At 65.5% G+C, this 56,359-nt stretch carries 50 protein-coding genes and 1 tRNA gene (1 of these 51 cut by a window edge); 34 read left to right on the top strand and 17 right to left on the bottom strand.

Features of this window, described 5'->3' with window-relative positions; genetic code table 11:
- The 15 genes from ACP7BZ_RS13690 to ACP7BZ_RS13760 form a co-directional block, all read left to right on the top strand.
- Positions 1-701 carry the 3' portion of a serine hydrolase domain-containing protein gene (locus tag ACP7BZ_RS13690; protein WP_426114001.1) on the top strand. Its footprint begins 634 nt before the window's first position, so only the last 701 of its 1,335 coding nucleotides appear in the window; the start codon falls outside the window, past its left edge; the stop codon is at positions 699-701.
- Between the two features lie 112 nt (positions 702-813).
- Positions 814-2,064, top strand: coding sequence for a D-amino acid dehydrogenase (locus ACP7BZ_RS13695; RefSeq protein ID WP_426114003.1), 1,251 nt, complete (start codon positions 814-816; stop codon positions 2,062-2,064).
- 111 nt (positions 2,065-2,175) lie between these two features.
- Positions 2,176-2,673 (top strand): outer membrane beta-barrel protein, encoded by a 498-nt coding sequence (locus ACP7BZ_RS13700; RefSeq protein ID WP_426114005.1) that lies wholly within the window; start codon positions 2,176-2,178, stop codon positions 2,671-2,673.
- Between the two features lie 82 nt (positions 2,674-2,755).
- Positions 2,756-3,202: a YchJ family protein gene (locus tag ACP7BZ_RS13705; RefSeq protein ID WP_426114007.1), complete on the top strand. Its 447-nt coding sequence runs from the start codon at positions 2,756-2,758 to the stop codon at positions 3,200-3,202.
- A gap of 39 nt (positions 3,203-3,241) precedes the next feature.
- Positions 3,242-4,846, top strand: coding sequence for a carboxyl transferase domain-containing protein (locus ACP7BZ_RS13710; RefSeq protein WP_426114009.1), 1,605 nt, complete (start codon positions 3,242-3,244; stop codon positions 4,844-4,846).
- A gap of 47 nt (positions 4,847-4,893) precedes the next feature.
- Positions 4,894-5,469, top strand: a complete 576-nt coding sequence (locus ACP7BZ_RS13715; protein ID WP_426114011.1) for a hypothetical protein — start codon at positions 4,894-4,896, stop codon at positions 5,467-5,469.
- Positions 5,470-5,533: 64 nt separating this feature from the next.
- Positions 5,534-6,607, top strand: a complete 1,074-nt coding sequence (locus ACP7BZ_RS13720; protein ID WP_426114013.1) for a S1C family serine protease — start codon at positions 5,534-5,536, stop codon at positions 6,605-6,607.
- On the top strand, positions 6,604-7,392 hold the full coding sequence (locus ACP7BZ_RS13725; RefSeq protein WP_426114015.1) for an enoyl-CoA hydratase/isomerase family protein: 789 nt from the start codon (positions 6,604-6,606) through the stop codon (positions 7,390-7,392). The genes ACP7BZ_RS13720 and ACP7BZ_RS13725 overlap by 4 nt, the downstream gene beginning before the upstream one ends.
- Positions 7,380-8,744 (top strand): adenosylmethionine--8-amino-7-oxononanoate transaminase, encoded by a 1,365-nt coding sequence (gene bioA, locus ACP7BZ_RS13730; RefSeq protein ID WP_426114017.1) that lies wholly within the window; start codon positions 7,380-7,382, stop codon positions 8,742-8,744. The genes ACP7BZ_RS13725 and bioA overlap by 13 nt, the downstream gene beginning before the upstream one ends.
- Positions 8,741-9,922, top strand: a complete 1,182-nt coding sequence (gene bioF, locus ACP7BZ_RS13735) for an 8-amino-7-oxononanoate synthase (protein WP_426114019.1) — start codon at positions 8,741-8,743, stop codon at positions 9,920-9,922. The genes bioA and bioF overlap by 4 nt, the downstream gene beginning before the upstream one ends.
- 1 nt (position 9,923) lies before the next feature.
- Positions 9,924-10,757: a dethiobiotin synthase gene (gene bioD / locus ACP7BZ_RS13740; protein ID WP_426114021.1), complete on the top strand. Its 834-nt coding sequence runs from the start codon at positions 9,924-9,926 to the stop codon at positions 10,755-10,757.
- A 37-nt stretch (positions 10,758-10,794) separates the two neighbouring features.
- A complete protein-coding gene (bioB, locus tag ACP7BZ_RS13745; RefSeq protein WP_426114023.1) occupies positions 10,795-11,841 on the top strand; it encodes a biotin synthase BioB in 1,047 nt (348 codons plus the stop codon).
- Between the two features lie 47 nt (positions 11,842-11,888).
- Positions 11,889-13,949 carry an acetyl/propionyl/methylcrotonyl-CoA carboxylase subunit alpha gene (locus tag ACP7BZ_RS13750; protein WP_426114025.1) on the top strand — a complete coding sequence of 687 codons (2,061 nt, stop codon included), beginning with the start codon at positions 11,889-11,891 and terminating at the stop codon, positions 13,947-13,949.
- Between the two features lie 22 nt (positions 13,950-13,971).
- A complete protein-coding gene (locus tag ACP7BZ_RS13755; RefSeq protein ID WP_426114277.1) occupies positions 13,972-14,901 on the top strand; it encodes a 2-hydroxyacid dehydrogenase in 930 nt (309 codons plus the stop codon).
- Position 14,902: 1 nt separating this feature from the next.
- On the top strand, positions 14,903-15,826 hold the full coding sequence (locus ACP7BZ_RS13760) for a hydroxymethylglutaryl-CoA lyase (protein ID WP_426114027.1): 924 nt from the start codon (positions 14,903-14,905) through the stop codon (positions 15,824-15,826).
- Between the two features lie 93 nt (positions 15,827-15,919).
- On the opposite strand, the gene ACP7BZ_RS13765 is transcribed toward ACP7BZ_RS13760, so the two are convergent.
- Positions 15,920-15,996, bottom strand: a tRNA-Pro gene (locus ACP7BZ_RS13765).
- A gap of 84 nt (positions 15,997-16,080) precedes the next feature.
- Complete coding sequence (gene rsmI, locus ACP7BZ_RS13770; protein ID WP_426114029.1) at positions 16,081-16,998, bottom strand: 16S rRNA (cytidine(1402)-2'-O)-methyltransferase; 918 nt, start codon at positions 16,996-16,998, stop codon at positions 16,081-16,083.
- Between rsmI and ACP7BZ_RS13775 the strand changes: the two genes are divergently transcribed.
- The 5 genes from ACP7BZ_RS13775 to ACP7BZ_RS13795 all read left to right on the top strand — a co-directional run bounded on the left by ACP7BZ_RS13775 (position 16,997) and on the right by ACP7BZ_RS13795 (position 20,640).
- A complete protein-coding gene (locus tag ACP7BZ_RS13775) occupies positions 16,997-18,313 on the top strand; it encodes a penicillin-binding protein activator (RefSeq protein ID WP_426114030.1) in 1,317 nt (438 codons plus the stop codon). The genes rsmI and ACP7BZ_RS13775 overlap by 2 nt on opposite strands.
- A 32-nt stretch (positions 18,314-18,345) precedes the next feature.
- Positions 18,346-18,705, top strand: a complete 360-nt coding sequence (locus ACP7BZ_RS13780; protein ID WP_426114032.1) for a YraN family protein — start codon at positions 18,346-18,348, stop codon at positions 18,703-18,705.
- Between the two features lie 77 nt (positions 18,706-18,782).
- Positions 18,783-19,376: a phosphoheptose isomerase gene (locus ACP7BZ_RS13785; RefSeq protein ID WP_426114034.1), complete on the top strand. Its 594-nt coding sequence runs from the start codon at positions 18,783-18,785 to the stop codon at positions 19,374-19,376.
- Positions 19,377-19,429: 53 nt separating this feature from the next.
- On the top strand, positions 19,430-20,032 hold the full coding sequence (locus ACP7BZ_RS13790; RefSeq protein WP_426114036.1) for a BON domain-containing protein: 603 nt from the start codon (positions 19,430-19,432) through the stop codon (positions 20,030-20,032).
- Positions 20,033-20,112: 80 nt separating this feature from the next.
- The gene (locus ACP7BZ_RS13795) at positions 20,113-20,640 is read left to right on the top strand and encodes a TlpA disulfide reductase family protein (RefSeq protein ID WP_426114038.1); all 528 of its coding nucleotides are present in this window, start codon (positions 20,113-20,115) and stop codon (positions 20,638-20,640) included.
- Positions 20,641-20,656: 16 nt separating this feature from the next.
- On the opposite strand, the gene ACP7BZ_RS13800 is transcribed toward ACP7BZ_RS13795, so the two are convergent.
- Complete coding sequence (locus ACP7BZ_RS13800; protein WP_426114040.1) at positions 20,657-21,568, bottom strand: DUF3034 family protein; 912 nt, start codon at positions 21,566-21,568, stop codon at positions 20,657-20,659.
- Between the two features lie 218 nt (positions 21,569-21,786).
- On the opposite strand from ACP7BZ_RS13800, the gene ACP7BZ_RS13805 reads away from it, so the two are divergent.
- Together ACP7BZ_RS13805 and ACP7BZ_RS13810 are read left to right on the top strand one after the other, a co-directional pair.
- Positions 21,787-22,377: a sigma-70 family RNA polymerase sigma factor gene (locus ACP7BZ_RS13805; protein WP_426114041.1), complete on the top strand. Its 591-nt coding sequence runs from the start codon at positions 21,787-21,789 to the stop codon at positions 22,375-22,377.
- Positions 22,374-23,072 carry an anti-sigma factor gene (locus ACP7BZ_RS13810; protein WP_426114043.1) on the top strand — a complete coding sequence of 233 codons (699 nt, stop codon included), beginning with the start codon at positions 22,374-22,376 and terminating at the stop codon, positions 23,070-23,072. The genes ACP7BZ_RS13805 and ACP7BZ_RS13810 overlap by 4 nt, the downstream gene beginning before the upstream one ends.
- A 73-nt stretch (positions 23,073-23,145) precedes the next feature.
- Here ACP7BZ_RS13810 and ACP7BZ_RS13815 read toward each other — a convergent pair whose 3' ends face one another.
- A complete protein-coding gene (locus tag ACP7BZ_RS13815; protein ID WP_426114045.1) occupies positions 23,146-23,586 on the bottom strand; it encodes a group I truncated hemoglobin in 441 nt (146 codons plus the stop codon).
- A gap of 11 nt (positions 23,587-23,597) precedes the next feature.
- A complete protein-coding gene (locus ACP7BZ_RS13820) occupies positions 23,598-24,029 on the bottom strand; it encodes a PaaI family thioesterase (RefSeq protein WP_426114047.1) in 432 nt (143 codons plus the stop codon).
- A gap of 156 nt (positions 24,030-24,185) precedes the next feature.
- Here ACP7BZ_RS13820 and ACP7BZ_RS13825 point away from each other — a divergent pair, with 156 nt between their 5' ends.
- The 3 genes from ACP7BZ_RS13825 (at position 24,186) to ACP7BZ_RS13835 (ending at position 33,694) form a co-directional block, all read left to right on the top strand.
- Positions 24,186-30,215, top strand: a complete 6,030-nt coding sequence (locus tag ACP7BZ_RS13825) for an alpha-2-macroglobulin (RefSeq protein WP_426114049.1) — start codon at positions 24,186-24,188, stop codon at positions 30,213-30,215.
- Between the two features lie 62 nt (positions 30,216-30,277).
- The gene (gene pbpC / locus ACP7BZ_RS13830; RefSeq protein WP_426114051.1) at positions 30,278-32,521 is read left to right on the top strand and encodes a penicillin-binding protein 1C; all 2,244 of its coding nucleotides are present in this window, start codon (positions 30,278-30,280) and stop codon (positions 32,519-32,521) included.
- A gap of 75 nt (positions 32,522-32,596) precedes the next feature.
- Positions 32,597-33,694, top strand: coding sequence for a DUF3667 domain-containing protein (locus ACP7BZ_RS13835; RefSeq protein WP_426114053.1), 1,098 nt, complete (start codon positions 32,597-32,599; stop codon positions 33,692-33,694).
- 1 nt (position 33,695) lies between these two features.
- Here the strand turns inward: ACP7BZ_RS13835 and ACP7BZ_RS13840 are convergent, their stop codons facing one another.
- Both ACP7BZ_RS13840 and ACP7BZ_RS13845 read right to left on the bottom strand, forming a co-directional pair.
- Positions 33,696-35,747, bottom strand: a complete 2,052-nt coding sequence (locus tag ACP7BZ_RS13840) for a helicase-related protein (protein ID WP_426114055.1) — start codon at positions 35,745-35,747, stop codon at positions 33,696-33,698.
- Positions 35,748-35,800: 53 nt separating this feature from the next.
- On the bottom strand, positions 35,801-36,850 hold the full coding sequence (locus ACP7BZ_RS13845; protein ID WP_426114057.1) for a substrate-binding domain-containing protein: 1,050 nt from the start codon (positions 36,848-36,850) through the stop codon (positions 35,801-35,803).
- A 116-nt stretch (positions 36,851-36,966) separates the two neighbouring features.
- On the opposite strand from ACP7BZ_RS13845, the gene ACP7BZ_RS13850 reads away from it, so the two are divergent.
- Genes ACP7BZ_RS13850 through ACP7BZ_RS13870 form a run of 5 tightly spaced genes read left to right on the top strand, consistent with a single transcriptional unit; the run spans position 36,967 to position 43,007 of the window.
- Positions 36,967-37,461 (top strand): formate dehydrogenase subunit gamma, encoded by a 495-nt coding sequence (locus ACP7BZ_RS13850; protein ID WP_426114059.1) that lies wholly within the window; start codon positions 36,967-36,969, stop codon positions 37,459-37,461.
- Positions 37,458-39,041, top strand: coding sequence for a formate dehydrogenase beta subunit (locus ACP7BZ_RS13855; protein ID WP_426114061.1), 1,584 nt, complete (start codon positions 37,458-37,460; stop codon positions 39,039-39,041). Before ACP7BZ_RS13850 ends, ACP7BZ_RS13855 begins: the two co-directional genes overlap by 4 nt.
- An 11-nt stretch (positions 39,042-39,052) precedes the next feature.
- Complete coding sequence (gene fdhF / locus ACP7BZ_RS13860) at positions 39,053-41,902, top strand: formate dehydrogenase subunit alpha (RefSeq protein WP_426114063.1); 2,850 nt, start codon at positions 39,053-39,055, stop codon at positions 41,900-41,902.
- Positions 41,899-42,756, top strand: a complete 858-nt coding sequence (gene fdhD / locus ACP7BZ_RS13865) for a formate dehydrogenase accessory sulfurtransferase FdhD (protein ID WP_426114064.1) — start codon at positions 41,899-41,901, stop codon at positions 42,754-42,756. The genes fdhF and fdhD overlap by 4 nt, the downstream gene beginning before the upstream one ends.
- Entirely contained in the window at positions 42,753-43,007 is a 255-nt protein-coding gene (locus ACP7BZ_RS13870; protein WP_426114066.1) for a formate dehydrogenase subunit delta, read from the top strand. Before fdhD ends, ACP7BZ_RS13870 begins: the two co-directional genes overlap by 4 nt.
- A gap of 34 nt (positions 43,008-43,041) precedes the next feature.
- On the opposite strand, the gene lipA is transcribed toward ACP7BZ_RS13870, so the two are convergent.
- From lipA to ACP7BZ_RS13905, 7 genes are all read right to left on the bottom strand, one after another.
- On the bottom strand, positions 43,042-44,043 hold the full coding sequence (lipA, locus tag ACP7BZ_RS13875; protein WP_426114068.1) for a lipoyl synthase: 1,002 nt from the start codon (positions 44,041-44,043) through the stop codon (positions 43,042-43,044).
- Entirely contained in the window at positions 44,040-44,756 is a 717-nt protein-coding gene (gene lipB / locus ACP7BZ_RS13880) for a lipoyl(octanoyl) transferase LipB (protein WP_426114070.1), read from the bottom strand. The genes lipA and lipB overlap by 4 nt, the downstream gene beginning before the upstream one ends.
- A 118-nt stretch (positions 44,757-44,874) precedes the next feature.
- Positions 44,875-45,150, bottom strand: coding sequence for a DUF493 family protein (locus ACP7BZ_RS13885; protein ID WP_426114279.1), 276 nt, complete (start codon positions 45,148-45,150; stop codon positions 44,875-44,877).
- Between the two features lie 108 nt (positions 45,151-45,258).
- A complete protein-coding gene (locus ACP7BZ_RS13890; RefSeq protein ID WP_426114071.1) occupies positions 45,259-47,406 on the bottom strand; it encodes a DUF6600 domain-containing protein in 2,148 nt (715 codons plus the stop codon).
- A 120-nt stretch (positions 47,407-47,526) separates the two neighbouring features.
- Positions 47,527-48,159, bottom strand: coding sequence for a LysE family transporter (locus ACP7BZ_RS13895; protein WP_426114073.1), 633 nt, complete (start codon positions 48,157-48,159; stop codon positions 47,527-47,529).
- A 181-nt stretch (positions 48,160-48,340) separates the two neighbouring features.
- Entirely contained in the window at positions 48,341-48,625 is a 285-nt protein-coding gene (locus ACP7BZ_RS13900) for an HU family DNA-binding protein (protein ID WP_426114075.1), read from the bottom strand.
- 183 nt (positions 48,626-48,808) lie between these two features.
- Complete coding sequence (locus ACP7BZ_RS13905; protein WP_426114076.1) at positions 48,809-49,009, bottom strand: BrnA antitoxin family protein; 201 nt, start codon at positions 49,007-49,009, stop codon at positions 48,809-48,811.
- Positions 49,010-49,230: 221 nt separating this feature from the next.
- Here ACP7BZ_RS13905 and ACP7BZ_RS13910 point away from each other — a divergent pair, with 221 nt between their 5' ends.
- Positions 49,231-50,169 (top strand): DUF808 domain-containing protein, encoded by a 939-nt coding sequence (locus ACP7BZ_RS13910; RefSeq protein ID WP_426114077.1) that lies wholly within the window; start codon positions 49,231-49,233, stop codon positions 50,167-50,169.
- 206 nt (positions 50,170-50,375) lie between these two features.
- Here ACP7BZ_RS13910 and ACP7BZ_RS13915 read toward each other — a convergent pair whose 3' ends face one another.
- A complete protein-coding gene (locus tag ACP7BZ_RS13915) occupies positions 50,376-51,497 on the bottom strand; it encodes a catalase family protein (protein WP_426114078.1) in 1,122 nt (373 codons plus the stop codon).
- 198 nt (positions 51,498-51,695) lie between these two features.
- On the opposite strand from ACP7BZ_RS13915, the gene ACP7BZ_RS13920 reads away from it, so the two are divergent.
- Together ACP7BZ_RS13920 and ACP7BZ_RS13925 are read left to right on the top strand one after the other, a co-directional pair.
- Positions 51,696-52,541 (top strand): alpha/beta fold hydrolase, encoded by an 846-nt coding sequence (locus ACP7BZ_RS13920; RefSeq protein ID WP_426114080.1) that lies wholly within the window; start codon positions 51,696-51,698, stop codon positions 52,539-52,541.
- Between the two features lie 137 nt (positions 52,542-52,678).
- On the top strand, positions 52,679-53,389 hold the full coding sequence (locus tag ACP7BZ_RS13925) for a dienelactone hydrolase family protein (protein WP_426114081.1): 711 nt from the start codon (positions 52,679-52,681) through the stop codon (positions 53,387-53,389).
- A gap of 69 nt (positions 53,390-53,458) precedes the next feature.
- On the opposite strand, the gene ACP7BZ_RS13930 is transcribed toward ACP7BZ_RS13925, so the two are convergent.
- Complete coding sequence (locus tag ACP7BZ_RS13930; protein WP_426114083.1) at positions 53,459-54,103, bottom strand: YitT family protein; 645 nt, start codon at positions 54,101-54,103, stop codon at positions 53,459-53,461.
- A 477-nt stretch (positions 54,104-54,580) separates the two neighbouring features.
- On the opposite strand from ACP7BZ_RS13930, the gene ACP7BZ_RS13935 reads away from it, so the two are divergent.
- A complete protein-coding gene (locus ACP7BZ_RS13935; protein ID WP_426114085.1) occupies positions 54,581-55,033 on the top strand; it encodes an FKBP-type peptidyl-prolyl cis-trans isomerase in 453 nt (150 codons plus the stop codon).
- 15 nt (positions 55,034-55,048) lie between these two features.
- On the opposite strand, the gene ACP7BZ_RS13940 is transcribed toward ACP7BZ_RS13935, so the two are convergent.
- Positions 55,049-56,257, bottom strand: a complete 1,209-nt coding sequence (locus ACP7BZ_RS13940) for a TerD family protein (protein ID WP_426114087.1) — start codon at positions 56,255-56,257, stop codon at positions 55,049-55,051.
- Positions 56,258-56,359 lie beyond the last annotated feature (102 nt).

A 56,359-nucleotide genomic window follows, 5' to 3' on the forward strand; every position in this document is an offset into this window, starting at 1 on the left:
TGCTGCTGGGGCCGCTGGGGCTGGCCGGCGGCTACTACGCGCCGGCACTGGCGCCGGCGCAGATCGGCAATCTGGCCACCCTGTACCGCCAGCGCGCCGTCGACAGCGAACGCTGGGACAGCAGCGGCGGCTGGATCGCCCAGGCTGACGACTTCCATGGCGTGCTGCCGCCGGCGCCGGCCGCCCTCGACAGCTATGTGCCGGGCACCAACGCCACGCCGTTCAGCCCCACCGGCGGCTTGCGCATCAGCGCGCGCGATCTCGGCGTGGTGATGCAGATGCTCATCGGCGGCGGCGTCCACCAGGGCGTGCGCGTGCTGCACCGCGCCACCGTCGAGGCGATGTTCGTGCGCCAGTGGACGTTTGAGCCAGCGCGCCAGAACGGCGACACCAGCGATGGCCTGTTTCAAGCCTGGGGGCTGGGCAACCAGCAGTTCATCGATGGCCCGGGCCAACGCTTGATTGCTGATGCCAGTGCCGGTGCCAGTGCGGGGGCGCCATTTAACGGCGTCGGCCACCTGGGCGACGCCTACGGCCTGCGCTCGCTGTTCATCGTCGACCGCGCGCGCGCCAGCGGCTTCGTGGTGCTGATCGGCGGCACCGCCAGCGATCCCGACGCCAAACAGGGGGCGCACAGCCGCCTGGCCGCCGTCGAAGAACGCGTGCTCGACGTCTTGTGGCAGCGCAGCCGCCATGGCTGAGCCGCGCTGCACATGCATGGCGGTTATGGCCGGACGCCGAGGATTCATTGGCGGCGCCGCCGCTGAGCCTCTAAGCTGGTCGTCCGACTTCTCAAAGTGACAACGAGTGACCATGAACGCCATGCAGGAAGCAATCGTAATCGGTGGCGGGGTGATCGGCCTGACCTCGGCCTGGTGGCTGCTCGACGCCGGCTACAGCGTGACCCTGCTCGAACGCGATGCGGTCGGCATGGCCGCCAGCTACCGCAATGGCGGCCAGCTGAGCTACCGCTACGTGGCGCCGCTGGCCGACGCCGGCGTGCCCTTGAAGGCGCTGCAGTGGCTGTTCCAGGAACACGGTCCGCTGCGCTTCAAGCCAGAGCTGGACCTGCGCCAGTGGCGCTGGCTGGCGCGCTTTCTGGCCAACTGCAATGGCGCCGCCAACGCCCGCACCACCGCCACCCTGCTCGAGCTGGGAGAGCTGTCGCGCCGCGCGATGGGCGAACTCGGTAGCGTGGTGCCGCCGCTCGCCTTTGGCTGGCGCGACGCCGGCAAGATGGTGGTGTACCGCTCGCCGTCGGCGTTTGCCGCCGCCGTCGCCCGCCCGGATGCCGATGACAGCCGCCAGGTGCTCTCGAGCGCCGAGTGCGTGGCGATGGAACCGGCGCTGGCCGCAGCCCAGCCACTGCTGGCGGGCGGCATTTTTAATCAAGGCGAGGCGGTGGCCGACTGCTACGCCTTTTGTGCGGCGCTCTCGCAGCAACTGGCCGCCCATCCGCGCTTCAAGGGCACCGTGCGCGCCGACGTCCATCGCATCGTCAGCGACGGCGCCGCGCGCATCAAGGGACTCGACACCAGCGCCGGACCGCTGGCGGCCGACCATTACGTGCTGGCCGCCGGCATCGATAGCCGCGACCTGGCCGCCGCCATCGGCCTGTATCTGCCGCTGTATCCCCTGAAAGGCTACAGCCTGACGGCGCCGATCCGCGCCGGCGACTGCGCGCCGGCCGTGTCCATCACCGACTTCGAACGCAAGGTGCTGTACGCCCGCATCGGCGACTCGCTGCGGGTGGCCGCCATGGTCGACATGGTGGGCGCCGACACCACCCTCGACCCCAGGCGGGTGGCCAGCCTGACCCGCCAGGTGCGCCAGACCATGCCGCAGGCGGCCGATTACGACCACATGACGGCGTGGGCCGGCCTGCGCCCGGCCACCCCCGACAGCGCGCCCATCATCGGCGCCACGCCGTACCGCAACCTGTGGCTCAACGTCGGCCAGGGTCCGCTCGGTTTTACCTTTGCCTGCGGCTCGGCCAAGCTGCTCGCCGGCGCCATGCGCGGCGCGCCGCCGCCATTTGACTGGCGCGGCCTGGCGCTGCGCTGAGCGGCGGCCACACGCAACAAATTTCAAGATTGAACTGTTGCTTAATATGTAATTCATCTACAATCCCCGCTGCCGAAATATTGTCGGCTAACAAAAAAACCAGGGATTACCATGATCAAGCATCGTTTGGCTGCCATCTTGCTGGCCAGCACCACCGCGGCCGCGCTGGCGGCGGACGTCACGCCGTACTACGCTGGCGCCGACCTCGGCACCAGCCAGTTCGACGGCCAGTCCGATCACCTCAGCAGCTATGGCGTGCTGGCCGGCTACCAGCTCAACCCCTATGTCGGCTTCGAGCTCAGTTTGCGTCGTCTGGGAGACGTGTATGTCTACACGCCCACCAGCGTCACCAAAGGCAATCTCAACCAGTCAGCCCTGTCCGTCATCGGCACCCTGCCACTGAATGCGCGCTGGGGCGTGCTCGGTCGCTACGGCCGCGTCCAGCTCAAGCAGCACGGCAACAACATCGACCCGTCGATGGGCAATGGCGCCCTGTTCGGTCTGGGCGTGCAGTACACCCACACGGCGGCGTGGGCAGCGCGGCTCGAAGCGCAGCGTCCGGCCAGCGGCATCAGCAATTTCAGCGCCAGCCTGTTGTACACGTTCTAAGCCCTGCGGGCGCAGCAGGGCGGGCCCGCCAAGCGGCCGCTTTTGGCGGATAATGCGCTTTCCATCTGCTGTCGTCCATGCCATGCCCGTGCCTCCTACCACCGCCTGCCCCTGCGGCGGCGCCGCTTTCGAGCGCTGCTGCGGCCCCTTCCTTGCCGGCGCCGCCGTGCCGCAAACGGCCGAGCAGCTGATGCGCTCGCGCTACAGCGCCTATGTGCGCGGCCTGGAAGACTATCTGCGCGCCAGCTGGCACGCCGACACGCTGCCGGCCGGGCCCATCATCGATGTCAGCGAACCGCCCCGGTGGCTGGGACTTGAGGTAAAATCTGCTTTACGTTTACGTCAACGTAAAGCAGACTTGCCGGAAACGCCAGACCACGCTAGCGTCGAATTTGTCGCCCGTTACAAGATCGGCGGACGCGCCCACCGGCTGCACGAAGTGAGCCGTTTCGTGCGCAGCAGCGCCGCCGATGGCGTCGCCCGCTGGTATTACGTCGACGGCAGTTTTCCCGACAAGCCGCCGCGCTGACGCCCGGCCCGCACCCGATCCGCCTCCACAAGGACAGCAATGCCCCATATCGACAGCAAGCTCAATCCCCGCAGCGACGACTTCCAGGCCAACGTGGCCGCCATGCAGGCGGTGGTCGACGATTTGCACGCCAAGGTGACGGCGGTGGCCGCCGGTGGCGGTGCGGCGGCGTCGGCCAGGCACGTCGCCCGCGGCAAGCTGCTGCCGCGCGAGCGCGTGCAAATGCTGCTCGATCCGGGCACGCCGTTTCTCGAACTGTCGCCACTGGCGGCCTACGCCATGTATGACGACGCCGCCCCCAGCGCCGGCATCATCACCGGCATTGGCCGCGTGTCGGGCATTGAATGCGTCATCGTCTGCAACGACGCCACCGTCAAGGGCGGCACGTATTATCCGATGACGGTCAAAAAGCACCTGCGTGCGCAGGAAATCGCCGACCAGAACCACCTGCCCTGCATTTATCTGGTCGATTCGGGCGGCGCCAACCTGCCCAACCAGGACGACGTCTTCCCCGACCGCGACCATTTCGGCCGCATCTTTTATAACCAGGCCAACCTGTCGGCCAAGGGCATCGCCCAGATCGCCGTCGTCATGGGTTCGTGCACCGCCGGCGGCGCCTATGTGCCGGCGATGAGCGACGAGTCGATCATCGTCAAGGACCAGGGCACGATTTTTCTGGGCGGCCCGCCGCTGGTGAAAGCGGCCACCGGCGAAGTGGTCAGCGCCGAGGATCTGGGCGGTGGCGACGTCCATACCCGCCTGTCCGGCGTGGTCGACCACCTGGCGCACAACGACCTGCACGCGCTGTCTCTGGCGCGCACCATCGTTTCTAATCTGAACCGGGTAAAACCGCCAGCGGCCGTGCGCGCCAGCGTTGAACCGCTCTATCCTGCCAGGGAGCTGTACGGCGTCATTCCGGTCGATACGCGCAAACCGTTCGACGTGCGCGAAGTGATCGCGCGGGTGGTCGATGGCAGCGAATTCGACGAATTCAAGGCGAGATATGGCACCACGCTGATCTGCGGCTTCGCCCATATGTATGGCATGAAGGTCGGCATCATCGCCAACAACGGCATCCTGTTTTCCGAGTCAGCCTTGAAGGGCACCCATTTCATCGAGCTGTGCTGCCAGCGCAAGATTCCGCTGGTATTCCTGCAAAATATCACCGGCTTCATGGTCGGTCGCAAATACGAAAACGAGGGTATCGCCCGCAACGGCGCCAAGATGGTCACGGCGGTCGCCACCGCGGCCGTGCCGAAATTTACCGTCATCATCGGCGGCAGTTTTGGCGCCGGTAACTACGGCATGTGCGGCCGCGCGTTTTCGCCGCGCTTTTTGTGGATGTGGCCAAACGCCCGCATTTCCGTGATGGGCGGCGACCAGGCTGCCAGCGTGCTGGCCACCGTCAAGCGCGATGGCATCGAGGGCAAGGGCGGCGCCTGGAGCGCTGACGAAGAAGCCGCCTTCAAGCAGCCCATCAAGGAACAGTACGAACACCAGGGCCACCCGTATTACGCCACCGCGCGCCTGTGGGACGACGGCGTGATCGACCCGGCCGACACCCGCATGGTGCTGGGCCTGGGCCTGTCGGCGGCACTCAACGCCCCCATTGACGAGACCAGGTTTGGCCTGTTTCGCATGTAATATGCGCTTGCTGTTTTGTCTTCTCTTCTGCCCATGATCAGGATCGAATGAAAACGTCCGCCTTGGTTTGCTGCGGCCTGGCCGCCCTGCTGCTCTCAGCCTGCGCCGCGCACCAGCTGCGCCCCTACCAGGCGCCCACCGTTGGTGCCACCGCCACCCTGTCGGTTGCAGCCCTGGTCGGCGCCGGCATGCCCTACACGGTGCTGGCCTTCGCCGACGCCCAGGCGTGCAACGATCCGCAGCCGATCGCTTCCAACAGCGGCAGCGCAGCGACGGCGTCAGCGCCGCCGACCGGCGCGGCGCTGACCATCCGCGCCGGCCAGCTGGCGACGCTGGCGGTGCGCATGGGCAATGCGGCGCGCTGCGAAGTGATTGTCTCGTTCGTGCCGCGCGCCGGTCACAGCTATCGCTTGTCGGTCGACCAACAGCAGATGCGCTGTGGCCTGGGCATCGATGACGTCAGCGGCGGCGTGCCCGTGGCCGAGGCAATCGAGCGCAGAACGGCGCGCTTCGGCGCCTGCATCGCGCAGCCGGGACTGGAACAACTGCTGCGCGCACGGGCACCATCGACGTCGCGCGGACGCAGCCTCGACGACTTCAAAAACCTGTTGCCAGGAGCTTGAGATGGGCGCATTTGCATCAACCATGACGATGGTAAGGGAGATAAGGGTGATAAGGGTGATAAGGGTGATAAGGGTGATAACGGTGGTGGCGTTGTTCGCTGCCGGCAGCGCGCACGCCATCGCCCCCGACAAGCTCTATAGCATGCTGGCACCGAGTATCTGGCGCGTGGTCGCCTCCGACAGCGCCGGCAAGGCCTTTTCGCAAGGCAGCGCCGTCGTCATCGGGCCGGAAACCCTGCTCACCAATTGCCACGTGCTGGCCAAGGCCAGCAGCTTCGTGGTGCGCCAGGGCGCCGTCAGCGTGCCGGCCAAACTGCAGTACATCGACATCGAACGCGACATGTGCCAGATCAGCGCGCCCACCCTGAAGGCGCCAGCGGTGCGCCTGGGCGACAGCGACAAGGTGGCCGTCGGCCAGCGCATCTACACGCTGGGCAATCCGCTGGGGATGGAACTGACCCTCAGCGACGGCCTGGTGTCGGCGATCCGCAAGGATGACAAGCAGGCAATCCGCTACCTCCAGATCTCCGCCCCCATTTCGCCCGGCTCGAGTGGCGGCGGCCTGTTCGACGACGACGGCGCCCTGATCGGTATTACCAGTGCCGGCATGGACAAGGGCCAGAATCTGAACCTCGCCATTCCGATCGGCTGGCAGCGCGAACTGGCTGAGCGCAGCCGCGCGGCGCTGGCGGTTTACGCAAGCGGCGCACGCAGTGCAGCAGGCAGCGCAGCAGGCACGCAGGTCGCAGCGCGGCCGTCGACCCCGCCGCTGCGGGCACCCGAGGTGGGCCAGCGCCCGCCGCCGAGCGCGCCCGCGCCCGCGACCGCGGCCTATGCTGCCATCGACGACATCAACAAGCTACTCGCGGTCAATCCATTTGCGCGCGCCGCCTACGAAGAATTCCTGACCAGGCCACTGCCCCGCGCCTTCGCCCTCGGCGTGCCACGCGGCTGGTGGAGCGCCTGGACCACCACCCCGAAAAACCCGGCGGACGATCCGAATCCCGCCGTGCGCGTGCTCACTGGCTGCGAACGCTTTCACAACAGCCCGTGCGTGCTGTACGCCGTCGACAACGTCGTCGTCTATCAACCACGCCAGCCACGCCAGCGCGCCACCCCACCGACAGGCACACCATGATCAACTGGCAATCCATCGACATCACCATGCACGAGCGCGTGGCCACCGTCACCCTCGACCGCCCCGACGTGCGCAACGCCTTCAACGACGCCACCATCGCCGAACTGACGCTGGCGTTCGACGAACTCGGTCGCGATGAAGACGTGCGCGCCATCATCCTGGCCGCCAATGGCCCGGCCTTTTGCGCCGGCGCTGACCTGCACTGGATGAAGGCGATGGCCGCCTATTCGGACAGCGAAAACTACGACGACGCCCTCAAGCTGGCCACCATGCTGCGCACGATTTACCGGTGCCCGCTTCCGGTGGTAGCAAAAATCCAGGGCGACTGTTATGCCGGCGGTATGGGCCTGGTGGCGGCCTGCGATATCGCTGTCGCCGCCGACGGCGCGCAGTTCTGCCTGAGCGAAGTCAAACTGGGCCTGATCCCCGCCACCATCTCTCCCTACGTCATCAGGGCGATGGGCGAGCCGGCAGCGCGCCGCTATTTCCTGACGGCCGAGCGGTTCACCGCGCAGCAAGCGCAGCGCATCGGTTTTGTCCACGAACTGGCAGCGCCGGCCGACCTCGACGCGCGCGTGGCCGTCATCATCAAGGCGCTGGTGGCCAACAGCCCCAACGCCGTACGCCAGGCCAAGGCGCTGGTGCGCGACATGGCCGGCCGGCCCATCGATGACGCCCTGCTCGCCGACAGTGCGCGCCGCATCGCCGCCGTCCGTGCGTCCGCCGAAGGGCGCGACGGGGTGGCGTCGTTTCTGGAAAAGCGCAAGCCGTCATGGATCGATTGACCACCTTGGCCGGCAGCCCGGCCGCAGCCGACGACTGGGTGGCGCGCAGCCTGCGCAGCGTCTGGCATCCGTGCACGCAGATGCAGCACCATGAAACAGTGCCGCTGGTGGCGGTCAGCCATGGCCGCGGCGCCTGGCTGTTTGACCACGACGGCAAGCGCTATCTCGACGCCATCAGCTCGTGGTGGGTCAACCTGTTCGGCCACGCCAACCCGGTCATCAATGCCGCCCTGATCGAGCAGCTGGGCAGCCTCGAACACGCCATGCTGGCCGGCTTTACCCATGCCCCGGTGGTGGAGTTGTCCGAGCGCTTGTCGAACATGACGGGCAATGTGCTGGGCCACGCGTTCTATGCATCGGACGGCGCGTCGGCGGTGGAAATCGCCCTGAAGATGAGTTTTCATGCGTGGCGCAACCATGGCTTGCCGGCCAAGCAGGAATTTGTCTGCCTGGCCGGCAGTTACCACGGCGAGACCATCGGCGCTCTGGCAGTGACCGACGTCGCCCTGTTCAAGGATGCCTACGGCCCGCTGCTGCGCTCGGCGCGCGTGGTGATGTCGCCCGACGCCCGTGGCGCAGTGGACGGCGAGTCGGCCGCCGACGTCGCCCGCCGCGCCGCCCGGGATGTCGAAGCGCTGTTTGCCGAACGGGCCGAACACATCGCCGCCATCATCATCGAGCCGCTGGTGCAGTGCGCCACCGGCATGGCAATGCACGATCCCCTCTACCTGCAACTGGTGCGCGCGCTGTGCGAGCGCTACCAGGTGCACATGATCGTCGATGAAATCGCCGTCGGCTGCGGCCGCACCGGCACCTTTTTTGCCTGCGAACAGGCCGCCATCTGGCCCGATTTCCTGTGCCTGTCAAAAGGGATCAGCGGCGGCTACCTGCCGCTGTCGCTGGTGCTCACGCGCGAGGCTGTCTATCAGGCGTTTTATAGCAGCGACGTGCGCCGCGGCTTTTTGCACTCGCACTCGTACACCGGCAATCCGCTGGCCTGCCGCGCAGCCTTGGCCACCCTCGACATTTTCGCCAACGACGATGTGCTGGTGGCCAACCGTGCGCGCGCGGCGCGCATGACCGCTGCGCTCTCTCCCCTGGGCGACGACGCCCGTGTAATGCACCTGCGCCAGCAGGGCATGATCTGGGCGTTCGATGCCGTTCAAAACGATGCGGCGCGGGCGGCGACCTTTTCGCGGCGCTTTTTCAGCACCGCCCTCGAGCAGGAATTGCTGCTGCGGCCGATCGGCAAGACGGTCTACCTGATGCCGCCGTATATCCTGGCCGATGACGAGATCGACCTGCTGGCCGCGCGCACCATCGCCGTGTTCAATCAGGTGATGGCGCCATGACGCTCATCTCCCGGCTCGACCAGCGCCTGCGCGCGCTCGACGACGCCAGCCTGACGCGGCGGCGCCGCATCGTCGACACGCCGTGCGCGCCGCGCCTGCTGCTCGAAGGCCGGCCCCTGCTGGCATTTTGCAGCAACGATTATCTGGGCCTGGCGGCCCACCCGGCCGTCATCGACGCCCTGCGCGAAGGGGCGGCGCTGTACGGCGCCGGCAGCGGCGCTTCGCATCTGATCAGTGGCCACAGCCGCGCCCACCAACAGCTCGAAGAGCGGCTGGCGGCCACCCAGGCCGCCAGCATCCCGCACGCCCGCGCGCTCAGCTTTGCCACTGGCTACATGGCCAATCTGGCGATTCTGACCGCACTGGGTGGCGAGGATGACGCCACCCTGTTTTGCGAGTCGCTCAACCACGCCTCGCTGATCGACGGCGCCCGCCTGGCGCGCGCCAGCGTGCAAGTCTACCCGCACGCCGATGTCGCCGCGCTGGCAGCACTGCTGGAAGCGAGCACGGCAAACACTAAAATCGTCGTCACCGACAGCGTCTTTAGCATGGATGGCGAACTGGCGCCGCTGGCAGCGCTACTGGCGCTGTGCGAGCGCCACGGCGCCTGGCTGGTGGTCGACGACGCCCACGGCTTTGGCGCCCTCGGTGAACACGGCCATGGCGCACTGGCCCAGGCCGGCCTGGTATCGACCAACCTGATTTACATGGGCACCCTGGGCAAGGCCGCTGGCGTGGCCGGTGCCTTTGTCGCCGCCCACGCCAGCGTCATCGCCTACCTGATGCAGCGCGCGCGTCCCTACATTTACACGACGGCGGCGCCGCCGGCGCTGGCGCACGCCCTGCTGACCAGCCTTGACATCATCGAGGGAGATGAAGGCGCCAGCCGGCGCGCCCACCTCGATGGACTGATCGCGCGTTTTCGCTGCGCCGTGCAGGTGGCGCCGTGGACACTCGGCGCCTCTGCCAGCGCCATCCAGCCCCTCATCATCGGCGACAATGCTGCCGCCCTGCGCGCCGCCGCTGCCCTGTACCAGCGCGGCCTGTGGGTGCCGGCGATCCGCCCGCCGACGGTGGCTGCCGGCACGGCGCGCCTGCGGGTGACGCTGTCGGCGGCGCATACTGTCGACGATGTGGCGCAACTGGTGGCGGCACTCAACACGCTTGAAAGGCACTGACATGATTTCTTCGATTACCACCGGCCTGAACGATCCGGTCGACAGCGTCGTCGGTGTGGCCACCCTCGATCCGGCACACAAGGCGGCGCCACCGCTGGAGACAGCACCGGCGATCCAGGCAATCGGCTCGCTGCCGTGGCGTTTTTCGTGTTTTGTCACCGGCACCGACACCGAAATCGGCAAGAGCATGATCTCGGCCGCCATCCTGCACCAACTCGTCAGCAACGGCGTGCGCGCCTGTGGCATGAAGCCGATCGCCGCCGGCGCCGCCCTGCGCGACGGCGTGCTGCACAACGACGACGCCGATCTGCTGCGCGCGGCCGGCAACGTCCACCTGCCGGTCAATCTGACCACGCCATTCATGCTGCGCAGCGCGTGCGCGCCGCATATCGCCGCCGCCATCGATGGCATCACCATTACCGCGGTACCGATCATCGCCGCCTACGCTGAAATTGCCGCCGCCTCGGATGCCGTGGTGGTTGAAGGGGTGGGCGGCTTTCGCGTGCCGCTGGCCGACGACTTCGACACCGCCGATCTGGCCGCGCAACTGAATTTACCGGTGGTGCTGGTGGTGGGCATGCGCCTGGGCTGCATCAGCCACGCGCTGCTGACGGTCGAAGCGATCATCGCGCGCAACCTGGTGCTGGCCGGCTGGGTGGCCAACCACATCGATCCCGCCATGCAGTTCGCCGACGACAATGTCGCCGCGCTGGCCGCGCGCATCCCGGCGCCGCTGCTGGGCCGCGTGCCCTTCATGCCGGCGCCCGACCATGTGCAGGCGGCCGCCTGCATCGACCTGGCAGGGCTGCCCGGCTGGCCGCGCGCCAGCGACTAATTTATTTTATTTATACAGTAACGACAAGGAACACCCCATGAATGCGACTCCTCACACCATCACCGAACTGGCGTTTCACAAGCCGGCCGCCGCCATTACCACCGCGCCGACGGCGACCTGGCCGCTGGCGGACGTCATGGCCCTGTTCGACCTGCCATTTGCCGACTTGATGTTCCAGGCGCAGAGCGCGCACCGCAGCCACTTCCCCGATGGCGACGTCGAGCTGGCCACGCTGCTGTCAATCAAGACCGGCGGCTGCGAAGAAGACTGCGGCTACTGCCCGCAGGCAGCGCGCTACGACACTGGCGTCGAAGCGAAAAAAATCCTCGACATCGATACCGTGTTGGATGCCGCGCGCCAGGCCAAGGCGAATGGCGCCACCCGCTTTTGCATGGGCGCCGCCTGGCGCGGCCCGAAGGAGCGCGACATGGACAAGGTCGAAGAGATGGTCCGCGAAGTCAAGGCGCTGGGCATGGAAACCTGCGCTACCCTCGGCATGCTGGAAGAGGGTCAGGCTGACCGTCTGAAAAACGCCGGCCTCGATTACTACAATCACAATCTCGACACGGCGCCGGAGTTTTACAACAACGTCATTTCCACCCGCGAGTACCAGGACCGCCTCGACACTCTCGGTAAAGTGCGCAGCGCCGGCCTGAAGGTGTGCTGCGGCGGCATCGTCGGCATGGGCGAATCGCGCCTGCAGCGCGCCGGCCTGATCGCGCAGCTGGCCAACCTCAATCCCTACCCCGAATCGGTGCCCGTCAATCACCTGGTGCAGGTCGAGGGTACCCCCCTGCACGGCCTCGATCGGCTCGATCCGCTCGAATTCGTGCGCACCATCGCGGTAGCGCGCATCACCATGCCGCAGGCGCGCGTGCGGCTGTCGGCCGGTCGGCGCCAGATGGGCGAAGCGGTGCAGGCGATGTGTTTTCTCGCTGGCGCCAACTCGATTTTTTATGGCGATAAACTGCTCACCACCGACAACCCGGAAGCCAACGATGACCGCGCCATGCTGGAAAAACTGGGCCTGAAAACCCGCGCCGCGACGCTCGATGCCGCGCCGAAAGAGCGCTGCGGCTGCTAACGGATCACGTTCACCTCCCCTTTTCACCACCGCTTCGGAAGCCACGCATGTTCAAAAAAATCCTGATCGCCAACCGCGGTGAAATCGCCTGCCGTGTCGCTGCCACTGCGCGCCGCATGGGCATCAAGACCGTCGCCGTCTATTCGGCGGCCGATGCCGGCGCCCGCCACGTGGCACTGTGCGACGAAGCGGTGCTGATCGGGCCGGCCGCCGCCAGGGAAAGCTATCTGTGCGGCGACAAGATCATCGAGGTGGCGCTGGCCACCGGCGCCGCAGCGGTGCACCCCGGTTATGGCTTCCTGTCGGAGAACGCCGATTTCGCTGACGCCTGCGCGCAGGCGGGGCTGGTATTTATCGGCCCGCCGCCAGCATCGATGCGGGCGATGGGCTCAAAATCGGCCGCCAAGACGCTGATGGAACAGGCCGCGGTGCCGCTGGTGCCGGGCTACCACGGCGACAACCAGGATGCCGATTTTTTGCAGACGCAGGGCGACCGTATCGGCTACCCGGTGCTGCTCAAGGCGTCGGCCGGCGGTGGCGGCAAAGGCATGCGGGTGATCGAGCGCGCCGAAGATTTCAAGGCGGCGCTGGCGTCGTGCAAGCGCGAAGCGATCAGCTCTTTCGGTGACGACAAGGTGCTGGCCGAAAAATACCTGACGCGCCCGCGCCACATCGAAATCCAGGTGTTCGCCGACAGCCACGGCAACTGCGTCTACCTGCACGAGCGCGACTGCTCGGTGCAGCGGCGCCACCAGAAGGTGCTGGAAGAAGCGCCGGCACCCGGCATGCCGCCCGCGCGCCGCGCCGCCATGGGAGAGGCAGCCGTCGCTGCCGCCCGTGCGGTCGGCTACGTCGGTGCTGGCACCGTCGAATTCATCGCCAACCAGGATGGCTCGTTTTATTTCATGGAGATGAACACGCGCCTGCAGGTCGAGCACCCGGTCACTGAAATGATCACCGCTACTGACCTGGTCGAGTGGCAGTTGCGCATCGCCTTTGGCGAGCCGCTGCCGCTGCAGCAGCACCAGCTGACCATCCACGGCCACGCCATCGAAGCGCGCATCTACGCCGAAAATCCGGACAAGGGCTTTTTGCCCTCGATCGGCACCCTGCGCCACATGGATCTGCCTGCCGCCGTCAGTTTTATCGTCGGCGACGCCGGCGGCCAGCCGGCAGCGGTGCGCATCGATTCCGGGGTGCGCGAGGGTGACGCCATTTCGCCTTTTTATGATCCCATGATCGCCAAGCTGATCGTCTGGGGCGTCGACCGCCGCCAGGCGCTATCGCGCATGGCGCAGGCCCTGTCGGAATTCCACATCGTCGGCCTGGCCACCAACATCGCCTTTCTCAAGCGGCTGGTGGAAGGAGATGCGTTTGCCGGCGCCGATCTGGACACCGGCCTGATCGAGCGTAACAGCGCCACCCTGTTCCCGCCACCGCGCGCGGTGCCGGCCGCCGCGCTGGCGCTGGCGATTGCGGCGCTGCTCGAGAGTGAAAAAACCACCGCGCGCGCAGCCGGCTTTGCCGCCGACCCGTTCGGCAATGCCAACGGCTGGCGCTTGCATGGCGATGCCACCCGCAGCATCGCTTTTACGGACGACTTTAGCGCTAGCACCGCAGCGCACAGCTACCAGATCAAGCTGCGCTACCAGAACGACGGCTGGCTGCTCGACTTCGGCGCCATCGAGGTGCCGCTGGCGACCACTGTTACTACTGCGACCACTGCGACCAGCGGCGCCGGCGCCGAGTTGTCGCTCACGCTCGGTGACGCCACCGTGCGCGGGGTGGTACGGCGCGACGGCGAGCAGTTCCACGTCTTTAGCGGCGGCCGCCACTTCGTGCTGCACTACCTCGATCCGCTGGCCCATGCAGGCGAAGTGGAAGCGGCCGGCGGCCGCCTGACCGCGCCCATGCCGGGCAAGGTGGTGGCGGTGCTGGCGCAGGCGGGCCAGGTGGTCAAGAAGGGCGACGCATTGGTGATCATGGAAGCGATGAAGATGGAGCACACCATCGCCGCGCCTGCGGATGGCACCGTCGACGAGCTGCTCTACCAGGTGGGCGACCAGGTCGCCGATAGCGCCCCCCTGCTGGCGTTCACGCCAGCGTGAAGGCCGTTTCATGAAAGCGCGCATGCGACTGCTGCTCTACCGCTCTGATGGCAACACGGCGCCGTGGGTGCGCGATTTTCAGGCGCTGCTGCCGGCGCTCGATGTCGTCGTCTGGGACCAGGCAAGTCCCTGTCCACCGTGCGACTACGCGCTGGTATGGGGGCCGCCAGCGGCCCTGCTGGCGCAGCTGGCGGGCGTCAAGGCGATCTTTGTCGCCGGCGCCGGCGTCGATGCCCTGCTCAAGTTTGGCGATGCCTTGCCAAGTGTGCCCATCGTGCGGCTCGGCGACGCCGGTATGGGGGTGCAGATGGCCGAGTATGTGCTGCACGCGGTGCTGCGCTACTTCCGCCGCTTCGACGATTACGAGTCGCAGGCCAGGGATGGCGTGTGGGCGCCGCTGGCGCTACCTTCAAAAAGCGATTTTGCCATCGGCGTGATGGGCACCGGCGCGCTCGGCGCGCAGGTACTCGCTGCCCTGGCGCCATTCGGCTTTCCGCTGCGCGGCTGGAGCCGCCGTGCTAAAACCATCGATGGCGTCGCCATGTATGCAGGCAGCGCACAGCTGGGCGATTTTCTCGCCGCCAGCCGCGTGCTGGTGTGCATGCTGCCGTTGACGCCAGCCACCCATCACCTGCTCGACCGCGCCATGCTCGAACAGCTGCCGCGCGGCGCCTACGTCATCAATGTGGCGCGTGGCGCCCTGCTGGCCGAACCGGATTTGCTGACGCTGATCCGTAGCGGCCATCTTGCCGGCGCCACCCTTGACGTCTTTCGTAACGAGCCGCTGCCGGCGCCGCACCCGTTCTGGGGCGAGCCGCGCATCGCCATCACGCCGCACATCGCCGCGCTCACCGTGCGCGCAGACAGCGTGCGCCAGATCGTCGGCAAAATCGCCGCCCTCGAGCGCGGCGAGGCCATCGCCGACGTGGTCGACCGTACTTTAGGATACTGAGATGAACACCCAGCCAGCACTACCGAAAAGCGTCAAGATCGTCGAAGTGGGGCCGCGCGACGGCCTGCAAAACGAACCGCAGTGGGTCAGCGCCGCCGTCAAGATCGAGCTGGTCGAACGCCTGGCGCGGGCCGGTTTTCCCAACATCGAGGCAGCGTCATTTGTCTCGCCCAAGTGGGTGCCGCAGATGGCCAGCAGCGCCGAAGTGATGGCCGCCATCGAGCGCCGCCCCGGCACCATGTATTCGGCGCTGACGCCGAACATGCAGGGGTTTGATGCTGCGCTGGCAGCGCGCGCCGGTGAAGTGGTGATCTTCGGTTCGGCGTCCGAAGCATTTTCGCAAAAGAACATCAACTGCTCGATCGCCGCATCGATCGCCCGCTTTGAACCGGTGGCACAGGCGGCCAAGGCGCACGGCCTGCGCCTGCGCGCCAGCGTCAGCTGCGCCTTTGGCTGCCCCTATCAGGGAGCGGTGTCGCTCGATGCGGTGGCCGATGTCGTCGGCCGCATGCGCGACCTTGGCTGCGACGAAATCGACATCGCCGACACCATCGGCGTGGCCACCCCGCGCCATACGCAGGCGGTGATGGCACGGGCGGCGGCCACCTTTCGCCTCGACGGCATCGCCGGCCATTTTCACGATACCTACGGCCAGGCACTGGCGAACATCTATGCCAGCCTGGAAGTGGGGGTACAGATTTTTCACGCCTCGGTGGCGGGCCTGGGCGGCTGCCCTTACGCCAAAGGCGCCACTGGCAATGTCGCCACCGAAGATGTGATTTACATGTTGAACGGGCTCGGTATCCACACGGGCGTCGATCTCGACCAGGTGGTCGAGGCGGGCCTCTTCATTTCCGAGCAGCTGGGCCGCAAGGGGGCCAGCCGCGCCGGTAACGCGCTGGCGGCCAAGCGTACAAACCTATAAATCAAAACGACAGACGAAAAAAATCCCTGGCCGAGGCCAAGGATTTTTTGACTTGCCAAACAAAATCGGATCACCGCTTTTGTTTGCTTGTTTTGGTCGGAGTACAAGGATTCGAACCTTGGACCCCCTGGTCCCAAACCAGGTGCGCTACCGGACTGCGCCACACTCCGAGGAGCAGAACTATAACGGTAGAAGGCCGATTGGTCAAGGGCTGGTGCGCAGTTGCGTGCACAGTTAAGTGTTTTATCTGCGCTTCAGGCGGCGCCCTTGATGGCCAGCGCCCGTTCATACAGGGCGTTTTTCTTGCGGCCGGTGATCTGCGCAGCCAGGCTGGCGGCCTGTTTGACCGAGCATTCGAGCAGCAAAATCTGCAAGATGCGCTCAGCTTCCAGATCGGCAGCGTCACCGGCTTCGAGCGCGCCCTCGACCAGCACGACGAATTCGCCCTTTTCGCGGTGTGCATCGGCACCCAGCCAGGCGGCCGCTTCGCCCAGCGGGCAACGGTGAATTTCTTCAAACAGTTTGGTCAGTTCGCGGGCGAACACGATCTGGCGCTGCGGGCCGAACGCCGCCAGCAAGGCCCCGACACTGTCGACGATGCGGTGCGGCGCCTCGTAAAACACCAGGATGGCCGGCACCGTCAGCAAGGCGTTGAGCGCCGTCTCGCGCTGCTTGGCCTTGGCCGGCAAAAAGCCAACAAAATAAAACTGGTCGTTGACCAGGCCACTGGCCGACAGCGCCGTGATGGCGGCCGACGCGCCCGGCAGCGGCAGCACGCGCAAGCCGGCGGCGCGCACGGCGTCGACGATGCGCGCACCGGGATCGGACACCCCGGGGGTGCCGGCATCCGACACCAGGGCGATGCGCTGACCCTGCTGCAGGCGGGCGATCAGCTTGTCGGCCACTTCGCGTTCGTTGTGCTGGTGGGCGGCGATCAAGGGCTTGTTCACGCCGAAGCGGGTCAGCAGGTGGCCGGTGTTGCGGGTGTCTTCGCAGGCGACGGCGTCGCACAGCGCCAGCAACTGCAAGGCGCGCAGGCTGATGTCGGTGACGTTGCCGATCGGAGTGGCGACAACATACAGGGTTGCGGTAGGATAGGACTGTTGAGCCGCTTCGCCAATGACGGCGAGCTGGGCGATCTGGCTGGACTGGCTGGACTGGATATCTGTCATGGGGAATCTGATGCCGAAGAATGGTCTTGTTCTAAAGGGCCTGCTGGCCGCGCTGGCCGGCGCCAGCGTGATGTCACTGGCTGCCTGCAGCACGCCGTGCGACGTGCGATTGTGCGCGCCGATTGAGTCAAACACAAGCACGCCGCGTGCCGCCGAACCGGCGCGCCTGGCGCCGCCGCCGCGCGAACTGTCGCCGATGCGCACCATGCCGATCGACGGCCCGGAAGCAGCGGCCGCGACCGCCATGGCCGCCGCGCAGGAAGGTCCCAGTGCCAGTGCCAGCGCCAGCGCGCTGCGCATCGGCCTGATGCTGCCGCTACGCTCGGCCGCGCTGGCGGCGCCGGCCGACGCCCTGCGCGCCGGCTTCATGGCCGCTTTTGAGCGCGATGGCGCCGGCATCGAAGTGCACCTGATCGAAACGGGCGACAGTCCCCAGGAGACGCTCGACGCTTACCAGAACGCGCTGGCGCGCAACGATATCATCGTCGGCCCGCTGGCCCGCTCGGCGGTCAGCGCGCTCGCTGCCAGCAAGCTGGTCATCAAACCCACCATTGCCCTGAACCACCCGGAAGTGCGCGGCCGCGAGCTGCCGCCGAATTTGCTGGTGGTGGGCCTGTCGATCGACGACGAAGCGCGCCAGGTGGCCGAGTGGGCGGCGGCCGAGCAGCGCAGCGATCAAGCCGGCGGCGTGGCGCTGATCATCACTGGCTCGAGCGCCTGGCAACGACGCATCGCCAACAGCTTTGCAGCGCGCTGGAAGCAGCTCGGCCATGTCTCGCAACAGCTGGTGCTGGCCGACAGCAATGGCTACCTCAGTGAAGCGGCGCTGGCCCAGCTGCGCGGCCAGATCGAGGCGGCCGCGCCGGTGCTGCTGTTTGGCGCGCTCGACCCCAGCCAGGCCGGCCAGGTGCGCGCCGCCGCTGGCGCCGATCTGCCGTTTTACGGGACGTCGTCGGTCAATCCGGGCAGCGACCCGGCCACCAGCATCAATGAACTGGTCGGCGTGCGCCTGCTCGACCTGCCGTGGGAAGTGCAGCCGGGGCATGCGGCGGCAATGGTCTATCCACGCTGGCTGGGTCCACAGGGCGCGGCCAGCCCGACACTCGATCTGGACCGCCTGTACGCGCTCGGCATCGACAGTTTTCGCATCGCCCGCGAGATCAGCCTGCGCCAGGGCCGCAGTTTTAGCCTCGACGGCGTCACCGGCAATCTGACCATCGATTTTGGCCAGGGCCCGGCGCGCTTTGAACGGGTGCAGCGCACCGCAGTCTACCAGGGTGGCGGCTTTTCGCTGATCGCTCCCGCGGCGCGCTAAGCCGAGATAAGCCAAGATAAGCCGAGCTCACCATGGCGGGCAAGCGCCTCAGTCCAAAGCAGCTGCAGGGACGCGCTGGCGAACAGGCGGCGCTGGCCTACCTGCAGCGCCACGGATTGACCCTGGTGGAAGCAAATTTTAGCTGCGCCGGTGGCGAAATCGATTTGATCATGCGCGAAGGCGCCACCCTGGTGTTCGTCGAAGTGCGCGAACGGGCCAGCGCCAGCCACGGGGGCGCCGCCGCCAGCATCGGCCCCCACAAAACGCGCCGCATCATCCACGCCGCCCAAACGTTTCTACAGCGTTATGACGAGCTGCCCGCCTGCCGCATCGATGTCGTTGCCATCGATGGCGGCCGGCTCGACTGGCTGCAGGATGCCATCGAGGTGTGAACGGCGCCGCTGTGGTTGTAAGTAAGCTTTACAGCACTTGTGCTGTTCCTCCACCGCCTGCACTATAATCCGACCCTATGAATACACAACGCATCCTCGCCCATTTCCAGGAAAGCGCCGAGCTCAAGCTCAAGGCCGCGCCGCTCTTGACCCAGCCCATTTCGGCCGCGATTGACTTGATGTTCGGCGCTCTGTCGAATGGCAACAAGATTCTCGCCTGCGGCAATGGCGGCTCGGCCGCCGATTGCCAGCACTTTGCCGCCGAGCTGGTGGGCCGCTTCGAGCGCGAGCGCTTTCCGCTGCCGGCGCTGGCGCTGACCACCGACACCTCCATCCTCACCGCCGTCGGCAACGACTACAGCTACCGCGAGATTTTTTCGAAGCAGGTGCAAGCCTTCGGCCAGGCCGGCGACATCTTGCTGGCGCTATCGACCTCGGGCAACTCGGCCAATGTGCTCGCCGCCGTCGAAGCGGCGCTCGAGCGCGAAATGCGGGTGGTCGCCCTGACCGGCAAGGATGGCGGTGAACTGGGCAAAATGCTCACCGACGCCGACGTCCATATCTGCGTGCCGCACAGCCGCACCGCGCGCATCCAGGAAGTCCATCTGGTGGCGATTCACTGTATTTGCGATGGTATCGATGTCGCCCTGTTTGGAGGAGATGAACAATGACGAAGTCCCGCCCACGCGCAGTACGCCTGCTGCCTAATTTGATGCCTAATTTGATGCCTAAGCTGATCCTTGGCGCCGCCCTGCTGGCCAGCCTGTCCGGCTGCGTCGAAATGGTGGTCGGCGGCGCCGTCATGGGCGCCGTCGCCACCGCTGACCGCCGTACGCTGGGCGCGCAGACGGAAGACAAGTCGATCACCGTCAAGGCCGAACTGCGGGTGCCAAAAATCGCCGGCCAGGATGCCCACGTCAACATCGCCTCGTTCAACCGCAAGGTGCTGCTGACCGGCGAAGTGCCGGACGCCGGCGCCAAGGCCACCGTCGAGCGCGAAGTGCGCGCCATCGAGGGCGTGCAAAGCATCGAAAATGAACTGGAAGTGGCCGGCCCGTCGAGCTATACCTCGCGTTCGAGCGACGCCCTGATCACCACCAAGGTCAAGGCCAGTCTGGTCGACATGAAAACCATCTCGGCCACCTCGTTCAAGGTGGTCACCGAGCGCGGCGTGGTCTACCTGATGGGCCGCGTGACCCAGCGCGAAGGCCAGCTCGCTGCCGACATCACGCGCGGCGTCTCCGGCGTACAAAAAGTGGTCAAGATATTCGAATACATCACCGAAGACGAACTGCGCGCCATGCAGCCGGCCAAAACGCCGCTGTAACGCTCTATTGGTGTCAACTCGGTTAGAATCGGCAGCGTGACTGCCGATTTTTTTTGCCCCTCTTGAATGCACCCGCTGCCATGACCGCCTCCTCTGCTACTGCCTCCCGCCCCTGGCTCAAGCCCGCCGTCGCCGCCGTCGCCCTGCTCGGTGCGCTGGGGCTGGCGTATGCCACCTTTGCCAGCAAGACCCAGGCACCGGCGGTGACGTTTATTACCCTCGACGGCCACAAGGTGAGCACCGCCAGCCTGCACGGCAAGGTGGTGATGGTCAATTTCTGGGCAACCTCGTGCGCCACTTGCGTCAAAGAGATGCCGCAGATGGTCGATACTTACCAGCAGTTCAAGGGACAGGGCCTCGAATTTGTCGCCGTGGCGATGAAATACGACCCGCCGAATTACGTGCTCAATTACACGCAAACGCGCCAGCTGCCCTTCAAGGTGGCGCTCGATTCGAGCGGCGAGATTGCCCACGCGTTTGGCGATGTCGCCCTCACGCCCACCACCTTTGTGATTGGTAAAGATGGCACCATTCTTAAACGTTACGTGGGCGAACCGCAGTTCGATGAACTGCACAGTTTGTTGAAAAAGGCGCTGGCGGCGGGGTAATGGCGAGCGGCTGGATTTAAAACCCCGCCTGCACCGACAAGTACGCCCCCTTCTGATTGTTTGGATTGAACACGGTGATATCGCCCAGCACGGCATACGCCGCCGTCACCGACAAATTTTTGCTGGGAAACCAAGCAACAAACGCGTCGTAATACGCCTTTTCTTGATCGACCGCCAGATTGCGCGGTTTCATCCGGTATTCAAGGCCGGCCACCAGGGTGCGCCGGAGCAGGTACGCAGCCGACAGCTCCAGCCGGCCCTGATAGCGGTCGCCGCGGTCACCGCCAAAGCCCAGCAGACCCATCTGATTGGCCTTGGTGGCGCGCACGCTGGCGTTCAGTAAGACGCTGTGCTCGAACAGCAGCTTGGTGGCGGCGACATAATAATCGACGCCGCGCTCGTCCTGCGCACCCAGTTGCCGCACGCTGGTCACGCCCAGCGCCCCCAGCCCCGCCACTGCTCCGCTGTGCTTGATCATGGCGCCAATGGCAATTTGTGGCAGCAGGCGGTCCTGCTCATACACCGCCTCGCCCACCAGCTTGATCTTGATGCCGACGATGTCTTGCTTGAGGCGCAGCGCGGCGAGCGGTGCCACGCTGCCGCGCAGGGTCTGGCTCGCCAGCGACAACTCGACACGGTCGGCGATACCCACCGTCACGCCGGCAGTGCTGAGAGCATAATCGTCGGTGACGACCCGGGTGGCGTGCACATTCGCGCCCCAGCTGTCACGCGTGCCATAACCGGTGATCAGCGCCCACGGCACCAGGCCGCCACCGCCGGCACCTTCCACCGTGCTGACGCCGCCGGTGGCGAGGAACTTGCCCTGGTCGGGCGGCCACGCTTGGCGCGCATTGGCGGCGCCACACGCCAGGGTGAAGGCGAGCAGCGCGGCGACTGGCAACATCGATGGGAACCTGCTTAATTGCATGTAAACTCCTGGGACAGGGTTAAAATTCTATCCAAAGCTAACATTGCCCTCCAGCATTTTTTTGTGCTGGATACAAAACGACGTGTCAACGCGCCCCATTTGTGAATGTTTTGTTATGGTTCGTGTTGTATTTTTGTTTCTGATTGCTTAAGCTCGGCGCATGTCAGGATGGTCGCTGCCATCGCCTTGTTGTTTGCCACCCACTGGAAAGCTTGTTCGTGCCCACCGACATCTCCAATCTCGATCCCCAACAATTGAAAACCTGGCTGCAGGCCGCCGCCAAGCGCGACGCCGCCGCCTTTCGTTTGCTGTACGACGCCAGTTCGTCGAAACTGTTTGGCTTCGCCTTACGTATATTGAATAAGCGCGAACTTGCCGAGGAGGTGTTGCAAGAGAGTTACGTAGCGATCTGGAACAATGCCGCCAATTACCAGAGTCATCTTGCCGCGCCGATGACCTGGATGGCGACCATCGTCCGCAACAAGGCGTTCGACCACTTGCGGCGCACCAACAATACGGTCGACATCGATACGCAACAATTTGACAGTGAAGTCATCAATGCCCTACAGGATCCCCAACGCACGCCCATCGAGGCGCTGCAGATGAGCGGCGACGCCAAGGCGCTGGCCTGGTGCATGTCGGCCCTCGAGGGCGCGCACCGCCAGGTGGTGGCGCTGGCGTATTACCACGACCTGTCGCACAGCGAAGTGGCCAGCCAGATGAAGCTGCCGATCGGCACTGTCAAGACCTGGATTCGCCGCAGCCTGGAAAAGTTGCGCGTCTGTCTGGCCAAGGGGGAGCGGGCATGAACATTCGCAACAACCCGATCCTGCGCCAAAAGCTGGCCGCCGAGTACGTGCTGGGCACCCTGCGCAGTGGCGCGCGGCGCCGTTTTGAAAGCTGGTTGAGCCAGGACGCCGATTTGCGCAACATCTGCGCCGAATGGCAGCAGCGGCTGGCACCGATGGCCGAATTTGCCGGCCCGGTGGCGCCGCCACGCCGCCTGTGGGGCGCCATCGAGCGCCGCCTGGCCCTGAAGAAGGCGCCGGCCTGGCAGTTCTGGCACAACGACAACCTGCCGTTCTGGCGCAGCCTGGGCATGGTGTCGACGGCGCTGACGGCACTGCTGCTGGTGGTGGTGATGACGCGAACGGCGCCGGTGGCGCCAGCCATTGCCTATGTCGCCACGCTGGCCGACGACAAGACGCAAACAGCGATGCTGGTCACCGCCGACCCGGCGCACCGCGCCATGGAAATTCACCTGGCGTCGAACCTGGCGGTCGACGGCACCCACAGCCTGCACCTGTGGGCCGTGCCGAAGCAGGGTCATCCACGCTCGCTGGGCCTGGTCAGCGCCGGTCGCACGGTGCTGCCGCTGGGCGCCGGCGCGCTGGGCGACGATGTTGCCGTGCTGGCGGTATCGCTCGAACCGAAGGGGGGCTCGCCTGATCCGAACGGGCCGACTGGTCCCGTCATTTACAAGGGTGCGTGGGTGCGCCTGTAATCAGGCAGCAATGAGCGCAGGGGGGACTGGCACCGATGGTGCCGGTGCCATGCCGCAAGCGCCGCGCCCTCTCTTATTTGGTCACAATCTCGCGCTGCATCGGCGCCAGCTTCGCCACCAGCCGGTTGCCCGCCGCATTGGCGACACCGTGCTGTTCCATCGCCAGCTGCAAGTCTTCGGTCAGCGCATTAAATTGCGCATTGGTGATTTTCAGCCCGCCGTGACTTTCTTTCATCGGCTCGCCGCCATAGGTGCAAGGACCACCGGCGAGCGCGCACAACTGCTCTTCCAGACGTTTGCCCACGTGCTGCATGTCGGAATCGGCAAAGCTGTCCTTGATCCGTGCATCGGCCAGCACCATGGGAATCAAGGTGGCGACGATGTTGCGGATGCCCTGCTTGCCGCCAAGATCCCGGTACAGGCCATCATCAGCGCCGGCGCTGGCACCTGGAGCAGGCGCCAGCAAGCTCAGTGACAACAGCGCGGCGGCCGCCAGCGTCATTCGATCATTCATGCTCAACATCCTTATTTGGGGTACAGGATCATCTGCGTGCAGCGGAAGATCGCGATGGTTTTGCCGCTGGCGGCATTGCTGACGACGGCATCCCAGACCTGGGTGGTACGGCCCAGATGGGCCGGCTTGGCCACGCAGACGATGGCGCCGTCGCGCGCCGTGCCCAGGTGGTTCGACTTCAGTTCGATGGTCGTAAAATTGTTGGCGCCTTCGGGCAGATGCAGGCGGCAGGCGTAGCCGCAGCAGGTATCGGCCAGGGTCACCACGCTGCCCGCATGCAAAAAGCCATTCGGTGCCAGGTGGTGCGGCTGCACCGCCATGCGCGCCGCCACTTCGCCATTGTCGACGCTGGTAATTTCCAGGCCCAGGTAACCGGGAAAATAACCCTGGCCGAGGGCATTTAATTGTTCAACGGTGACAGCGGTGACGGCAGTGTGGCTCATGAGAATCCTGTGAAAGTGCGTGTGAGCCGTCATCTTAAAAGAGTTTTTGACGGTGCGTGGCAAATTGCCCCGCTACTCCGATAGTTCTTGCCAAACAGTAGTTTCGCGATAATTATCTTAAAGTAATAATTCCCCCCACTCTTGCCTGGACCCGCCATGGACGCCACCCGCCCTGCCGCCCCCGGAATGCTGCGCCTGCTGTGGGAGCGGCTGGTATGGCGCCCGCTTGCGTGGCTGGCGCTGCAGCTGTTTGGCCGCCTCGACTGGCAGGCGCCGCGCTGGGCACAGGCGCTGGCGGGCGGCGGCCGTCGTGTCGGCGCAACAGTGCGGACCCGTCCAGGCGCCAGCGCCGCTGCCGTGCTGCTGCTGGCAGCGGCGCTGGCGGGCGGCTGGTACGGCTATCGCTGGTGGCAGGCGCAACCGAAGCCGCTGGTGGTGACGGTCAAGGTGAGCGCCCCGGCCCGCACCGCCATCGAGCTCGACGACGCCGAGCAGCGCCAGCCGCACCCGCTGCTGCTCACCTTCAGCGAGAGCGTGGCGCCGTTGTCGCAGATCGACAAGGACGTCAGCACGGTGACACTGGCGCCGGCACTGGCCGGCAGCTGGCACTGGGTCAGTGACCGCCAGCTGCGCTTTGTGCCGAAAGACGACTGGCCGGCCGGCACCGACTACACGGTGCGCCTGCCGGCCAAGGCATTCAAGCCGCATGTGCGCCTGAGCGAGGATGCGGCGCAGTTCGCCACTGCCGCCTTCGCGGCAAAAATCGTGCGCGCGCAGTTTTACCAGGACCCGCTCAACCCGGCCGCCAAGAAGGTGGTGGTCGATCTCAATTTCAGCTATCCGGTCACCCCTGCCGAACTGGAAAAGCGCCTGGAATTGCGCGAAGACGAGCAGTCGAACGGCATGCTTGGCATCGGCAAGCAAACCACCCGCTTCACCGTCAGCTACGACAAGTTCAAGCTCAACGCTTCGGTGGTGTCGGACAATCTGCCGATTCCCCGCGACGGCGGCGTCATGCATTTCGCCCTGGCCAAGGGTTTAAGTGCGGCGCGCGGCTCGCCGCCACTGAAGGACGACCTGACTGGCAAGGTCGCCCTCCCTGGCCTGTACAGCCTGACCGTGGGCGAGATCGCCGCCCGCGTGGTGAGTAACCAGCAGAACGAACCGGAGCAGGTACTGGTCTTGAACACCTCCAGCACGGTGCACGAAAAAGTGCTGCAGCAGGCGGTCGCCGTGTGGCTGCTGCCAGATCAACAACCCAGCCAGAAAACCGCCGCCGATGCCGAACCGTTCGACTGGAGCAGCGTCGTCATCGATGACGCCGCCCTGCAGCAGGGCCAGCGCCTGGCGCTCGAAGCGGTACCCGCCGAGCGCGAATTTACCGAACTGCACAGTTTTAAATACAAGGCGCCGGTGGGCCGCTACCTGTACGTCAAGGTGGCCGCCAACATCAAATCGTTCGGCGGCTACGTGCTGGGCAAGGCGGTCGGCCGTGTGCTGCAGGTGCCGCCCTATCCGGCTGAACTAAAAATTCTCAGCGAGGGTGCGCTGCTGGCGCTGTCGGGAGAAAAAAAAGTGGCGCTACTGGTACGCGACCTGCCGGGCTTGAAGATCGAGCTGGGACGGGTGCTGCCGGCGCAGTTGCAGCACCTGGTATCGCAGTCGGACGGCAGTTTCGCCAAGCCGAATTTTAATGGCAGCTTCGGCGCCGACCACCTGGTCGAACGCTACGAGCGCAAGGTCCCGCTGGCGCTGCCGGCCGGCCAGGCCCATTACGAAGCGGTCGACCTGGCCGAGTATCTGAAGGGCGATGCGGACAGCGGCGCGCGGCGCGGCGTGTTTTTGCTGACGGTGACGAGCTACGATCCGAAAGCCGAGCAGCGTGCCGCAGCGGCGGCACAAAAGGCCCGGCGCCAGCCGGGCGAGGCGCCGCCCGCCAGCGACGGCGACGCGCAAGGCGAAAGCGAGGGCATGGAGGGCGAGGGCAATGGCGAGGGCCGGCGCGAGGACACCGGCAGCAAAACTGACCAGCGCCTGCTATTGGTGACGGATCTGGGCATCGTCGTCAAAAAATCGCTGGACGGCTCGCAAGATGTCTTCATCCAGTCGATCTATACGGGCAAGGCGGTGGCCGGCGCCGTCATCGACGTCGTCGGCCTCAATGGCCAGGTGCTGTTCAGTCAAACCACCGACGACGCCGGCCACACCCGCTTTGCCCGCATCGCCGGGCTGGCACGCGAAAAGGCGCCGTTGATGATCGTCGCCAGAAAGGCGGGCGACCTCAGTTTCATGCCGCTGGGCCGCGCCGACCGCGGTCTCGACATGTCGCGCTTCGACATCGGCGGCGCCCGCAATGCCGCCGTTGCCGACCAGCTGTCAGCCTATCTGTTCAGCGACCGCGGCATCTACCGCCCGGGCGACACCTTCCACGTGGCGATGGTGGTCAAATCGGCGCGCTGGAACAGCAGCACCAGCGGGCTGCCGCTGCAGGTCGACATCCTCGATCCGCGTGGCCTGGTGGTCAAGCGCGACACCGTCAAGCTGCCCGCCGACGGCATGCTGGAAACCTCCTACACCACCGAGGAGAGCGCGCCCACCGGCAGCTACAGCATCAACCTGCACCTGGTGCGCGACGACCAGGCCGGCGCGCAGATCGGCAGCACCAGCGTCAAGGTGCAGCAATTCCAGCCCGACCGGCTGAAGGTGAATGCACGGCTCGCTAGCGCCACCGGTAGCGCCGCCGGCGAGGGCTGGCTCAGTCCCAATCAACTCAAAGCGGTGGTCGAGGCGAGAAACCTGTTCGGCACGCCGGCGCAAAGTCGCCGCGTCACCGCCAGCCTGACCCTCAGTCCCGCCTTCCCGGCCTTTGCCCGCTACCCCGACTATCAATTCTACGATCCGCTGCGCGCCAAGGAAGGCTATCAAACCACGCTGGCCGAGCAGACCACCGACGCCGCCGGCGTTGCCAACCTCGAGCTGGGGCTGGGGCGCTACGCGCGCGCCACTTACCGGGTCAGCCTGGTCAGCCGCGTGTTCGAGGCGCAGGGTGGACGCGCCGTCGCCGCCGAGACCAGCGCGCTGGTCTCCGAGCTGCCCTATCTGGTCGGCTTCAAGGCCGACGGCGCGCTCGACTTCGTTGCCCGCGCCGCCCGCCGCAGCGTGACGCTGCTGGCCATCGATCCACAGGCGCAGAAAACCGCGGTGGCAGGTTTGACGCTGCAGCTGGTGGAAAACAAATTTGTCTCGGTGCTGACGCGGCAGGGCAATGGCACTTACAAGTACGAGTCGCGCAAAAAACAAGTGACGGTACGCGAGGCGCCGCTGGCGCTGGCCGCCACTGGCTACAGTCTGCCGCTCGACACCGCCACTGCGGGCAACTTCGCCTATGTGATCCGCGACGCCCTGGGGCTCGAACTCAATCGCATCGAGTACGCGGTGGCGGGCCGCGGCAATGTCAGCCGCAGCCTCGAACGCAACGCCGAACTGCAGCTCACGCTCAATAAAAAAGACTACGTGCCGGGCGAACAGATCGAGATCAGCATCAAGGCGCCGTATGTCGGTGCGGGCTTGATCACCATCGAGCGCGACAAGGTATTCGTGCACCAGTGGTTCAAGAGCGACACCCTGGCCTCGGTACAAAAAATCCGCCTGCCCAAGGATTTCGAGGGCAACGGCTACGTCAGCGTGCAGTTCATCCGCGACCCCGGCTCCGATGAAATCTTCATGAGCCCCATCAGTTACGGCACCGTGCCGTTTGCCACCAGCCTGGCCGCGCGCACCAATAGCTTGCGCTTGCGGGTGCCAGAACTGATCAAGCCGGGCCAGCGCCTCGACATCGAACTGAGCGCCACCAAACCGGCACGCGTGGTGGTATTCGCCGTCGATGAGGGCATCTTGCAGGTGGCCGGCTACAAGGCGCCCGATCCGCTGTCGCTGTTCTTCCAGAAGAAAATGCTGGAAGTGCGCACCTCGCAAATCCTCGACATGATCCTGCCCGAGTTCAAAAAACTGCTGGCCGCCAGCGCCCCCGGTGGCGATGCTGACGGCGCGCTCGGACGCAATTTAAATCCGTTCAAGCGCAGGCACGACAAGCCGGCCGTGTACTGGTCAGGGCTGGTCGACGTCAGCGCCAGCAAAACCTTCAGCTACACGGTGCCGGACACCTTTAATGGCGCCATGCGCATCTATGCGGTGGCGGTCAACGAGAGTGCCATCGGCACCAGCGCGGCGCGCACCCTGGTACGGGGTGACTTCGTGCTCTCGCCGAACCTGCCGCTGGCGGTGGCGCCGGGCGACCAGTTCGATATCAGCGTGGGGGTGGCCAACAACGTGGCCGGCTCCGGCAAGGCGGCGCCCGTGACGGTGAGCCTGACAAGCTCGGCGCACCTGGAAGTGGTGGGCAGCGCCAGCGCCCGGCTGACGATAGGCGAAATGCGCGAAGGGGTGGCCAGCTTCCGCCTGCGCGCGCTCGACGGCGCCGCTGCCCAGCTGGGCTCAGCCACCTTGCGCGTGACTGCCAGCGGCGCCAATCCCAACAATAGCGCGGTGCTGTCGACCGCTGTGTCGGTGCGCCCGGCGACGCCGCGCATTACCAGCACCGCCATCGGCAGCTTCAAGGGCAGCGCCGAACTGCCGCTCACGCGCAGCCTGTATGGCCAGTACCGCGTCAGCGAAGCGGCGCTGTCGACGGTGCCGCTGGTGCTGGCCAGCAGCCTGTCGGCGTATCTGGCCAGCTTCGAGCACCTGTGCACCGAGCAGCTGGTCAGCCAGAGCGTGCCGGCCATCGTGCTGGGCCAGCGACCCGAGTTTGGCAATGGCGCGGCGGCGCTGCCGCAGGCGCGCAGCATCGAGCGCGCACTGGCGCTGCTGCGCACCCGGCAAAATGCCGAAGGCGGCTTTGGCATGTGGAGCGCGGCCGCCGAGGCCGACGAATTCGCCTCCGTCTACGCCACCCACCTGCTGCTCGAAGCAAAAGAGCATGGCGCCAGCGTCCCTGACGACCTGCTGCAAAAGGCGCTGGCGTATGTGCGGACACTGGCGGCGAGCCCGTCGTCGACGCTGGCCGGCCTGCGCGTGCGCGCCTATGCCGCTTACCTGATGACGCGGCAAATGAGTGTCAGCTCGCCGGTGCTGGCGGCGATCCGCGAAAGCCTCGACCGGCGCTTCCCGAAAACCTGGCAAAGCGATCCGGCGGCGGCCTACCTGGCGGCGTCCTACCTGCTGCAAAAGCAGGACAAGTTGGCCAGTGAGCTGATCGACCAGCAGGTGGCGCGCCTGCTGCGCCGGCCGTCAGCAGCGGGCGCCACCGATGCGCCGTATTTTGTCGATCCGCTGGTGGAAGACGCCCAGAGCCTGTATATCCTCGCGCGCCACTTCCCGGCGCGGGCGAAGGCGCTGCCGCCGGAAGCGATGGCGGCCCTGGTCACGCAGCTGAACGAGAACCGCTACACGACGCTGTCGGCAGCCTATCTGACGCTGGCCTTCGATGCCTATGCGGCAGCGGTCGGGCCGGGCGCGCTCGGTAAACTAAGCATCACCGAGATCGACGCCAAGGGCAGCAAAAAGGCGCTGGCGCTGCCGAACAACCTGATGCCGCGCGCGCCCTTTGACGCTGGCAGCAAGCGGCTGCAGTTTGCCAACGACAGCGGCGTCACCGCCTACTACGCCGTGACCGAAGCGGGGTTTGACCGGGTGGTGCCGGTGGCCGACATCAACAATGGCATGGAGGTGCTGCGCGAACTGGTCGACAGCGCTGGTAAGCCGCTCACCAGCGTCAGCGTGGGCGACGAAGTGACGGTGCGCTTAAAATTTCGCGCCGTCGGCCGCGCCGTCGCCAACGTCGCCCTGGTCGACCTGATGCCGGGCGGGTTTGAACCGGTGCTGGAGACGGCAACGCCAGCGGCGCCGGACGATGGCGCTGCGGCCAGCGCGCCAGCCGGGCTGCCTGGTCTGGCCGGCAGCAAGTCAAGCTGGGCGGTCAACTACGCCGACGTGCGCGAAGACCGCGTGGTGTTTTACGGCTATGTCGGCATCGAGGCCGAGGAACTGAGCTACCGCATCAAGGCCACCAACAGCGGCCGCTTCCTGATTCCGCCAGCCTACGCCGAAGCGCTTTATAACCGCAGCATGCGGGCGCGTTCGGCCGCTGGCCAGTTCATCACGGTGACCGCGCCGGCAGCGAAGTGAGGTGGCGGCGTTCAGCGCGACGCTGGCGGGCAGCGCCGCTGCGATTGCTGCTGTGGCTGCTGTTGCTTGTCACGTTGCCGCTGCTGGCGCTGCGGCTGTGGCCCCAGCCGCCCCCGCGCCAGGCGGCGCCGGTGTCGAGCGCTATCTATGCGCGCGACGGCCAGCTCTTGCGGCTGGCACTGGCGGCAGATCAACAATATCGCCTGTGGGTGCCGCTCGCCGCCATCGATGCGCGCCTGCCGCAGGCGGTGCTGCTCTACGAAGACCGCTGGTTTTACTGGCATGCGGGGATCAATCCGGTGGCGCTGCTGCGCGCCGCCACCGCCTATGCGCGCGGTGGCGGGCGGCGCGGCGCTTCCACCATCAGCATGCAGCTGGCGCGCCGCCTGTACGACATGAACAGCCAGACGCCGGCGGGCAAGCTGCGCCAGCTGGCAGCGGCGCTGTGGCTGGAAGCGCGCTACAGCAAGCACGATCTGCTCGAGGCCTATCTGAACCTGGCGCCCTACGGTGGCAATATCGAAGGGGTGGCTGCGGCCAGCCTGATTTATTTTCACAAGCGCGCCGCCCACCTGACCCTGGCCGAGGTCTTCACGCTGGCAGTGATTCCGCAAAATCCCAACCAGCGCGGCGGCGCCGCCGGCGCCGGGCTGCAGGCAGCGCGCACGCGGCTGGCGGCGCGCTGGCTGGCGCAGCATGGCGACGGCGCCGCGCCGGGCACGCTGGCGGTGGCGCTGGCACCAACCAAGGCGCTGCCGTTCCTGGCGCCACACCTGGCCGAGCGCCTGCTGCGCGAGCGGCGCAGTGGCGAAATCTGGTCGGGCATTGATGTACGTGCGCAGGCCTCGCTTGAGCGCATCATCGGCCAGTTCATCGACAACCGCCGCGCCGTCGGCATCAACAATGCCAGCGCCCTGCTGCTCGATCGCGACAGCGGCGAAGTGCGCGCGCTGGTCGGCTCGAACGGGTATTTCGATGCCGGCATCGCCGGCCAGGTCAACGGCACCGAAGCAAAACGCTCGCCCGGCTCGACCTTAAAACCGTTTATCTATGCGCTGGCGCTCGACCAGGGCCTGCTCCATCCAGCCACCATGTTAAAAGACACGCCGACCACGTTCGGCCCGTTCAGTCCGGAAAATTTCGATGGCCGCTTCGTCGGTCCGATCAGCGCCCAGGATGCGCTGGTACGCAGCCGCAATGTACCGGCAGTTGCGCTGGCAGCGCGCCTGCAACACCCGAATCTCTACGATTTTCTGCAGCGCGCCGGTGTCAGCCGGCTCGCCAGCGAGCAGCACTACGGCCTGGCGCTGGCCCTGGGCGGCGGCGAAGTGACGATGGAAGAACTGGCGCGCCTGTACCTGATGTTGGCCAACGGCGGCGTCATGCTGCCGGTGCGCCATGAAGGCGGCAGCACCGCTGCGCGCGCCAATGCGCCACGCCTGCTGTCAAAAGAAGCGGCATTTATTACCCTGCAAATGCTGCGCACCAACCAGCGACCGGACACCCGCGAGGCGGCATCGCCGCCGGTGGCGTGGAAGACCGGCACCTCGTGGGGCTTTAGAGATGCCTGGAGCGCCGGCGTGTTTGGTCACTATGTGCTGGTGGTCTGGATCGGCAATTTTGACGGCGTCGGCAACCCCGCCTTCATCGGCATCGAGGCAGCCGCACCACTGTTTTTTCGGATCGTCGACAGCCTGCGCGCGCAAGGCCTCGACCGCCCACCGCCAGAAGCGGCAGCACCGGCCGGCGTCAGCCGCGTCGAAGTGTGCACGGCCAGCGGTGAGCTGCCCAACGCACTCTGCCCGCAGCGCTCGATGACCTGGTTCATTCCCGGCACCTCGTCGATCCGCGTGAGCACCCTGCACCGCGCCGTGCGCGTCGATGCCAGCGGCACCCCCACCTGCGCCCGCGGACCCGGCACCCGCACCGAGGTCTATGAATACTGGCCGACCGACCTGCAGCGGCTGTTTCGCGAAGCCGGCATGCCACGCCGCCAGCCGCCGCCGCCAGCACAGTGCGACAGCAGGGAAGGCGACGCTGACGACGCCCCCACCATCATCTCGCCCAACCGCGCCACCGTGTATTCGCTGCGGCTGTCGAAACCGGCACCACTGACCCTGCGCGCCAACGCGATGGGCGCCACCGACACCCTGTTCTGGTTCGCCAATGGCGGCCTGATCGGCAAGGCAGCGGCCGGCGCGGCGCTGGCCTGGACGCCACAGGTGGCTGGCCGCACGGTGCTGCGGGTGGTCGACCAGCACGGCCGCGCGGACAGCCGCGACATCGACGTCGAGTTTGTGCCTTGAATGGACAAGCCCGGCGTTGGTCATTTGAAGCGCGCGTGCTATGCTTTTTTTACTACCATTTTAGATAACGACGCCATGACTGTTGACCTTGAATCGGGCGGCGCGCTGGTGGGCGCAACGCTGGCAGCGAGCAGCATCGACGCTGCCGGCGGCAGCACCGCTGCGCCGGCCGAGCATGCCCATGCCCACGACGCCTGCGCCAACTGTGATGCCCGGTTGAGCGGTCCCTATTGCCAGCGCTGCGGCCAGAGCGCCCACCTGCACCATTCGCTGCTGCACCTGGGCGAAGAGTTCCTGCACGGCTTGCTGCATTTCGATGCCAAGGCCTGGCGCACCCTGCCCCTGCTGGTGTTCCAGCCGGGCCGCCTGACCCGCAACTACATCGATGGCAAGCGCACCCGCTACGTCTCGCCGCTGGCGCTGTTTTTGTTCATGGTGTTTTTGATGTTCTTTGTCGTCTCCAGCGTCACCCACGTCGGCAGCGGCGGTTTGCCGGGACCGCGCAATACCGTCGCCGCCGACGTCGCCGGCGCCAGGGTGGAGCTGGCCGGCGCCGAAGCGACGCTGGCGGCCGAGCGCAGCGCCGGCATCCCCACCGACAAGGCAGTGGCAGCGCTGGCCGCCGCCCGCGAGCGGCTCGACGACGCCGAATCGGCGCTAACGGTGGTCAATGACGCCGGCAATGGCCAGCTCGACAAAGTGGTCAGCAAGCTGCGCCTGAAGGAAGCGAAAATCGACACCAGCTTCACCAGTGTCGACCACGCCCTCAGGGGCGCGCTCGATAATCCCCAGCTGACGCTGTATAAATTAAAAAATGCCGCCTCCAAGTACTCATTCATGCTGGTGCCGATGTCGCTGCCCTTCCTGTGGCTGCTGTTTTGCTGGAAGCGCGCCATCACCATGTACGACCACGCCGTCTTTGCGCTGTACGCGCTGTCGTTCATGGCGCTGCTGATCATCGGCGTGACCCTGCTGGAGAAGGTCGGACTGTCAGGCCTGGCGCTCAACCTGCTGTGGATCGCCCCGCCGGTGCACATGTTCGTGCAGCTGCGCGGGACCTACCGCCTGGGCGCGATGAGCGCCCTGTGGCGCACGCTGGCGCTGCTGTTCACGTCGCTGGGGGTACTGGTGTTGTACCTGCTGCTGATCCTCACGGTCAGCGTGGCGATGTAGGTCAGACCCGGCGGCGCCGCGGCGGCCTGCTTGGCGGCGCCTGGCTGCCGGCGCTGCCGGTGTGTGCTGATTCACGCCGCTTCGGGCTGGCGCCGCCGCGCTGGCGGGCAGCGGCGTTCTGCTGCTGCAAAATCGAATCGACCCGCTCCGACGCCGTGCGCGACAATTGCTGCGCCAGTTCGATGCTGGGAAAAATCTCCGGCTCGCGGTACGCCACCCAGGCGTACGCCGAATAACGGCGGCAGGCATCTTCCACTTCCTGCAAATTGAGCCAGCGCAGCGACGCCCCTTCGGCGTCCAACCGGCACACCTTCTGCTTCGACAGGCACAGCGCCCAGTATTCCCACGCCGATTGCAGTGACGGCACCTTGCTCGACACCGGCACCAGCGACAGCATGAATTTCTGCGCCACCGACAGCGTCTCGAGGGTGTCGAGCCAGAGCGCACGCTCGGACTGGTCATCGGTGATCTTCGGATAAAAGAAGCCGTCGGGGACGTCGATGTTGTGGACAAAACGGCGCAGCAGCTTGACCAGCGAGCGTTCATTGGTGACGGCGGCGATACGGTGCAGCTGTTCGATCGAAGGCGCCACCGCAAAGCCGCTGGCGGCGATCGCCGGCAGCTGTTCCTTGAGCAGGGCGCGCATCACTTCATGGGTGTCGTCGTCATAGCCGGCCACAAAGCCTTCTTCATGGACGCCATAGCGGCCGGCGCGGCCGGCGATCTGGCGCGCCAGCGCCGCCGAGATTTCTTCTTCTTCGACGCCGTTGTACTTGACAGCCGTGGTCATGACGATGCGGGCGATCGGCATGTTCAAGCCCATGGCCAGGGCGTCGGTGCCGACCACCACATCGGCCGAACCGTCGCGAAAGCGCTCGGCCTGGGCGCGCCGCACTTCCGGCGACAGGTTGCCGTAGACGGTGGCCACCGACAGCCCCATCTCGGTGATCATGTCACGCCACTTGAGCACTTCGCGCCGCGAAAAGGCGATGACGGCGTCGCCGCGGCGCAGGTTGCGCAGCTTGCGCACCGCCACCGGCTCCATCGCCAGCGGCGCCATGCGCTTGAGTACATGCACCTCCAGCGGACAGTCGAGCCGCTCGGCCAGTGCTTCGATGGCGCGGCGCGCTTCCGGCGCCCCCACCAGGTAGACCACCGAGGCGGGCGCGCCACAGACGGCGGCGGTCCAGGCGGCGCCGCGGTCACGGTCGGCCAGCATCTGGATTTCATCGATGACGGCGACCTCCACCCGGGTGCGGGTGTCGAGCATTTCGACGGTGCTGGCGACGTGGGTGGCGCCGGCGGCCAGGCGCCGCTCTTCGCCCGTCACCAGGCTGACCTTGAGCGGCTGGCCGTGCACGCTGACCGCTTGCATGCGCTCGAAATTTTCCAGCGCCAGCAGGCGCAGCGGCGCCAGATAGACCCCGCTGGGCGCTTTGACCAGTGCTTCCATGGCGCGGTGGGTTTTGCCGGAATTGGTCGGTCCCAGCAGGGCGATGAATTTGCGCGGCATGCGGCTGGCCACCTCGAACGATTGCGGGTACTCGGCCAGGTTGATGCTTTGCTTGGTGCGCGCGGCATAATGCGCTTCCTGCTCGCGCTCGACCGCGTGGATGATGCGCTGGCGAATGCGCTCGAACACATATTCGGCCGGTTCGGCCGTCTCCAGGTCGGCCAGCGGCGACAGAAAGGTCATCGCATCGAAGTCGCAATCGTCGGCCAGCGCGGCGATCTCCCTGACGAAAGCGTCGACGTAGCCGTGCAGGGCGGCGATCGCCTCGACGCTGGCGCGTTCGAGCAGCAGCGCCTGCTGGGTGGCCGCATCCATCTTTCTCCACTTGCTCGGCTTGGCCAGCACGCCTTGCGGTGGCACCAGCTGCCACGGCACCCGCAAATCCTCGAAGCGCACCACGCCAGCAAAGCGCACGAAGACGCGGCCGTCGGCCTTGACCAGGGTCGCCCCCGGCGGCAGTGCCTGGGCCAGCTCGGCGGGCAAGGTGTCAAGGTCGGCAGAGTCAGTGCGGTCGAGATGTTCGGCGGGCGGAATCGGCATGGAAAAGGCTGCAAGTGGCGGTGCCGCTACTATAGCGCGCCGGCGCCGACTATCTAAAATAGCGTGTGCATGTCGAGCCGCGTGCCGCACAGATCTCCGTCGTAGCCGGGCAGCGCCGCCAGCACCTGGTGAAAGGCGCTGCTGGCCATTGCCGCCTGCGCCGCCAGCAGCAGGGGGGCGTCGACCGCGCTGCTGGCGCAGGCGAGAAAATACTGTTCACGAATGACGGGAATAAAATCGAGGTCGAAGCGGCGCGCCGCCGTCTCGACGCCAAAACTGACGTCGGCCATACCGCTGGCGACGTACGCCGCCACCGCCGCGTGGGTAAATTCGGCAGTCGCAAAACCGTTGATGCCGGCGTCGGCCAGCAGCAGTTCGAGCAGCACGCGCGTGCCTGATCCCTTCTGGCGGTTGACGAAGCGCAGCTCGGGGCGGCTCAGATCGGCCAGACCGGTAATCCCTTTCGGATTGCCCCTGGCGACAAAGATGCCCTGCATGCGGTAAGCGAGGTGAATGAGCGCATGGCGCGCCGGATCGAGCCATGGCCGGTACTTGGCCGCCGCCGCCTGTTCGAAGCGGCCCACCGGTAAATGAAAACCGGCCAGCTCGCATTCGCCGCGCGCCAGCGCCGCCACCGCTTCGCTGCTGCCACGGTACTTGATGTCGACGGCGGTGCCCTGCTCGCTCAGTTGCGCCACCAGCGCCGCCACCGCGAAGCCGTGCGACGCGGTGATGCGCAGCACCTGGGCGTCGTCGGTCATGACGCGCGCCAGTTCCTGCTGCAGTTCCGAGGCCAGGCTGTCGAGCATGGGGGTCAAGCGCGCGTGGATGCGGCGGTCGGCCCACATCAGCTTTTCGGCCAGCGGCGAGAGCACCGTGCCCTGCCCGCGCACCTTGAACACCAGTTCGGCGCCGAACTGGCTGGAGAACTGCTGCAGCAAGCCCCAGGCGTGGCGATACGACATGCCGCGCGCGCTGGCGGCCTTGCTGATGCTGCCCAACTGGCTCACCGCCAGCAGCAATTCGAGCAGCGCCGGCAGCGGCGTGGCCACGCCAACGGCATCGCGCACGAACCAGTCCGGCCGGATCTCCACTTTCATCATATGCAAAATTCTTCCTATTGAACGGCTTCAAAACCGGTGCTACCCTCAGAGCATCATCCCATACAACGACGTCATATATGTTTTGTAAAGCATATAACACGGACAAAAGAGACACAATGAAATCACCAGACCCCCTCACCGCCGATGTTTCATTCGACGACATTCTCGCGCTGCACGCCACCGATGGTGTGCTCGGCCAGGACCAGCTGCTGCCGGTGCTGCATGCGATCCAGGACCGCGTCGGTTACATTCCGCCAGAGTCGGTCGCGGCGCTGGCGCACAGTTTTAATATCACGCGCGCCGAGGTGCATGGGGTGATCACGTTTTACCACCATTTTAAAAGCGCGCCGCCGGCCCGCTGCACGGTGCAGATCTGCCGCGCCGAGGCTTGCCAGAGCATGGGGGGCGATGCCCTGCTGGCGCACGCGGAGAAGGCGCTCGGTTGCGGCCTGCATGCGCACAGTGTTGATAACGCCTTTGCGCTCGAGCCGGTCTACTGCCTGGGCCAGTGCGCAACGTCGCCGGCCATCATGATCAACGATGCCGTCCACGCGCGCGTCACCCCTGCCCGCTTCGACAAGCTGCTGGCCAACGTGAAGGAGGCCGTATGACTGTCTTTACCACTGTGCGCATATATGTCCCCGCCGATTCGGCGGCGCTGGCGCTGGGCGCCGACGATGTCGCCGCCGCGATAGTCCGTGAAGCGGCGCAGCGCGGTATCGCCATCGAACTGGTACGCAATGGCACGCGCGGCCTGCTGTACCTCGAGCCGCTGGTCGAAGTGGCCACCGCCAATGGCCGCATCGGCTTTGCCAATGTCGACGAGGCCGATGTCGCCACCCTGTTCGACGCCGGCTTTCACCAAGGCGACAGCAGCCATGCGCTGGCGGTCGGCCTGGTCGAGCAGATTGCCTACCTGGCGCGCCAGACCCGCCTGACCTTTGCCCGCAGCGGCATCACCGATCCGCTGTCGCTGGCCGACTACCAAGCACATGGCGGCTACCGTGGCCTGCGCCGCGCGCTGACCATGACGGCGGCCGACATCGTCGCCACCGTCACCGCGTCCGGCCTGCGCGGGCGCGGCGGCGCCGCCTTCCCCACCGGGATCAAGTGGAACACCGTGCTGCGCGCGCAAGCGCCGCAAAAATACATCGTCTGCAATGCCGACGAAGGCGACTCCGGCACCTTTGCCGACCGCATCGTCATGGAAAGCGATCCGTTTGTCCTGATCGAGGGGATGACGATTGCCGGCCTGGCAGTCGGCGCCAGCCACGGCTACATCTATGTGCGCAGCGAATACCCCCATTCGATCGCCGCCCTCAACGCCGCCATTGGCAGCGCCACCCGCGCCGGCCTGTTGGGCGCCAATATCGGCGGCAGCAGCAGCACGTTTACGCTCGAAGTGAGGAAGGCCGCCGGCGCTTACATCTGCGGCGAAGAGACCGCGCTACTCGAGAGCATCGAAGGCAAGCGGGGCGTGGTGCGCGCCAAGCCGCCGTTACCCGCGCTGGCCGGCCTGTTTGGCCAGCCCACCGTGATCAACAATGTGCTGTCACTCGCCTCGGTGCCCGTCATCCTCGACAAGGGTGCGCAGTTTTACCAGGATTTCGGCATGGGTCGCTCGCGCGGCACCCTGCCGGTGCAACTGGCGGGGAATATCAAGCGCGGCGGCCTGATTGAACTTGCCTTCGGCGTCACCCTGCGCGAGATCGTCTTTGACTACGGCGGTGGCAGCGCCAGCGGCCGTCCCATCAAGGCGATCCAGGTCGGCGGCCCGCTCGGCGCCTACCTGCCGGAATCGCAGTGGGATACGCCGCTCGACTATGAAGCGTTTGCCGCGCTGTGGGCGGTGCTGGGCCACGGCGGTATCGTGGTGCACGACGACAGCGCCGACATGGCCAAGCTGGCGCGCTACGCGATGGAGTTTTGCGCCGTCGAATCGTGCGGCAAATGCACGCCATGCCGCATCGGCTCGACCCGCGGCGTCGAAGTGATCGACAAGATTCGCAGCGATAGCGAGCGCCCGCAGCAAGTCACGCAGCAAGTAATCCTGCTGCGCTCGCTGTGCGACACCATGCTCAACGGTTCCTTGTGCGCGATGGGTGGCATGACGCCATTCCCGGTGCTGTCAGCGCTGAACCATTTTCCACAAGATTTTGGCCTGCCGGCCAGCGATGTCCAAGCCGCCTAGGAGCTTATAACATGATCGAAACCATCATCACCCGCGATTTCGGCACCCCTGCCAAGGCCATCACCGTGGCCACCGAGATGATCACGCTGACCATCGACGGCTTCCAGGTGACCGTCGCCGCCGGCACCTCGCTGATGCGCGCGGCCGCCGAAAACGCCATCAACATCCCGAAACTGTGCGCCACCGACAGCCTCGAGCCGTTCGGTTCCTGCCGTCTGTGCCTGGTCGAAATCGAAGGCCGGCGCGGCTACCCGGCGTCGTGCACCACCCCGGCCGAAGCGGGCATGGTGGTGCGCACGCAGTCGGCCAAGCTGCAGGAAGTGAGAAAAGGCGTGATGGAGCTGTACATCTCCGACCACCCGCTCGACTGCCTGACCTGCCCCGCCAACGGCAACTGCGAACTGCAGGACATGGCCGGTGCCACCGGCCTGCGCGAAGTGCGCTACGGGTACGACGGCGCCAATCACTTGAAATTAAAGAAGGACGAAAGCAATCCGTATTTTACGTTTGACTCTTCCAAGTGCATCGTCTGCAACCGCTGCGTGCGCGCCTGCGAAGAGACCCAGGGCACCTTCGCGCTGACCATCTCGGGGCGCGGTTTTGAATCGCGCGTTTCGGCTGGCCAGAACGAATCGTTCATGGAATCGGAATGCGTCTCCTGCGGCGCCTGCGTGGAAGCCTGCCCGACCGCCACCCTGACGGAAAAATCGGTGATCTGGCTGGGCCAGGCCGAGCACAGTATCACCACCACCTGCGCCTATTGCGGCGTCGGCTGCTCCTTGAATGCCGAAATGAAGGGCAATGAAGTGGTGCGCATGGTGCCGTCCAAAGACGGTAAGGCCAACGAGGGCCACGCCTGCGTCAAGGGCCGTTTCGCCTGGGGTTATGCGACCCACAAGGACCGCATCTTAAAACCGATGATCCGCTCAAAAATCACCGACCCGTGGAAGGAAGTGTCATGGGATGAGGCGCTCGATTACACCGCGTCTGAATTCAAACGCATCCAGGCCAAGCATGGCGTCGACTCGATCGGTGGCATCGTCTCGTCGCGCTGCACCAACGAAGAAGGCTACCTGGTACAAAAGCTGGTGCGCGCCGCCTTCGGTAACAACAACGTCGACACCTGCGCCCGCGTGTGCCACTCGCCCACCGGCTACGGTTTAAAAACCACGCTGGGCGAATCGGCCGGTACGCAGACCTTCAAGTCGGTGGAAAAGTCCGACGTCATCCTGGTCATCGGCGCCAATCCGACCGACGGCCACCCGGTGTTCGCCTCGCGCATGAAAAAACGGCTGCGCCAGGGTGCGCGCCTGATCGTCATCGATCCGCGCCGCATCGACCTGGTTCAGTCGCCGCACATCCGCGCCCAGCATCACCTGCAACTGCGCCCTGGTACCAACGTGGCGATGGTCAGCGCGCTGGCCCACGTGGTGGTCACCGAAGGCTTGATGGCCGACGAATTTATCGCCGAGCGCTGCGACCTGCGCGCCTTCGAGCAGTGGCGCGAATTCGTCGCCAGGGAAGAAAACTCGCCGGAAGCGACTGCAGCGATCACCGGTGTGCCGGCCGAGCAGGTGCGCGAGGCGGCGCGCCTGTTTGCCACCGGGGGGAATGGCGCCATTTTCTACGGTTTAGGGGTGACCGAACACGCACAGGGTTCGACCGCCGTGATGGCGATCGCCAACCTGGCCATGGTCACCGGTAACGTCGGCCGCGAAGGCGTCGGCGTCAATCCCCTGCGTGGTCAAAACAATGTGCAGGGTTCGTGCGACATCGGCTCCTTCCCGCACGAGCTGCCCGGCTACCGCCACGTCTCCGACACCACCGTGCGCACCATGTTCGAACAGGCCTGGGGTGTGCCGCTGCAGGCCGAACCGGGTCTGCGCATTCCGAATATGTTCGATGCCGCCCTCGATGGCAGCTTCATGGGCCTGTACTGCCAGGGCGAAGACATCGTGCAGTCGGACCCGAATACCCAGCACGTCACCGCCGCGTTAGAGGCGATGGAGTGCATCGTGGTGCAGGATATTTTCTTGAACGAGACCGCCAAGTATGCCCACGTGCTGCTGCCCGGTTCCTCGTTCCTGGAAAAGGACGGCACGTTTACCAATGCCGAGCGGCGCATCTCGCGCGTGCGCAAGGTGATGCCGCCGAAAGCCGGCTACGCCGACTGGGAAGTGACGGTGGCGCTGGCGAACCGCCTCGGTTATCCGATGCGCTACAAGCATCCTTCGGAAATCATGGATGAAATCGCGCGCCTGACGCCGACCTTCAGTGGCGTCAGTTACGCCCGTCTCGACCAGCTCGGCAGCATCCAGTGGCCGTGCAATGACGCCGCGCCGGAAGGCACGCCGACCATGCACGTCGACCAGTTCGTGCGCGGTAAAGGGCGGTTTATCATTACCCAGTATGTGCCGACCGACGAAAAAGTCACCCGCAAATTCCCGCTGATCCTGACCACCGGCCGCATCCTGTCGCAGTACAACGTCGGCGCGCAGACACGGCGCACCGAGAACGTCCGCTGGCACGCCGAAGACCGCCTGGAGATTCACCCGCACGATGCGCAGGAACGCGGCATCGAAGATGGCCAGTGGGTGGGCATTCACAGCCGCGCGGGCGAGACGGTGCTGCGCGCGCTGGTCACCGAGCGCATGCAGCCGGGCGTGGTCTACACCACGTTCCACTTCCCCGAATCGGGCGCCAACGTCATCACCACCGATAACTCCGACTGGGCCACCAACTGCCCCGAGTACAAGGTGACGGCGGTGCAGGTGATGCACGTGCAGCAGCAGTCCGACTGGCAGCTCGAATACGCGCGCTTTAATGAGCAGCAGCTTGGGCTGGCGGAGACGGTGGCGTGATCTGCGCCACCGAGCGCGCGGCCGCCACCGCTGCGCATGACCAGCATGCGCCCAGCGCGCGCATGGCGGTCACCCGCATGCGCGCCGGCGTGTGGGGCAAGGCTGACGATGCGCTGGCCGAAGAAGTGCCGGTGGCGCTCGAGTACAACGGCGTCTCGCATGCAGTGATGCTGGCGACGCCCGCCGACATCGCCGCATTCGCCCTCGGCTTTTCGCTCAGCGAGGGCATCATCGACACGCCTGGCCAGTTCTACGGGGTCGAGGTCGACCATGGCGCCGCCGGCATCACCGCCCACATCGAGGTGGCCAGCGCCGCCTTCATGCGCCTGAAAGAACGCCGCCGCAATCTGTCGGGCCGCACTGGCTGCGGCCTGTGCGGGGTCGACAGCCTGGCGCAGGTGATCCGCCCGATCGCTTACCTGGCGCCGACCCAGGCGCTGTCGGTGACGGCGATCCGGCATGCGCTGGCAGCGCTGAAACAGCAGCAGCCCCTGAACCGCTTGACCGGCGCCACCCATGCCGCCCTCTGGTGTGGCGGCGACGGCGCGCCGCGGCTGGCGTTCGAGGATGTCGGCCGCCATAACGCGCTCGACAAGCTCATAGGCGCTTTGCACGCCAATGACAGCGCGTTTGATCCCACCGACGGTTTTGTCCTGATCACCAGCCGCGCCAGCGTGGAGATGGTGCAGAAGGCCGCCACCGTCGGCATCGCCGCCATGGTGGCCATTTCCGCACCGACGGCGCTGGCCGCCCGCACCGCCCAGGACTGCGGCCTGACGCTGGTCGCCTTCGCCCGCGGCGACGACTTCGTCGCCTACGCCCACGGCATCAACATCGCAATGGAACCCCTATGAAAATTGATAACCTGATCACCATGGCCAATCAGATAGGCGTGTTTTTCGCGTCCTACCCGGACCGCGTCGAAGGCCGTACCGAGATCGCCAACCACCTGCAGCGCTTCTGGGCGCCGCGCATGCGCAGCGAGCTGTTTAGCTACATGGACGCCAACAACAGCGCCGGTCTCGATCCGATGGTGATCGAAGCGCTGATGGAGCACCGCCGCGACCGTATGGCGCCGCCGCCGCCGGGAGGCGATGCGGGTTAAAACAGGCATCACGCCGGCCGGGGATGCCGCTGGCTTATTCAGCGATGGTCACACCCGCCCCGTGCGCCTGCTCATCGGCGTGATACGAACTGCGCACCATGGCGCCGACGGCGGCGTGCACAAAGCCCATTTTGTAGGCTTCTGCCTCGAACATTTTAAAGACGTCCGGATGGACATAGCGGCGCACCGGCAGGTGCGAATTCGATGGCGCCAGGTATTGGCCGATGGTCAGCATCTCGACGTTATGAGCGCGCAGGTCGCGCATCACTTGCAGGATTTCTTCATCGGTCTCGCCCAGTCCCACCATGATGCCGGACTTGGTCACCGCGTTCGGGTACAGCGCCTTGAAATCGCGCAGCAGGTCGAGCGAGTGCTGGTAGTCAGCGCCAGGACGGGCTTCCTTGTACAGGCGCGGCACCGTTTCCAGGTTGTGGTTCATGACGTCCGGCAGGCCATCCTTGAAAATGGCCAGCGCCTTGGCCAGGCGGCCGCGGAAGTCTGGTACCAGCACTTCGATGCGGGTCTTCGGCGACAGGGCGCGCGTTTGCTGGATGCATTCGACGAAATGACCGGCGCCGCCGTCACGCAGGTCGTCGCGGTCGACCGAGGTGATGACGACATACGACAGGCGCAGGTCGGCGATGGTTTTCGAGAGGTTGCGCGGCTCGTTGACGTCGAGCGGATCGGGACGGCCGTGGCCGACATCGCAGAACGGGCAGCGACGGGTGCACTTGTCGCCCATGATCATGAAGGTGGCGGTGCCCTTGCCGAAGCATTCGCCGATGTTCGGGCAGCTCGCTTCTTCGCAGACCGTCACCAAGTTGTTGGCGCGCAGGATGTCCTTGATCTCGTAGAAGCGGGTCGAGGCCGACGCCGCCTTGACGCGAATCCAGTCGGGCTTCTTGAGGCGCTCGACCTCGGCGATCGGCACGATTTTAATCGGGATGCGGGCGGTTTTATTGGCGCCTTTTTGCTTGTCGAGGGCGTTGTAAACGGGGGCCGCGGCGGGTACAAGGGTGTCGGTGGTGTCGCTCATATGGCTGCATGGCCCTGCGGGCTCGGTTGGGGTTGTTCGGTAGGGACGGCGCTGTGCATGGTGGCCAGCTGGCGCACCAGCGCGCGCGCCAGTTCGGTCTGCACCTCGGCCAGGCTGGCATCGACGCCGACGCTGCGCATGTCGACCGTTTCCAGGCCGGCGTAGCCACACGGGTTGATCCAGCCAAACGGCGCCAGATCCATCGCCACATTGAGCGACACGCCGTGATAGGTGCAGCCGTTGCCACGCACTTTGAGGCCGAGCGCGGCAATTTTGGCGCCGCGCTTGGGGCCGTCGGCCATATAAATGCCGGGGGCGCCGTCAATGCGCATGCCGGTCAGATTATACGCCGCCAGCACATCGATGATGGCTTGCTCGATGCGGGTGACGAATTGGCGTGCGTACAGCTTGCCGCCCGGTTTGTTGCGGCGCAGGTCGATCAACAAATAAATGACCACCTGGCCGGGGCCGTGGAACGTCACTTCGCCACCGCGGTCGGTCTGCACCACGGGGATGCCGTTGGCCGCCAGCACATGGGCGCGATCGGCGCCCAGGCCCAGGGTGAACACCGGCGCGTGCTCGACGATCCACAATTCGTCAGGCGTGCCGGGCGCGCGCGCATCGGTGAAGGCGCGCATGGCAGCAAAGACGGTTTCGTAGTCGGCGCGGCCAAGATCGCGAACGATCGCCGGCGCGGAGTGGGTGGCGGACATGGACAGGCCTAGGGTTGGGGGCCCTGCCATTATAAGTCAGCAGCGGGACGCACGCTGCCTGCGCCGCCGCCGATGACAATCTGGCATGCTGCGGTGATCAACGCCGTCCGCTGCTGCGTCACATCACGATCTTGACCATCGGGTGGCCCGACAGCGCGCGGTACAGATCGTCGAGCTGGGTGCGGCTGGTGGCGCGTACCGTCACCGTCAGCCCCGTGTAGTTGCCCTTGGCCGACGGTCGCACTTCCATGCGGCCAGCGTGAAAGGTGGGATCGTGCTCGAGGACGACGTCGACGATGGTGACGGCGAACGCTTCGTGGGTCGGGCCCATCACCTTGATGGGAAAGTCGCTGGGGTATTCGATCAGCGATTGATCGGGTGGGATGGTTTGCATGGTTGCCATGGTATTCCAGTCAAAAGGGGCGCAGTAAATGGCGGAATTGGTGTGAATGTCGCCATTGTAGCCAGTGTGGCGGCAGACGGCGCCGCCCTGGTCGCCCGCTTAACGTTCGCCCCCCTCAACCGTGCGGCGGCGGTCGGGATTGCCGTGGTTACGCTCCTTGTCCGCCGCTGGCGGCGCCGCTGCGGGGGCGGGCGCGGCGGCAGCGGCGGCGGCGGCGGGCGCCGCGCGCGGCGCCGGCTGAGGTTGCGGTTGCGGTTGCGGTTGCGGTTGCGCCTGTGGCGCCGGCGCGCGCGGCATGCGGGCGCGTTCGTCGTCACGGGCGGCACGCTGGCCGTCGCGCTGCTGCTGTTCGCGCTGCTGACGTAGTTGCTGTTCCTGCTGTTGCTGCTGTTGCTGCTGTTGCTGTTGCTGCTGCTGTTGCTGTTGCTGCTGTTGCCGCTGCATCTGCTGCTGCTGATCGCGTTGCTGCTGATCGCGCTGTTGCTGCTCACGCTGCTGGCGCAGTTGCTGCTCCTGCTGTTGTTGTTGTTGCTGTTGTTGTTGTTGCTGTTGTTGCTGTTGTTGTTGCTGCCTCTGCATCTGCTGCTCGCGTTGCTGCTGATCACGCTGCTGGCGCAGCTGCTGATCCTGCTGCTGTGGTTGCTGCCTCTGCTGCTGTTGCTCACGTTGCTGTTGCTCACGTTGCTGTTGCTCACGTTGCTGTTGCTCACGTTGCTGTTGCTCGCGTTGCTGCTGCGGTAATGGCTGCTGTAACACAGGTGCCGCGGCCGGCATCGGCGGCGGCGTGCGACCAGCGCGGTCATCCCGGCCGTCGCGCCGGGGCTGCACGCCCTGGGCCAGCGGCGACGGTGCCGGTCCGGCCGCCGGCGGCAGCTGCAACACCGGGCCCGGCCCACCGCGCAATTCTGGCCGGCGCGGGCGGTTGCGGTCCCAGGCATCGCTGTCCATGCGCTCGCGCTGGACCACGACGCCGGCCGGTGCCGCCGGCGCCACCCCGGCGCCAGCTGGCACACTGAGCAGCGGCGCGGCGGTACGCGGTGCATTGCGCACGGCGACCGTGCCGCGCTGGCCGAACTGCGCCTGCGGCACCACCGTCAGGCCGGGACGGCGACGCTCATCGCCACCGTCGCGGCCATCGCGACCATCGCGGCCATCGCGGCCATCGCGGCCATCATGATCGCGATTGATGCGTTGCAGGTGTTCCGGCGCCAGCCGGTAGTGCGGCACGAAGGCGTCGCGCGGCGCCAGCGGATACCAGCCGGTCGCCGGCAGCGGACGCCGACCGCCGCCATTAAAATTCAGGTTCCAGTTCGATCCGCCAACCCAGCCGACCAGCGCCGGCGCCCACACCGGCCGCTCGGCCCGGCGGCCCGGTGCCCACGCCCAGCGCTGGTTGACCTGCACCCAGCGGCCATAGTGAAACGGCGCATAGCCCCACGGTGCGTTGTCGACCCAGGTCCAGCCAAACGGCGCAATCCATGCCCAGCTGCCGTCGCGGTAAGGCGCCCAGTCGGCCGCCACCGTGGTTGGCATCCACAGCGCGCCATATTCGGCGTCCTCGCGCCAGACGCCGTGACGGTCGAGGTCTTCGTAGCCGGTCATGTCGGTGGTGACGTAGCGCGCCGATACCGAGCGTTCCTCGTACTGGTCGCGCTGATACGACCAGTCGTCGAAGCCATCGCGCACGGCGCTGCTGCTGCGGATGTCGTCACCCACTTCGATGCGCTTGCCGGCGCGCACGATCAGCTGACCGCCACGGTCGTTGACCAGCGCGGTGCCCTGCAGCGCGGTGACAGCGGTAACACCGGGGACGCGCTCGCTGTCGACGCGGATGGCGCCCACTTCCTGCAGGCGCACCACGCCGTTGGGCGTGACCAGTTCAAAGCCGCGTACCAGGTCGGCGTTGCGCACGCGCACATTGATGCTGCCGTAGTTCAGGCGCAGGCGCACGCTGTCGTCATCGAGCTCGGTCACTTCCACCGAGCTGTCGCCATCGAGCCGCAGCGATGTCGAGCCGATGCGGATTTCAGTGCGCGCGCCGCGCGCGGTCGACACCATGTTGTGCGAGGTGACCGGCCAGTTGACCTGGGCGCCACTGGCGTCGTCGCCCACATCACCGGTGATGCGCACCTGGCCTTCGGCGACGGCAATGCGGCCGACCACCGACGGCGGATCGGCGGCCAGCACGACGGTGGAAGTAACGGCGGCGGCAAGCAGGGTCGCGGCGCGAAGCAGGCGGAGGGTCATGGCAGCCTTCAAGGAATGGCGGAGGAAATTAGCACATGCATTAACACGGGCGCGTACGGTCTGTCACCATGTAACGCCGCAGCACGCACGACGTGCACAGGCTTTACATTCAGTTGCAAATCAGGCGGGACTGCGCTTGACGAAAAACAGCGCGGCACCCACCAGCACCAGCACGCCGCCAAAAAAATGGTTCTGCTTGCGGATCGCACGCGGGTCGCGGAAATAGCGCTGCATCGACGCCGCCAGTCCCGCGTAGCCGTGCATGACGATGCTGTCGATGGTCACCATGGTGACGCCGAGAATGGCCAGCTGCGGCAGCAGCGGCGCATCCTTGGCGATAAACTGCGGCAGCACGGCGACCATGAAGATGATGCCCTTGGGGTTGGTGGCATTGGTCAGAAAGCCGGTCGCCACTCGGCGACCGAACGATGGCAGCGCCTGACCGCTGCCGCTGGCGAGCATGCCCGAGGGCGCCGCCCGCCACTGGCTCACGCCACAGTAAATCAGGTACAGCGCGCCGATGGTCTTGGCCAGGCCGAACGCCAGCGCCGACGCCATCACCAGCGAGCCAACGCCGGCCCCAGCGATGATAAACATCAGCAATAAACCCAGTTGCAGGCCCAGTACGGTGGCGCTGGCACGGCGCAGGCCGTAGGCCAGGCCATGCGACATGGCCATGATGGCGCCGGAACCGGGAGAGATGGCAATCACGGTGGCGGCGATGACGAACGTGATCCAGGTGGCAAGCGGCATGGAGGATAGGTGTAGAAATGCGGTCGAAATGCGGTAGCGCTGCGCTTACAGCCCGGGCGTCAAGCCGCAGCGGGAAACGACAAAACAACAGCCAACCGGGCAGGGCGCCGGCCGTTGCTAAAACACGACGGGCGCGCCGCAGCCGATGCCGCCAGCGCGCCCGTCGCCTGCAGCGGCAAGCTTACTTCTTCTTCGGATTGACGGCCGCCTTGAGGGTGGCACCAGCGGAAAACTTGGGCGACTTCGAGGCAGCGATCTTGATCGCTTCGCCGGTCGACGGGTTGCGGCCCTTGCGCGCGGCGCGCTTGGCGACGGAGAAAGTGCCGAAGCCGGTGATGCCGACCGTATCGCCCTTTTTCAGGCGCTCGGTGATGATCTGAATGACCGTGTTGATGGCAGCATTGGCGGCGGTACCGGTCATCTCGGTACGCTTTGCGAATTCAGCAATCAGTTCGCCTTTTTTCATAACTAACCTCCGGGATTAAAAGAGCGGGAAGATTAGCATAATTATTGCCGCACGGAGAAATTTCTCGCGGACGCGCAAGCAAGCAAGCCTGCCGGGCATTGGCCTGCGGCGTTTTCGGGACTGGCCATGGCGCCGCCGCCGGGGCGCGGTTCAGACAGTGTTCAGAGAGTGTTCAGACAGTGTTCAGACAGTTACAGGGTCGCTGTGCAGGCGCGCGCGCAGTGCCGCATTGATCAAGGTCTGATAGCCCTGTCCGCTTTTTTCCGACAGCGAACGAAACTGCGAGAGCACTTCGTCATCGAGGTAAATGGTGATGCGGGTCTTGCGTTTGACAGGGCGGGCACTGCGTAATACCGGTGCGGGCAGATCGAATACCGTGGTCATCGTTTTCTCCTCATGGTGGCGGCTGACGCACTGCAGCCGGTCAGTGAACCTACTATACGGCGACGCCGCCACGGCGCGCCCGAAAAGCGACGAAGTGCGTTTTTCGCTCCATGAACTGCAGATTTCCGGGCTGACCCGTGCGCGCCGACGGCTCGGTTAAGATGGCAACCCGGCCGATCGCGCGCACGCCAGCGATCGCAACTCTCAATCATGGAGCAGGTATGGCAAGCAGTCTTCTGGCATTAATCGACGATATCGCCAGCATCCTCGACGACGTCGCCGTCATGAGCAAGGTGGCGGCCAAAAAAACCGCCGGCGTGCTGGGCGACGATCTGGCCCTCAACGCCCAGCAGGTCGCTGGCGTCAACGCCGACCGCGAGTTGCCCGTCGTCTGGGCAGTGGCGCTCGGTTCACTGAAAAACAAGGCGATCCTGGTACCGACAGCGCTGGCCATCAGCGCCTTTGTGCCGATGGCGATTACGCCGCTGCTGATGGTGGGCGGCGCTTACCTGTGCTTCGAGGGCTTTGAAAAACTGGCCCACAAATTCATGGTCAGCGCGGCCGACGACGCCAGCCACCGCGCCGAACTGAGCCGCGCGGTGGCCGATCCGGCGCGCGACCTCGTGGCGCTGGAAGCGGACAAGATCAAGGGCGCCGTCCGCACCGATTTTATTTTGTCGGCCGAAATCATCGTGATTGCCCTGGGCACCGTCGAAAACGCCCCGTTTTCCCAGCAGGTGGCGGTGCTCATTGCGATTGCCCTGGTCATGACGGTGGGGGTGTACGGCGTGGTGGCCGCCATCGTCAAGATCGACGACGCCGGCCTGTGGCTGAGCCGGCGAGCGTCGCCACCCTTGCAGGTGCTGGGCCGCCTGTTGCTGGCCGGCGCCCCGCTGTTGATGAAAACCCTGTCAGTGGTCGGCACCGCCGCCATGTTCATGGTGGGCGGCAGCATCCTGATGCACGGGGTGCCGACACTGCACCACCTGGTCGACAGCGCGGCGGCGGCGGCAGGCCGGGTCGGCGCCATCGGCCCGCTGTTGCAGGCAGTGACGCCGACGGCCATCGATGCCGTCGCCGGCGTGAGCGCCGGCGCCATCGTGCTGCTGGTGGTGACGCTGGTCAAAAAATTATGGAAAGCCCGGCAGGCGCCAGCCTGAAGAAGCAACACTGCCCACGCAACCTTGTAATTGACACCGTGTTGTTATTTCTACCTTCTAATCGACTGGCCTTGAACAGCGCTGGCTGGGGCGCAGTTTCCCCACTATGCGCGGCTCAGTCAGGCGTTGTAGCGGACGCAAACTGGGACTGGCCGGGCCACGCTTGGCGCGACGTCGCCGGCCCCATGCATGCCAGGCTGAATGGCTTATTGGCGTTCTACGGCAAGCGCATCCAGGTCGGTCGGCTCCACCTGCTGCACGCCGTTGTTCTCAAAACGAAACGTCGACGACATCGCATACGCCGCCTTTCTCACCCGCATGATCGAGCCTATCGGCCGGTGCGCCGCCAGCGCGTGCCACGGATTAAAGCGCATGCCATCGTCGACCAGGCGCGAGAGCTGTTCGCTCCAGCCGGCTTGCGGCGCCATCTGCAAGCGCGCCACCGCCACGTAGGGACTGGCCTGCTGCGACCATTCAACCGAAGAATCTTCGATCGGCATGCTGGCCAGGTCGGTGCACAGTTGCACGCGCAATTCCCATTCGCCGCCGTGGTGGGCAAAATGGGCTTGCACCGCTTCGCGCAAACCGTTTTCGGTGTCGGCCAGGTCGACCTGGGCATCGGTCAGGGCGAGCAGCTCGGCGGCCACCGGGGCCAGTGAAAACTTCGCCATGTACGGGCCATACAGCACCGGCGCCTGGCTGAAATAGGTTTCTCCCAGCGGGTTGGTGGTGGGGTGGCCGCCTAGGCTTTTGAGCAGGCCGCTCTCGCTACCGACCGCCTCGAGCACCTGTTCGGCGCCGCGCAGCACGGCCGACAAGGCCACTTTCAGGCGCGGTGCCTTGTCGGTGGTGGGCGCCAGCAATTTGAGGTTGGCACCGAATTTTTTGGCGGTGGGGGCGGCAAACACGGGGCCGTTGACCATCACGAAATCCTGCGTCGCATCGTTCTCGCTGCCGTCCACGCGGGCGCCGGGCACCTTGACGAGCTTGAGCGCCAGTCCGCGCGGGGTCGATACTTTGTCGTCAAGCACGTCGCCCGGCGTGGTCGACAGCCGCACCACGGCGTCGTAGCTTGCCGGTGTGGCGAACAGGCCTTGCGCATACGCTGCTGGCAAGCCGTCGAGCACCCGCAAGCTGCCGCGCAAGATGCCGTGCGACTTCGCATGCACGCTGCGCAGCGCATGGCCGCTGTCGGCATACGTGATGGTGGAAATATGCCGGAGCGACTCGAGCATCTCGGCGATGGTGGCGGCCTCGCCCTCTTCGGGTACTTCAACATCTGGCTGATAGAGCACGGGCGTGACCGGCTCAGCTGGGCGAATTGTCATGTTACCTCCTCATTAATTTAACAAATTCATGATCGTCGCTCGACTGCGGGCCGTCGGTCCGTTGACGCACACATGGCGCCATCGGCTCATCGTCGGGATGGGGAATTTGATTGCTTAGGATCAATAAAAGACCAACGCAAATTGGTCAAACTTACACCATCGTTTCCACACGGAAATTATCTACCCATAAGGCATATCATGGAAGCACGCAAGCAGACCCGCCGTTCGTTTCACGCCGCCGCCCTCGGCCTGTTGCTGGGAGCGGCCATGCCGGCCACAGCGGCCCAGCCCGCGCTCGGTCCCGCCGGCAGCAGCACTGGTGGCGCCCGCAGCGCGCCGAAAACCTACGTCCTCGTGCATGGCGCCTGGTATGGCGGCTGGTGCTGGGAAAAAGTAGCACAGGCGCTGCGCGCCCAGGGCCATACGGTGTCGACGCCCACCTGTCCGGGGCTGGGCGAGCAAGCCCACCTGCTGTCAAAAGACATTTCACTAAGCACTTTTATTACGAGCATCACCAACCACATTTTGTACCAGGGGGTCAGCGACGTGATTCTGGTGGGTAGCGGCTTTGCCGGCGTGGTCATCAGTGGCGTGGCTGACCGCATTCCCCACCTGATCAACAGCCTGGTGTATGTCGACGCCATGGTGCTCGCCAGCGGATACTCGGTGTTTGAAGCGCAGCCAGCCGCCATCACCCGCCAGCGCCAGCAGCAGGTGCAAACGCTGGGCAAGGGACTGGCGATTCCGGCGCCGCCCGTCAACCACTACGGCAAGCTCGACACTGAAGCGGTGGACTGGGTCAGCAAGCGCCTCACGCCGCACCCGGTCGGCACCTATGAAGAAAAGCTGGTGCTGCAGCACCCGCTCGGCAATGGCCGGCCGCGTATTTATGTCGACTGCACCGCCTCGCCATTCGCCCCGCTGGTCGAGGTCAAGCAACAGTTGCGCGCGCAGCCGGGCTGGAACTGGATCGAACTGGCGGCCCACCATGATCCGATGATCACCGATCCGGGGCCCTTGTCGAGCCTGTTGGCGGGCGTGTAGCGCGGCGGCGCCGCGGCGGCTCAGGGCAATTTGGCGTGCGCGCTGCCGTCCTTGGGCGAAACGGGTATGATCCGGCCATCGTTCCACCGCACTTCACCTGCACCTCATCTGCCCCTCACCTACACCGGAGATCACACATGGCTATCAAGACAGAATGGATTCAACTCGACGCTGCCGATGGTAAATTCGACGCCTATGTCGTCACCCCGCACACCGGCAGCGGCCCCGGCATTGTATTGATCCAGGAAATTTTCGGGGTCAACGAACACATCCGCACGGTTGCCGAACAATATGCCCAGGACGGCTTCATGGTCATCGTCCCCGACCTGTTCTGGCGCAGCGAACCACGGGTCGAACTCGGTTACGACGAAAGCGGCTGGAAACGCGCGGTCGAACTGATGAACGCGACCGACAACGTCAAGGCCCAGGCCGATATCAGCGTTGCCATCGACGCCCTTAAAACGCGCGACGGCTTTACTGGCCCGATCGCTGCCATCGGTTATTGCTGGGGCGGCCTGATGTCGTATCACACGGCCGCCAATGGCCTGGTCGACGCTGCCATCTGCTACTACGGCGGCGGCATCCAGAACAGCCTCGATCGCGCCAGCGAAATCGAAGTGCCGGTGCTGATGCTGTTCGGCGAAGAAGACAGCCATATCCCGATGGACGCCGTGCACACGATCGCCAAGGCCTTCGAAGACAATGAACTGGTCGACATCGTCAGCTTCACCGAAGCCGAACACGGTTTTAACTGCAGCCACCGCGATTCCTACAACCAGCGCGCCGCCGTCGAAGCGCATGGCGAATCGCTGATCTTCCTGAGCGAAATGCTGCAAGACCAGGCGTAATCTTGACCAGCAAAAAAGCGGCCTGGCGGCCGCTTTTTTTATCGATCTGCAACTGGCCATGCGCCGCTGTCAACTGCCCTCGTAGCGCCCCGGCTTGTGCCAGGTGATCATCATGGCACTGAGGGCAATCCCGCTTAACGCCGACCAGCCCACCAGCGCCGGCGCTACCACCAGCAGCGAGACGGCCAGAATGACACCATCGATGGCCAGCTGCGAGCGGCCCGGATTGATGCCACATTTTTTGTACAGCCACATGGTGACGATGCCAGTGCCGCCGAGGCCAGCGCCGTGGCGGGCAAACGCCAGCACGCCCATGCCGCACAGGGTGCCGCCAATCAGGGCGGCGAAGGCCGGGTGAACATAGTTGACGATGAAGGCGTGCGGAATCAGCTGCAGCAAGGCCATGATGAGCACGCTGCCGAGCACCGACTTGACGGCGAACCGCCCGCCCATCGACAGATAGGCAAACAGGAAAAACGGCAGGTTGATCGCCATGAACAGCACGCCCACCGGCTGCGCCACCACATACGAGAGCAACAGGGCAATACCGGCGACACCACCGGTGACCAGGCCGGCGGCCTTGAGCATGGCGATGCCGATGGCGGCAAACAACACGCCAGCGATCAAGCCATAGACGTCTTCCAGCACGGTGTGCGGGACGGCGGCGCTGAGGGGAGCGGGACGCATGGGGTGAACGGCGGGCACGGCAGGCATCAGGCTGCGCGCGCGCGCAGCTGCGGGACGCCGTCGAAAAAATGGGCCAGGGGCGGGGCTGAGTGCATGTTGTTGTCCGTGCAGGTTGATAAAGCGAGCGCAAAAGTGCCGCAGCGGCGTTCATGGTGAAACGCTGGTGCGGGCTGACCGGTATTCGGGGCGCTGTCTCCGGCCCGTCCTTCGGTGTCGAAGCGGGGGAGCGCTTGCTGCATGGCTGACGTTCGGCGTGGAACGGCATGTCCGTTGGCAGCGCGCCAGTGTACACGGCGCGCTGCGGCGCATATTGTAGCGCAACGGCCGGCAGTTGACATACAGTTGGCATACAGTTCACCCACAACGTCCGGCCGGCCGGTCGTTGCCCCGCCACACATCCAAGGCTGCCGGTGCCTGCGCATTGGCAACAGCGCGCCCGCCCTGTATTGTGCATGCAGCACGGCGTCGACCGTTGTTCACCAACCACTGTTTTGAAAGACTTCCATGCACCGACTCGTTACCTCCGGCATCTGCGGCCTGGCCCTGCTGGCCCTCAGTGGCTGCGAACGCGCCAGCGCGCCGGCGCCTGCAACAGAGAGTGCAGCGCCGGCCACGACCGTCGCATTTCAGAAAATCGACAGCGTCGTCGGCACCGGCAAGCTTGCCGTCGCCGGTGCCACTGCCGTGGTCCATTACACCGGCTGGCTGTATGCACCGGCGGCAGCGGCGCAGCATGGCGCCCAGTTCGATTCGTCCAGCGGCCGCGCGCCATTTAGCTTCGCGCTCGGTGGCGGCCAGGTGATCAAAGGGTGGGATGACGGCGTGCAAGGAATGAAAGTGGGCGGCAAGCGCACGCTGATTATTCCCGCCAGCATGGGTTATGGCGATGGCGGCGCCGGCCCCATTCCACCGAACGCCAACCTGATTTTTGACGTCGAGCTGCTCGACGTCCAGTAAGGCCGGCGCAAATCGTCAATCCTTGCTGCCGGTCTTCCAGCGCAGGCCAAAGCCATATTTGGTATCGAGCAGTTGGTGGACACTGGTGCTGCCCTGCTGGGCAAAATAGTCGGCCAGCTTGGTCACCTGCAAAGTACCGCCGTGGTTTTCAATCAGGGCGATGGCGCACAGCGGCTGGTTGGCGCCCTGATCGAGGCGCACCTCGACCGGCGCCTGCCCGGCAATCTCGATGGTGACCACGCCGTCGGTGGCGCCCCAGTTGGGTGCGCCCTCATAAATAAAGGCGAAAATCAGGGCGCGCTTGATCTGGTCGAACTGGTCACCGTTGATGAACAGGTTTTCGCCGCTCGCCACGCTGCCGCTGCGGTCATCGCCTTCGAGCACGATGAAGGGCCGCTGCGCGTAATTGCCCCACTGCTTGCCGAGCGCCTGCACCAGGCCGGGGCTGCCGTCAGCCAGTTCGAACAGGCAGGCGAGGTCGAGATCGATACCCTTGTCAGGCTGCTTGATCAATTTCTCGAAAAACCCCGTCTTGGGGGCCAGCGCAGGCCGCTGGTTCCAGTTGAGGTTGACGCGGATGCGGCCATAGCTGCGCCCGCTGCGCTTGTCGAGCGCGACCTTGTCGCCGCGCTTTTCCAGCGTGACTTTAGATAAGGACAGCGGCGCGGGCGCGCCGACAGCTGCCGCCGCGGCGAGTGCCTCGGTGCCGCCGAAATGGGTCAGCAGCGCCGCCAGGCCGCCCTTGAATCCCTGACCGACGGCGCCGAAACGCCACTGGCCATCGCGCCGGTACAGCTCGGCGATGATGATCGCTTTTTCTGCCGTAAAATCGGCGCCGCTGAAGGCGAAGCGCACGGTCTCGCCGATGCTGATGGCGCTGGCGCCGATACTGCGCATGGTGGCCATGCCGGCGGCAGCGTCGATGGCGGCCGTAAACACCAGGCGGGCAATCGAGGCGGGCAGGGCGTCGAGGTCGATGGCAAAGCGCGCACCTGCGCCGCTGGGATCGCCTGAAAGATCGACGCTGATGGCGTTAGCGGGACTGGCTCGCTGATGAAAAAACACCATGTAGCGCTCATCGGCCAGGGTGTCGTTGGCATCAAGGCCAAAGCAGGCGATATCGACGCTCGCTTGCGGCGAGGGCAGCGTCACCAGCACCGTCAGCGGCGTACTACAGCCGAGATCGCTCAGCTTGCCTTTTTGTCCGCGCGAAAAACTGTGCATGGGTCCCGTACTCCGTCAATATGGTCGCTGGCTGTTCGCCGTCGACCATAGCACGGATTGAGGTTGCCCCCGGTACGCCAGCACAGCGGGCTGCGCCGGCAT

Origin of the sequence: Massilia sp. PWRC2 (assembly GCF_049896725.1) — a bacterium.
Classification (GTDB): domain Bacteria; phylum Pseudomonadota; class Gammaproteobacteria; order Burkholderiales; family Burkholderiaceae_D; genus JAFCUW01.

Excerpts from the sequence above, each read along its gene's own strand:
- ACP7BZ_RS13695 (WP_426114003.1), top strand. The coding sequence starts at position 814 with ATGAACGCCATGCAGGAAGCAATCGTAATCGGTGGCGGGGTGATCGGC.
- ACP7BZ_RS13700 (WP_426114005.1), top strand. The coding sequence starts at position 2,176 with ATGATCAAGCATCGTTTGGCTGCCATCTTGCTGGCCAGCACCACCGCG.
- ACP7BZ_RS13705 (WP_426114007.1), top strand. The coding sequence starts at position 2,756 with ATGCCCGTGCCTCCTACCACCGCCTGCCCCTGCGGCGGCGCCGCTTTC.
- ACP7BZ_RS13710 (WP_426114009.1), top strand. The coding sequence starts at position 3,242 with ATGCCCCATATCGACAGCAAGCTCAATCCCCGCAGCGACGACTTCCAG.
- ACP7BZ_RS13715 (WP_426114011.1), top strand. The coding sequence starts at position 4,894 with ATGAAAACGTCCGCCTTGGTTTGCTGCGGCCTGGCCGCCCTGCTGCTC.
- ACP7BZ_RS13725 (WP_426114015.1), top strand. The coding sequence starts at position 6,604 with ATGATCAACTGGCAATCCATCGACATCACCATGCACGAGCGCGTGGCC.
- bioA (WP_426114017.1), top strand. The coding sequence starts at position 7,380 with ATGGATCGATTGACCACCTTGGCCGGCAGCCCGGCCGCAGCCGACGAC.
- bioF (WP_426114019.1), top strand. The coding sequence starts at position 8,741 with ATGACGCTCATCTCCCGGCTCGACCAGCGCCTGCGCGCGCTCGACGAC.
- bioD (WP_426114021.1), top strand. The coding sequence starts at position 9,924 with ATGATTTCTTCGATTACCACCGGCCTGAACGATCCGGTCGACAGCGTC.
- bioB (WP_426114023.1), top strand. The coding sequence starts at position 10,795 with ATGAATGCGACTCCTCACACCATCACCGAACTGGCGTTTCACAAGCCG.
- ACP7BZ_RS13750 (WP_426114025.1), top strand. The coding sequence starts at position 11,889 with ATGTTCAAAAAAATCCTGATCGCCAACCGCGGTGAAATCGCCTGCCGT.
- ACP7BZ_RS13755 (WP_426114277.1), top strand. The coding sequence starts at position 13,972 with ATGCGACTGCTGCTCTACCGCTCTGATGGCAACACGGCGCCGTGGGTG.
- ACP7BZ_RS13760 (WP_426114027.1), top strand. The coding sequence starts at position 14,903 with ATGAACACCCAGCCAGCACTACCGAAAAGCGTCAAGATCGTCGAAGTG.
- ACP7BZ_RS13775 (WP_426114030.1), top strand. The coding sequence starts at position 16,997 with ATGGGGAATCTGATGCCGAAGAATGGTCTTGTTCTAAAGGGCCTGCTG.
- rsmI (WP_426114029.1), bottom strand. The coding sequence starts at position 16,998 with ATGACAGATATCCAGTCCAGCCAGTCCAGCCAGATCGCCCAGCTCGCC.
- ACP7BZ_RS13780 (WP_426114032.1), top strand. The coding sequence starts at position 18,346 with ATGGCGGGCAAGCGCCTCAGTCCAAAGCAGCTGCAGGGACGCGCTGGC.
- ACP7BZ_RS13785 (WP_426114034.1), top strand. The coding sequence starts at position 18,783 with ATGAATACACAACGCATCCTCGCCCATTTCCAGGAAAGCGCCGAGCTC.
- ACP7BZ_RS13790 (WP_426114036.1), top strand. The coding sequence starts at position 19,430 with ATGCCTAAGCTGATCCTTGGCGCCGCCCTGCTGGCCAGCCTGTCCGGC.
- ACP7BZ_RS13795 (WP_426114038.1), top strand. The coding sequence starts at position 20,113 with ATGACCGCCTCCTCTGCTACTGCCTCCCGCCCCTGGCTCAAGCCCGCC.
- ACP7BZ_RS13800 (WP_426114040.1), bottom strand. The coding sequence starts at position 21,568 with ATGCAATTAAGCAGGTTCCCATCGATGTTGCCAGTCGCCGCGCTGCTC.
- ACP7BZ_RS13810 (WP_426114043.1), top strand. The coding sequence starts at position 22,374 with ATGAACATTCGCAACAACCCGATCCTGCGCCAAAAGCTGGCCGCCGAG.
- ACP7BZ_RS13815 (WP_426114045.1), bottom strand. The coding sequence starts at position 23,586 with ATGAATGATCGAATGACGCTGGCGGCCGCCGCGCTGTTGTCACTGAGC.
- ACP7BZ_RS13820 (WP_426114047.1), bottom strand. The coding sequence starts at position 24,029 with ATGAGCCACACTGCCGTCACCGCTGTCACCGTTGAACAATTAAATGCC.
- ACP7BZ_RS13825 (WP_426114049.1), top strand. The coding sequence starts at position 24,186 with ATGGACGCCACCCGCCCTGCCGCCCCCGGAATGCTGCGCCTGCTGTGG.
- ACP7BZ_RS13835 (WP_426114053.1), top strand. The coding sequence starts at position 32,597 with ATGACTGTTGACCTTGAATCGGGCGGCGCGCTGGTGGGCGCAACGCTG.
- ACP7BZ_RS13840 (WP_426114055.1), bottom strand. The coding sequence starts at position 35,747 with ATGCCGATTCCGCCCGCCGAACATCTCGACCGCACTGACTCTGCCGAC.
- ACP7BZ_RS13845 (WP_426114057.1), bottom strand. The coding sequence starts at position 36,850 with ATGATGAAAGTGGAGATCCGGCCGGACTGGTTCGTGCGCGATGCCGTT.
- ACP7BZ_RS13850 (WP_426114059.1), top strand. The coding sequence starts at position 36,967 with ATGAAATCACCAGACCCCCTCACCGCCGATGTTTCATTCGACGACATT.
- ACP7BZ_RS13855 (WP_426114061.1), top strand. The coding sequence starts at position 37,458 with ATGACTGTCTTTACCACTGTGCGCATATATGTCCCCGCCGATTCGGCG.
- fdhF (WP_426114063.1), top strand. The coding sequence starts at position 39,053 with ATGATCGAAACCATCATCACCCGCGATTTCGGCACCCCTGCCAAGGCC.
- ACP7BZ_RS13870 (WP_426114066.1), top strand. The coding sequence starts at position 42,753 with ATGAAAATTGATAACCTGATCACCATGGCCAATCAGATAGGCGTGTTT.
- lipA (WP_426114068.1), bottom strand. The coding sequence starts at position 44,043 with ATGAGCGACACCACCGACACCCTTGTACCCGCCGCGGCCCCCGTTTAC.
- lipB (WP_426114070.1), bottom strand. The coding sequence starts at position 44,756 with ATGTCCGCCACCCACTCCGCGCCGGCGATCGTTCGCGATCTTGGCCGC.
- ACP7BZ_RS13885 (WP_426114279.1), bottom strand. The coding sequence starts at position 45,150 with ATGCAAACCATCCCACCCGATCAATCGCTGATCGAATACCCCAGCGAC.
- ACP7BZ_RS13890 (WP_426114071.1), bottom strand. The coding sequence starts at position 47,406 with ATGACCCTCCGCCTGCTTCGCGCCGCGACCCTGCTTGCCGCCGCCGTT.
- ACP7BZ_RS13895 (WP_426114073.1), bottom strand. The coding sequence starts at position 48,159 with ATGCCGCTTGCCACCTGGATCACGTTCGTCATCGCCGCCACCGTGATT.
- ACP7BZ_RS13900 (WP_426114075.1), bottom strand. The coding sequence starts at position 48,625 with ATGAAAAAAGGCGAACTGATTGCTGAATTCGCAAAGCGTACCGAGATG.
- ACP7BZ_RS13905 (WP_426114076.1), bottom strand. The coding sequence starts at position 49,009 with ATGACCACGGTATTCGATCTGCCCGCACCGGTATTACGCAGTGCCCGC.
- ACP7BZ_RS13910 (WP_426114077.1), top strand. The coding sequence starts at position 49,231 with ATGGCAAGCAGTCTTCTGGCATTAATCGACGATATCGCCAGCATCCTC.
- ACP7BZ_RS13915 (WP_426114078.1), bottom strand. The coding sequence starts at position 51,497 with ATGACAATTCGCCCAGCTGAGCCGGTCACGCCCGTGCTCTATCAGCCA.
- ACP7BZ_RS13920 (WP_426114080.1), top strand. The coding sequence starts at position 51,696 with ATGGAAGCACGCAAGCAGACCCGCCGTTCGTTTCACGCCGCCGCCCTC.
- ACP7BZ_RS13925 (WP_426114081.1), top strand. The coding sequence starts at position 52,679 with ATGGCTATCAAGACAGAATGGATTCAACTCGACGCTGCCGATGGTAAA.
- ACP7BZ_RS13930 (WP_426114083.1), bottom strand. The coding sequence starts at position 54,103 with ATGCCTGCCGTGCCCGCCGTTCACCCCATGCGTCCCGCTCCCCTCAGC.
- ACP7BZ_RS13935 (WP_426114085.1), top strand. The coding sequence starts at position 54,581 with ATGCACCGACTCGTTACCTCCGGCATCTGCGGCCTGGCCCTGCTGGCC.
- ACP7BZ_RS13940 (WP_426114087.1), bottom strand. The coding sequence starts at position 56,257 with ATGCACAGTTTTTCGCGCGGACAAAAAGGCAAGCTGAGCGATCTCGGC.